Origin of the sequence: Streptomyces sp. NPDC047315 (assembly GCF_040643215.1) — a bacterium.
Taxonomy (GTDB): Bacteria; Actinomycetota; Actinomycetes; order Streptomycetales; family Streptomycetaceae; genus Streptomyces.
In genome coordinates, this window is sequence record NZ_JBEYTZ010000004.1 from 229,902 (window position 1) to 287,572 (window position 57,671).

Sequence of the window (57,671 nt, forward strand, 5' to 3'; positions counted from 1 at the left end):
CTCCGGGCACATCTGCGAATGTGTCTGTCCAGTCAGGTTCAGCGAGGTCCGCGGGCGGTAGTCGTACCCCCTCGTTAACGGGTCGCTTACCGGGGTTCCCCTCCCTGATTACCTGTAGCGGTGGCTTTCGCCGAGTCGGGTCCGCCATTCCTCACCCCATTCCGAGTCACTTGGTTGTCATGTGTTCAGCGCGGAGTCCGCGCAAAGGGGTCCAGCTGCGGCGCTAGCTTTTTGCCTCCCTGCCGATCTTTCGGGCGAGGGGCAGGGGGACCCCGCCCGGGGGTCACCGCGTCAGAACGGCGGACGCTCGCCTGATTCGCTCTGAGAGCGCCGTTCAGCGACGAACCCACCAGGCTGGTGCCGAGCTGTCTCGCGGCCATGGCACGACGTGCACAGCGGACGGAGGCGCGACCACGCGTCGGGATCGGGAACACCTTGGGCGACCAGCTCGCGCCGGCTCACCGGATGGTGGTCGGCGACCGTCGCAGCGGCGGAGCACAGCACGCACCACGGGTGTGCGTAGAGGTACGCGCGCCGAGCGCGCTGCCACCGCGAGTCATACGTTCGGCCACCAGCCGCGCGGGCTCGGTCCGCTTCCCGTTGGTGCTCCGGGCACCGACCACCACGGGGGGTCAGTGCGGGGCACCCGGGGATGGTGCAGGGGCGGCGGGGTCTACGGGGGATAGGGGATCACCTCCAACACCCGGGGCAGCCCGATACCGTCAGAGCCACCAGGGATGGACCAGGGCGACAACGCCCCGAAGAGAGGGAGACACGATGTGTGCGGCATGCACAGCAGCGAACGACCAGGAGTGTGCCGAGGATGGACATGTCTTTGAGTCCCCCGAGGGTGACCAACTCGACTGGTGCACGTACTGCGGACTGCCGAAGAACTACGTTCAGTCGTGAAGCACACCTATGCCTTGCACGACGGGCGAGCGTCGGTCGACCTGGTGATAGGGCTCGAAGGTCCCGCGATCGTGTCCCGCGTCATCGTCCGACCCTCAGCACGGGGCCAAGGGTGGGGCTGTGAAGTGCTCCGCGCGGTGCTCGATGACGCAGACAGGGAAGGTGTCCCGCTGATCCTGGAAGTCGACGACGGGTCGGCCGAGTTCTCCGGGGCAGCGCTCACGGACTGGTACAGCCGGTACGGGTTCGAGCCCGTCCCGGGAAGCGATCAGACCATGATCCGGCACCCCCGCAAGAGCATTGACCCGGTCTAGATAGTCCTCGACAACCGGAGCGGTGCTGTTGCTCCACACGGTCTCTGGCAGTGTGGCAGCAGCGAGAGCAGAGCAGACGGCCCGGTACCGGTCGGCATCGTCCGGACCGTGAACGTTGGACTCCGAGAGCCCCACCACGGGTACGGGCACCATCAGGTGTTGCCGGTCGGTAAGGGTGAGCCCCTGCGGCAGAACGGTGTCAAGCGCATCCGCGAGAGCCCGTTCGTACGCCTCAAGCGATGGCACGGGCATTCCCGAACTCGGTGTTCGTCTTGAGCTGGTGGCAGCCGACGCAGAGCACATGAACGTTCCGATCGGTGTCGGCTCCACCCATGGCGAGGGGCCGCACGTGGTCTACCTCCAACCCACCCGCGGGGAACGTCTCCAGACACCAGGCACACCAGCCGTTCCCGCGGGAGTCGACCGTTCGTCGGAGCCGTGCCGCACCGTCGTACCGGGCCGCTCTGCGTCGTCCTCGGCGTGCACGGGAGCGGACCGGAGCCCGCCCCTCGTACATGCGGTGGTGCTGTTCACAGCGGCCCCGATGGGTCGCCGGCTCGGTGCAGTCAATACAAGGCACGTGCCCCCCTCATGTCGTGTACTCGGACACCATGGGGAGACCACGAACTACGCGTTTCTGTGGTCTCCCCGCGCTCTGCACGATGGGCGTTTCGCAGCAGCAGAGCCTCTGACGAGAGCCCCGGGCACTCAGACCACCTGTGTCCCCCTGTCGGGCGGGTGTGCGGTAGTCCCGGTGTCTCTCTGTGGGAGTAATAGGGACCGAGGGATTCCCGTCCGCCGTAGCGGTCCCGGGCGCCCCCTGGTTCCTGTCTCCTGGTGTGGGAGTAATAGGGACCGAGAGATTCCCGGGGTGACGGGGTGATGACTTTGGGGCCGTTCCAGGTTTTCTATAGGTTTTCTCATGCCAACTAGAAAGAGGGTCAAAGTCGTCACCTCGACACCCCTTGCCCCGCTGAATGCGGCAACGCCACGCCGAGGGCGAGCCGTCGAGCGGGCACAGGACGCTCCGGGCGCCCGTGTGCGGGCAACAGAAAGCCCCGGATGGTCGCGGGGACCATCCGGGGCTGTTAGGGCGGCTACGGCCGTACTGCGCCCCGTCGCCGGGGACCGAGCCTGACCCGTGCACCCATGTCGGCACGGACTACAGGTGATCGTAGGTGGTGCGGCGGGGTGGCTACGCCGCTTCGGCGAACCTGTCCGGGTCGGCGTGCTCGGGCTCGGCCCACTGGATCGAGACCCGCGCGGTGCCGTCGAACCGCACGCCGCGGGATGGGGCTTTGGTGACCGTCACCGTGTCAATTGCCAGTCCGATCAGGTCCCTGCGCGCAATCGGGTCGGACGCTTCCCACATCTCGTGAGCGCGGCCGTTGACGAGTAGCGACAGGTCGACCGTGCCGGAGCCGGCAAGCTCGGTGAGGCGTTCCTCCGCTGCGTCGAGCCTGCGTTCCGCAGCGTTTTTGTGGGGGATGCGGTACTTGGCGGAGCGCCCGGTGTAGAAGCCGGCCCGGTCGTCGCTGTGCCACTGGTCCAAGGCAGCCTGCGCGGCTCGTACTTCGGCGCGTGCGTCGGCGACTTCCTGTGTCTCGTCGGGCTTCTGGAGTGCCTGCCAGCGTTCGGCGACGGCGACCAACAGCGGGTCGTCGACGCTGGCGCGGTACAGACGGTCGGACCATGTGGGAACGATGTACCGCTCTATGACAGCGCGGCTCACCGTGGCGGGGGCGGGGCACGCTTCGGGACCGTCGGCCCTGCGCAAGCAGCAGTACGACGCACCGTTGAGCGTCATGGCGCCACCGCATCCGGCGCACCGAACCCGCCCGGACATGCTGTGTGCAACGCGGCCCGGTCGCTCGGTGCGGGGGGCCATGCTGACGATTTGGTTCCCGGAGAGCACGCGGCGGGCTCGGGCGGCAAGGTCGGCGGGGATCATGTCGGGCAGCACGTCGGGCGTGACGACGCGAACCTTTTCGCCCTTCTCGTCGAGGAACGGAACCCGGTCGGTGTAGCCCTTGCCACCCGGGGAGTGCGTCAGCCACCCCTCATACACGGGGTGCGTGATGATGGACCGGATCGCATCCGCCCGCCACACGGCACCCATACCGGTACGGAGCCCTTCAGCGTTGAACTTGCGGCACAGCGCGCGGGACGACGCACCCTTACTGATCTCCGTGAAGATCCGGACGACGACTTCCCACGGGGTCACCTCCCGCTGCTTCTTCACCAGGCACATGTAGGGGGTGGTGTTGGGGCGCAGCTTCCGCGTGGTGGGGTCGACCACCAGGCCGAACGGGGCCCGACCGAGCCACTTGCCCTCGCGCCGCTGCGTCGCCTTGGTGCTCTTGACGTTGTAGGACAACCGCTGCGAGTACTCGCGTGCGTTCTCGGCGCGGTCGATGATCCAACGCCTGTCGCGTTCGTCCATCGAGTCAAGACGTTCGTAGTCGAAGATGACCCGCGCGCGCCCCAAGATCGGCACGACTGCTTCCGCGCCCTTGCGGCTGAACCGGTCGAGCGCGTAGACCCACAGGCAGCCAACCTCACCGGCCAGTACGGCAGCCATCGCCGCGTCGTACTTCGGGCGCCGGATGTCAGACCAAGCGGACAGGTTCTCGCGCCATATCTTGCGGACGCAGTACCCGTTTTCGTCCGCCCACCGAATGCCCCGGCCCTCCTGGTCCCGGATCGATAGGGTGCGCTCGCCCTGGCGCACGATCTTGCTCTTCCGTAGCAGTAGGTCCACCTGGGGGCGACCGTGGCACGTGCACACACCCGCGCTTGAAGTGTTCTCCATGCCGACTGTAGGGACCGAAGAATTCCGGTGAGCGCGCTCGGGAAGTACGGCGGTAGTCATGGAAACCCCTGCTGACCTGCGGGTTCGGCCCGCGCCGGGCAGTTCCCAGGGTGTCGGAACTACCTGCGCGAACAACCCACCACCGGCCGGCGGAGACCGATGCTCCCGCAGAGCCACGGCGGACATGTCCAGGGGCGAGGAAACCCGTGGGCAAGACGCCACCGGGTCGCACGGACCGAGCACCCCGCAGGGGGACGGCGGCCGAGGGGTCAGCCGGTGAAGACCTCTTGGAGGACGCTCTCACCGTCGCCGACGATCCGTCGGAAGCGGCGGGCCAACTCCACCGCCTCCTCCTTGCTGCGTGCCTCCACCAGCGCGAAGCCCACGACCGCTTCCTTCGTCTCGGTGAAGGGGCCGTCGGTGATGGTGATCTCGCCGCCGGCGGAGCTGACGAGGGTGCCGTTCGGCGCCAGGCCACCCGTGGCCAGCAGCACCCCGGAGGCCGTCAGTTCCTCGATGAACGCGGACATCTCCGCGAACATCTTCTCGTCGGCGACCGGGGTGGCGTCCGTGGCCTTGGTCATCATCATGTAGCGCATCGGGGTCTCGCTCTCTCCTGCGGTGCTCGGCGACCCGTTCGCCTCGCTCTCACCCGGACGTCGAAGAGCTTATGTGACAGGGAACGGCGGCCGTCAGGCACCGCGGCAGAGCAGCAGCAGCGCGCGGTCGTCGTTGACGTCCTTGGCGACCGCCTCGATCAGGTGCCAGGCCGCGCCCTCGAACCCGGAGTGCACGTACCGGTCGGCCTCGCCCGTGAGGCGGTCCATGCCCTCGCTCAGGTCCCGGTCCGACGCCTCCACCAGGCCGTCAGTGAAGAGCATCAGGACGTCACCGGGGCGCAGCGCACCCTTCACGGGGTCGAACTGCGCCCCTTCGTACACCCCGAGGAGCGGGCCGTCGGCGCCCTTCTCCTCCCACAGGCCGCTGCCTGCGTTGAGTTGGAGCGCGGGCAGGTGGCCGGCGGAGAAGAGTTCGTAGTCCCCCGAGTCCAGGTCGAGGACGAGGTGGATGGAGGTGGCGAAGCCCTCGTCCCAGTCCTGGCGGAGCAAGTAGCCGTTGGCGGCGGGCAGGAAGCCGTGCGGGGGCAGCGAGCCGAGGAGCCCGCCGAAGGCGCCGGAGAGCAGCAGCGCCCGGGACGCCGCGTCCATGCCCTTGCCGGAGACGTCGGTGAGGACGACCTCCAGGGTCCGGCCGCCGTTGGTGCGGGCCGCGACGACGAAGTCGCCGGAGAAGGACTGCCCGCCGGCCGGGCGCAGCGCCATCTCGCGGTGCCAGCCCTTGGGCAGCCGGGGCAGGGCGCTTTGGACCCGGATGCGTTCGCGCAGGTCGAAGAGCATGGTGCCGCCGCGCCGCCAGGGCACCCCGACCCGGGCCCGGAACTGGGCGATCAGCAGCCCGAAGAAGCCGCAGGACGCCACCACGAGGACGGTGCCCGGGGTGACCCGGGCCGGGCCGTCCGCGTACGGGCCGAGGGTGAAGGTCTCCACGATCAGCCCGGCGGCGCACGCCGCGTACAGCCCGAGCAGGCTCGCCGGCCGCAGCAGCAGCGCGCCCGCCACGATGGGCAGGACGAGCGCCGCGGGCGAGATCCACTCGGAGTTCCAGGTCGTGCCCCAGGTGAGCAGGGGGACGGTGAGGAGGAGGCCGGCGAGGGCGAGGGTGTCGGAGCCGTCGCCGCGGAAGTAGTCGACCATGGATTTGCGCAGCGCGATGCGGACCCGGTGCGCCGTCTTGCGCATCCGGGCCCTGAGCGAAGCTGCTGCGCTGCCGTGGGCCATTGACGTGTGACCCTATCGATCCATCGATGTTTCGTGCAGGGGGACCCCTCAGACAATGCATTCGAAATCGGATCGCACTGTCGACATATCGTCCGGTCATCATGGCATATGACAGGACCTCCCCCGGGGTGCGTGTGACCGGGGGAAACGTGTGGTCCGTCTGCGACTGCTGGGGTACGGGTCGCGCACAGGTCGAATGCGCGGTGTCGGGCGCCCCGGGGCGCCCGCGGCCGGGCGCCGCCGAAGGGTCTTCAGGGCCGGCGGGCGTCAGTCGTCGATCGCCGCGCGGGGCTGGCAGCGCGGACACCAGAACAGGTTGCGGGCGGCGAGGCCCGCGGTGCGGACTTCGGCGTCGCAGACGTGGCACGGGAGGTTCGCCCGCCGGTAGACGTACACCTCGCCGCCGTGGTCGTCGACCCTCGGCAGGCGTCCCATCGCCTCCGGCGTGTGCTCCGGGCGCACGGTGTCGATGCGGTTGTTCCGCACGCCCTCGCGCATCAGCTCCACCAGATCGGTCCAGACGGCGTCCCACTGCGCGCGCGTGAGGTGCCGGCCGGGGAGGTACGGGTCGATGCCGTGGCGGAACAGCACTTCCGCGCGGTACACGTTGCCGACGCCCGCGATGACCTTCTGGTCCAGCAGCAGCGCGGCGACCGTCGTGCGCGAGCGGCTGATCCGCGCCCAGGCGCGGCCCGGGTCGTCGGCCTCCCGCAGCGGGTCGGGCCCCAGCCGGTCGTGTACCGCGCCCTTCTCGGCGTCCGTGATCAGCGCGCAGGTCGTCGGGCCGCGCAGGTCCATGTACGCGTCCGCACCCACCAGCCGCAGCCGGACCGTGTCGGTGGGCGGCGGCGCCGGGGTCGCGCCGAAGTCCACCTTGCCGAAGAGGCCGAGGTGGACGTGGACCCAGCCGAACGGCCCGAACCCGAGGAACAGGTGCTTGCCGTGGGCCTCCGCCTCCTCCAGCTCCCGGCCGTCCAACAGGGCGGCGGAGTCGGAGAACTTGCCCTGCGGGCTCCGTACGGCGAGGGCGCGGCCGACGAAGCGCGCGCGGTGGTCGGCGGCGAGCCGGTGGATCGTATGCCCTTCGGGCACGGCGGACTCCTGGGGTGTGCCGCGCCCCCGCTCCCGGTGCGGACGGGAGGCGGGGGCGCTGGTGAGGTGCGTGGGGACGGGGGTGGGCGGGGGTGGGGACCGGGGGTCAGGGCTGGGGGTGGCCCTCGGGGATCGGCGGCAGCTCGCCCGTCGACTCGTAGCGGCTGAGCATCTCGATGCGACGGGTGTGCCGCTCCTCGCCGGAGTACGGGGTGTCGAGGAAGATCTCCACGAAGCGGGTGGCCTCCTCCAGGGTGTGCATCCGGCCGCCGACGGCGATCACGTTCGCGTCGTTGTGCTCCCGGCCCAGCGCCGCGGTCTGCTCGCTCCACGCCAGCGCGGCCCGGACGCCCTTGACCTTGTTGGCGGCGATCTGCTCGCCGTTGCCGGAGCCGCCGATGACGACGCCGAGGGCGTCGGCGTCGTCCGCGGTGCGCTCGGCGGCGCGCAGGCAGAAGGGCGGGTAGTCGTCGAGGGCGTCGTAGATGTGGGGACCGCAGTCGACGGGCTCGTGGCCGTTCGCCTTCAGCCACTCGACGAGGTGGTTCTTGAGTTCGTATCCGGCATGGTCGGAACCGAGGTACACGCGCATGGACCGAAGTGTGGCACGCGCGCACGGTGGCGACGGCGCCGGGCGGCTCCCGGCCGCTCCGGTCCGCGCCGGTCCGTCCCGGCAGAGGTCGGGAAACTTGACGGTCCTTGTCAGGTATTCCGGGAAAGCTGGCCCGTATGGATCACACGAACGACGTTCAACACATCGCCCGGGTCGTCCTCGGCCCCGCCGATCCGGGATACGACGAGGAAGTGGCCGGCTTCCAGACCGGCTTCCGCCACCGCCCCGAGCTGGTGGTCGGCGCGGCGGACGCCGACGAGGTGCGGCGGGCGGTGACGTACGCCGCCGGCCGCGGCCTCACCGTGTCCGTGCAGGCCACCGGCCACGGGCTGCCCGGCGCTTCGGACGGCGGACTGCTGATCACCACCCGACGCATGGACGGGGTGCGCATCGACCCCGCCGCGCGCACCGCCCGCATCGACGCGGGGGTGCGCTGGGCCCAGGTCGTGGCCGCGGCCTCCCCGCACGGGCTCGCCCCGCTCAGCGGCTCGTCGCCGGGGGTCGGCGCGGTCTCCTACGTCCTCGGCGGCGGGATCGGACTGCTGGGCCGGCGCTTCGGTTACGCCTCGGACCACGTGCGGGCGCTGGAGGTGGTGACCGCGGACGGCGAACTGCGACGGCTGACGGCGCGGGGCCCCGACGGCGACCTGTGGCGGGCGCTGCTCGGCGGGGGCAACGCGGTCCGGCTGGGCGTGGTCACCGCGATGGAGATCGACCTCTTCCCCGTCGCCGCGCTGTACGGCGGGTACGTGCGCTACGGCGAGGAGTCCGTGGAGACGGCGGTGCGGGCGTACCTGGAGTGGACCCGCGGCGTGCCCGACGAGATGACCTCCGGCCTCGCGGTCATGTCCTACCCCGACGCCCCCGGCCTCCCGGAGCACCTGCGGGGCCGGTACGTCGCGACGGTCTCGGTGGCGTACTCCGGCGACGGCGCGGCCGGGGCGCGCCTGGTCGCCCCGCTGCGGGCGGCGGCACCGGTGCTGGAGGACACCCTGCGGGAGCTTTCGTACGCGGAGAACGCGACGGTGTACGCGGAGCCGGACCAGCCGCACGCGTACTACGGGGACAACGCGATGGTGCGGGGCCTGGACGCGGAGACGGCGGTGCGGGTGGTGAAGGCGACGGGGCCGGGGCAGCCGGTGTGGTCGGTGACGCAGATCAGCCACTTGGGCGGGGCGCTGGGGCGGAGCGGGGGCGGCGGCCTGGACTCGGTGCCGCACCGCTCGGCGGCGTACGCGGTGCGGATGCTGTCCGTGCTCACCCCGGACACCGGGGTCGCCCGGGTGCGGGCGCTGCACCGCGAGGTCTTCGCGCTCCTGGGCGAGCAGGTGCTGGGCCGCGCGGGGAACTTCTCGTTCGGCGGCGGCGACGAGGTGGAGGGCCTGCACGACACGACGCTCTCGGCGGCGCTGTCCCAGACGAAGCGCCGCTACGACCCGACCGCGGTCTTCTAACCCCTACGGTGCGACCTCCCGCCACGGGCCATGCGGGCCGTGTGCCACCTGCGCCCCGGTGGTGGGCTGTTCGCGCAGTTCCGCCCCCTACGCCCAGAGGGCGTGGGGGGACCCCCAGCGCCCCTGGACATGTCCGCCGTAGCCCTGCGGGCAGGTTTGGTCTCTGCAGACCGCGGTGGGCTTGTCGCGCAGTTCCCCGCGCCCCTGTTTCGCTGCCCCCGTCACTTGTCTGCAGGCCGAGGGTAGAGGGTTTAGGGGCGCGGGGAACTGCGCGACAAGCCACGATGCACCCGCAGAGACCATTGCGCCCGCAGGGCTACGGCGGACATGTCCAGGGGCGCGGGCGGCACACAAGCGCAACGCCCCGCGGCGGGCGGCCGGCGCCGCGAGGGGCTAGTCGCGGGGGGAGAGGAGCTTCCACGCAGTGGGGAGCGCGCCCATTGCCAGCGCCGCCTTCAGCGCGTCGCCGATGAGGAACGGCGTCAGGCCCGCCGCCACCGCCTCCGTCATCGACATGCCCGTCGCCAGCGCGAGGTACGGCACGCCGATCCCGTAGATGATCGCCGAGCCCACCACCATCGCCCCGGCCATCCGCAGCACGGAGCGGTCCGCGCCCCGCCGCGCCAGCGCGCCCACGACCGTCGCCGCCAGCAGCATGCCGAGGATGTAGCCGAACGACGGCATGCCCCAGCCCGCCTCGCCCTCCGCGAACCACGGCATGCCCGCCATGCCCGCCACCGCGTACAGCGCGAGCGAGAGGAAGCCGCGGCGGGCGCCGAGCGCCGTGCCGACGAGGAGCGCGGCGAAGGTCTGGCCGGAGACCGGGACGGGCGAGCCGGGCACCGGCACCGCGATCTGCGCCGCGAGGCCGGTGAGCGCCGCGCCGCCGGCGACGAGCAGGACGTCGCGGGTGCGGGAGGCGGGCAGCAGGTCCGCGAGGACCGCGCCGGGGCGTGTGGTGACGGTGGCAGTGCTCATCGGGTCTCCGCGGGGACGTAAGGAGAAGGGACACGGGAGAAGCAAAGAAACGAGGCAAACAACGCGACCGTAGCCCAGGTGCTTTCACTGGACCACCATCAAGCGTCGACAAAGGCAGCCGAAGGCCGTTGATGGGGAATCAACAAAGGACCGCCTCCAACCCCGCCGCACCCCACCTCACGCGTGACCCTCATCACGTGCACGGGACGGTTCCCGGGGCCCCGGAGTGGGGAGTCGCGCAAACGACCGGTCTGTAGGGTCCCACCAAGGGTCACCGACGGACCCGATCACCGTCGACGCGTAGGCGCGTGTACACGATGTGTGAGCCTCGTGGCCGTATAGCGGACAACCGTTCCCCATGAGCGGTCGCGGCACTCAGACTGGGCGCCTTCCCGAACCGCTAGTGATAGAGGGCGCCCATGTCCCGAACCTCCGCGTCCGCCGAGCCGGCGAAGCCCGCCGGCCCCGGCGGCCCCGTCGAGCGCCGCCCGGACGACGTCGTCCTCTCCCACGGACTCAAGCAGAGACATCTGTCGATGATCGCCCTCGGCGGGGTGATCGGCGCCGGGCTGTTCGTCGGCTCGGGTGCGGGCATCGCCGCCGCCGGTCCGTCCATCGTCGTGGCGTACGCCCTCTCGGGGCTGCTCGTCATGTTGGTGATGCGGATGCTCGGGGAGATGTCCGCGGCGAACCCGGCGTCCGGCTCGTTCTCCGTCCACGCGGAGCGCGCGATCGGCCCGTGGGCCGGCTTCACCAGCGGCTGGGCGTTCTGGACCCTGCTCTGCGTCGCCGTCGGCATCGAGGGCATCGGCGCCGCGAAGATCATGAGCGGTTGGATGCCCGGTACGCCGGAGTGGGCCTGGGTCGCCCTCTTCATGTTGGCGTTCTGCGCCACGAACCTTGCCGCCGTGCGCAATTTCGGCGAGTTCGAGTTCTGGTTCGCCGCCTTGAAGGTCGCCGCGATCGTGCTGTTCCTGGTGATCGGCGGGCTCGCGATCTTCGGGCTGCTGCCCGACACCGACGCGCCCGGCACGGCCAACCTCACCGGTGAGGGCGGGTTCATGCCGAACGGCACGGACGGGTTGATCGTCGGTCTGCTCGCCTCCGTCTTCGCGTACGGCGGCCTGGAGACCGTCACCATCGCCGCGGCCGAGTCCGAGGAGCCCGTGCGCGGCGTCGCCAAGGCGGTGCGCACCGCGATGTGGCGGATCGCGATCTTCTACATCGGCTCCATGGCGGTGATCGTGACGCTGGTGCCGTGGGACGACCCCGAGGTCGCCGAGAAGGGTCCGTACGTCGCCACCCTGGACCACCTCGGCATCCCGGCCGCCGGCGAGATCATGAACGTCGTCGTGCTGATCGCGCTGCTCTCCGCGATGAACGCGAACATCTACGGCGCGTCCCGGATGGCGTGCTCGCTGGTCGCCCGCGGCCAGGGCCCGACCTTCATGGGCAAGACGAACAAGGGCGTGCCGCGCACCGCCGTGCTCGCCTCCTCCGTCTTCGGCTTCGGCTGCGTCCTGCTCAGCTACTGGCGGCCCGACGACGTCTTCATGTGGCTGCTCAACATGGTCGGCGCGATCATCCTCGTCGTCTGGATCTTCATCGCGGTCTCGCAACTGGTGCTGCGCCGCCGCACCGAGCACGAGGACCCGTCCCGGCTGGTGGTGCGGATGTGGCTGTACCCCTACCTGACCTGGGTGGCGCTGGCCGGCATGGTGACGGTGTTCGTCCTGATGGCCAGGGACGACGGCACGCGCACCCAGCTCTACTACACGGGCGGCCTCACCCTGGCGCTCGCCGCGACGGGATACGCCCGGCAGAAGTGGGCGAGAAAGTCGCGTACACGGGATTGACGCCCCCCGCCCGCGGTCGCAGGCTGCTGTGCCATCTACGGAGGTCGGGCGGCCGGGTAGTCGGGTCAGGGACGGCGGGCCCCACGCCCCCAACACGGAGGCGACGAATGAGAGTTCTGGCTGCCGGTGACCACTTCGTGCGCAACTCCCTGATCGCCGAAGCCCTGAGGCACGACATCACGGACGCGTCCCTGGACCTGACCGAGTTGACGTTGCCCTGGCCGCTGGAGCCGTTCGGGCCGGTCGCGGAGGTGGAGGAGGCGAGCGACAGCGAGGACGCGCTGATCGCCGCGCTCGACGGGGTGGAGGTGTGCGTCACCCAGATGGCGCCCTTCACCGAACGCGTCCTGGCCGCCGCGCCCGCGCTGCGGATGATCGCGGTCTGCCGCAGTTGGCCGGTGAACATCAACGTGGCGGCGGCGCGGCAGCGGGGCGTGCGGGTGTGCTGTGCGCCCGGCCGCAACGCGGCGGCGACCGCCGAGTTCACCCTCGGGGTGATGCTCGCCGCGCTGCGCCGCATCCCGGACGCGCACAACTCCCTGACCGGCAGGGGCCACTGGGACGGCTCGTACTACACCTACGAACACAGCGGCACCGAACTGGAGGACACGCCCGTCGGGGTCCTCGGGTACGGCGCGGTCGGCAGCCGGGTGGCCCGGGTGCTGGGCGCGTTCGGCGCACAGGTGGAGGTGTACGACCCGTACGTGCGCGGCGACGTGCACGGTCTGCGGGCGCCGACGCTCGAAGCCATGCTCAGCCGCTCCCGGGTGCTCACCCTGCACGCCCGGCTGACCGCGGAGACCCGCGGAATGATCGGACCGCACGAGCTGTCGTTGCTGCCGCGCGGCGCGGTGCTGGTGAACACCGCCCGCGGCGGGCTGGTCGACACCCACGCCCTGTGCGACGCGCTGGACAGCGGCCACCTCGCGGCGGCGGCGCTGGACACGTACGAGGAGGAGCCGCCGCGGCCGGGCAGCCGGCTGTTCTCCACCCCGAACCTGGTGTTGACGCCGCACGTGGGCGGCGCGAGCCGGGCGGTGGCGCAGAAGGCGGCGGCGTTCATCGCGGCGGAGGTCGGACGGTACGCCCGCGGCGAGCGCCTGGCCCACGCCCTGGCCTGACGCCAGATGCATGGCTCCTGACATCTGGCACCCGACGTCTGAAGCCGGCCGCCGTTTCGCGTGATGGCCCGTCACCCGCATGGCGGCACCCGCCCCGGGGCACACCGGGGACATGGCTGATACGGGTGGGATGACGCGACGCAGCGCCGTGACCCTGGCGGCGGGCGCGGCCTTCACCGGCGCCGCGAGCTCCGCCGCCGCGGCGCCGGCGGCGGCGGAGGCGAACCACGACACCGGCCGCGGGCCGCTGGTCGTCGGACACCGGGGCGCCGCCGGCTGGCGTCCCGAGCACACGCCGGCTTCGTACGAACTCGCCGTGCAGACCGGCGCGGACTGGATCGAGCCCGATCTGGTGATGAGCGGGGACGGCGTCCTCGTGGTGCGGCACGAGAACGAGATCTCCGGCACCACGGACGTCGCCCGCCGCCCCGAGTTCGCCGCCCGGCGCACCACCAAGACGGTGGACGGGCGCCGGGTGACCGGCTGGTTCACCGAGGACTTCGCCCTCGCCGAACTGCGCACCCTGCGCACGGTCGAACGGCTGCCCCTGGTGCGCGACCGGAACACCGTCTTCGACGGGGTGGCGCAGATCATGACGTTCCAGGAGGTGGTGGACCTGGCGCGGACGCTCTCGCGCACGCACCGCCGGCGGATTGTCGTCTTCCCCGAGACCAAGCACCCCACCTACTTCCGCTCGATCGGACTGCCGCTGGAGCCCGAGTTGATCCGGGTGCTGCGGCGCAGCGCGCTCGGCCCCGGCGGGTGCGTGGTGCAGTCCTTCGAGCCCACCAGCCTGCAGCGGGTGGCGGCGGCGCGGCTGCGGGTGCCGCTGTGGCAGGCGCTCGGCACCGTCGGCGGCCCGTACGGGCACGACGAGACGTACGCGCAGATGCGCACCCCCGAGGGGCTGCGCCGGATCGCCGCGTACGCCCAGTGGATCGGGCCCGACAAGTCCTCGCTCGTCGCGCCCTCGCCGCTGCTCGCGGACGCGCACGCGGCGGGGCTGCGGGTGGGCGCGTACACCTTCCGGGCGGAGAACCAGTACCTGCCGGCGGAGCTGCGCCGCGGCGCGGACCCGTACGCCTTCGGCGCCGCCCTCACGGAGTACGCACAGCACTACGCCATGGGGGTGGACGCGGTGGTGACGGACTTTCCGGACCTGGCGGTGGCCGCCCGGCGGGCGTGGGCCGAGGAGCGGTCGTAGCGCTCGCAGGGGCCCCGGTCCTAGGACCAACGCACGATCCGGCCGGGCCGTTCCGGCGCGATAACTGCTGCTAACGTGCAGATGCATAAGATGTGCAATAAGCAGCAGCCCGGAGGGACCCCGGACATGGCCGTCTACACGCTTCCTGAACTTCCCTACGACTACGCCGAGCTCGAACCGGTCATCAGCCCGGAGATCATCGAGCTCCACCACGACAAGCACCACGCGGCCTACGTCAAGGGCGCCAACGACACCCTGGAGCAGCTCGCCGAGGCGCGGGACAAGGAGTCGTGGGGCTCGATCAACGGTCTGGAGAAGAACCTCGCGTTCCACCTCTCCGGGCACATCCTGCACAGCATCTACTGGCACAACATGACCGGCGACGGCGGCGGCGAGCCGCTGGACAAGGACGGCGTGGGCGAGCTCGCCGACGCGATCGCCGAGTCGTTCGGCTCGTACGCCAAGTTCAAGGCGCAGCTGACGAAGGCGTCCGCCACCACGCAGGGCTCCGGCTGGGGCGTCCTCGCCTACGAGCCGGTCAGCGGCCGGCTGATCGTCGAGCAGATCTACGACCACCAGGGCAACGTCGGCCAGGGCTCGGTGCCGATCCTGGTCTTCGACGCCTGGGAGCACGCCTTCTACCTGCAGTACAAGAACCAGAAGGTGGACTTCATCGAGGCCATGTGGAAGGTCGTGAACTGGCAGGACGTGGCCAAGCGCTATGCCGAGGCCAAGGGCCGCACGCCGCTGATCGCCCCCTGACGCCGAACGCGCCGGCGCGGGGCACAGCCCCGGCCGACGGGCGCCCACGGTCGTCCTGCTCGTGATCGTCTTCTCACCTTTCACGTGCGGGCGGATAGAAGGAGGACCCCCGCGAGGACGTGACTCGCGGGGGTCCTTCCGTTCGCTGCTGCGCGGCTTCTGACCAGAGGCCGCGGTTCAGAGGTTGGAGAAGTCCGGGTCCGCCGTGCGGGTGCGCTTGATCTCGTAGAAGCCGGGGGTGGCGGCCACCAGCAGCGTGCCGTCCCACAGCCGGGCCGCGGCCTCGCCCTGCGGCGCGGGGGTGACGACCGGGCCGAAGAAGGCGACCTGTTCGCCGTCCGCGCCGGGCACCGCGATGACGGGCGTGCCGACCTCCTGGCCGACCTTCTCGATGCCCTCCCGGTGGGAGGCGCGCAGCTGGGTGTCGTAGGTGTCCCGGTCGGCGTACTCGATGAGGTCGGCCGGCAGGTCGACGTCCGCGAGGGCCGCGGCGACGGCCTCCCGGGTGGGGCCCTCGCCCCGGTTGTGGAAGCGGGTGCCGAGCGCGGTGTAGAGCGGGCCGACGACCGCGTCGCCGTGCAGCTCGCGGGCGGCGGTGACGACGCGGACGGGCGCGATGGCGTCCTTCAGCCCCTCCCGGTACTCCTCGGGGAGCTCGTCCATCCGGTCCTCGTTCAGCACCGCGAGGCTCATCACGTGCCAGCGGACCTCGACGTTCCGCACCTTCTCCACCTCCAGCATCCAGCGGGAGGTCATCCAGGCCCAGGGGCACAGGGGGTCGAACCAGAAGTCCACCGGGGTTCTGGCGTTCTCGGACATGTCTCTCCTCAGGGACGTGAAAGTCTGTTCCCGTCAACGACGGCCGTCACCGACCGATTCCCCGATCACGTGCTGGACGGGGCGCGCAGCGCCCGTGGCAGGATCGGTGCCGTTCACATGAGACACGAAGGAGTGCCCGTGCCGGGTGAGAATCTGTCCCGCGACGAGGCCCGCGAGCGGGCCGAGCTGCTGTCCGTCGACGGGTACGAGGTGGCCCTCGACGTCCGTTCCGCGATCGACGCCCCCGGTGCCGACGCGGGCGGCGACGGCGAGAAGGGCGCGCCGCGGACGTTCCGGTCCGTGACCACGATCCGGTTCCGCGCCGCCCGGCCGGGCGCCGCCACCTTCGTCGACCTGATCGCGCCGCGGGTGACCGCGGTGAGCCTGAACGGCACGGCGCTGGACCCGGCCGAGGTCTTCGACGGCGCGCGCATCGCGCTGGCGGACCTGGCGGCGGAGAACGTCCTCGTGGTGGACGCCCAGTGCGCCTACAGCCGGACCGGCGAGGGGCTGCACCGCTTCGTCGACCCCGAGGACGGCGAGGTGTACCTGTACACCCAGTACGAGCCGGCGGACGCCCGCCGCGTCTTCGCCAACTTCGAACAGCCCGACCTGAAGGCACCGTTCCACTTCGAGGTGACGGCGCCCGAGGGGTGGACGGCGTGGAGCAACGGCGCCGGGGAGCGGGGCGCGGACGGGGTGTGGCGGTTCGCGAAGACGCAGCCGATCTCGACGTACATCACGGCCGTCGTCGCCGGTCCGTACCACTACGAGACCGACCTCTACACCCGGACGTTCGACGACGGGACCGTGCTGGAGATCCCGCTGGGCGCGATGTGCCGCAAGGGCCTCGCCCGGCACTTCGACGCGGACGACGTCTTCCTCGTCACCAAGCAGGGCCTGGACTTCTTCCACGACCGCTTCGACTTCCCCTACCCCTTCGGGAAGTACGACCAGGCGTTCGTGCCGGAGTACAACATCGGCGCGATGGAGAACCCGGGGTGCGTCACCTTCCGGGAGGAGTTCATCTTCCGCGGCAAGGTCACGCAGGCGGCGTACGAGCGGCGGGCCAACGTCGTCCTGCACGAGATGGCGCACATGTGGTTCGGCGACCTGGTCACCATGGTGTGGTGGGACGACCTGTGGCTGAAGGAGTCCTTCGCCGACTTCATGGGGTCGTACGCGATGGTCGGCGCCACCCGCTTCACCAACGGCTGGACCACCTTCGCCAACAACCGCAAGGCGTGGGCCTACCGGGCCGACCAGCTCCCGTCCACGCACCCGGTCACGGCCGACATCCGCGACCTGGAGGACGCCAAGCTGAACTTCGACGGCATCACCTACGCCAAGGGCGCCAGCGTGCTGAAGCAGCTGGTGGCGTACGTCGGCGAGGACGCGTTCCTGGAGGGCTCGCGGCGCTACTTCAAGCGGCACGCGTACGGCAACACCCGCCTGGACGACCTGCTGTCGGCGCTGGCGGAGACCTCCGGGCGGGACATGGCCGCGTGGTCGCGCTCCTGGCTCCAGACCTCCGGGGTGAACTCGCTCGCCCCGCAGATCACGTACGACTCCGGTGACCGGATCACCGAACTCTCCGTCGTCCAGGACGGGGAGACGCTCCGGCCGCACCGCGTCGCGGTGGGGCTGTACCGGCGCGAGGGCACCGAGCTGGTGCGGTACGCGTCGGCCGAGGTCGACGTCGACGGCGCGCGGACCGCGGTGCCGGAGCTCGCGGGCTCGGAGCGGCCGGCGTTCGTGCTCGTCAACGACGAGGACCTGACGTACTGCAAGATCCGCTTCGACGAGGGCTCGCTGAGCACGCTCCGCGCCCACCTGGGCGACGTCACCGACCCGCTGGCGCGGGCGCTGTGCTGGTCGGCGCTGTGGAACCTCACCCGGGACGCGCTGATGCCGGCGCGCGACTTCGTCGACCTGGTGCTGCGGTTCGCCGGGCGGGAGTCCGACATCGGGGTGCTGCAGATGCTGCACGCCTGGGCGCGCACCGCGCTGGTCCACTACGCGGCGCCGCAGTGGCGCGCGGAGGGCGGGCGGCTGCTGGCGGAGGGCGCCCTGCGGGAGCTGCGGCAGGCCGAGCCGGGCAGCGAGCACCAGCTCGCCTGGGCGCGGTTCTTCGGCTCCGTCGCCGATTCCGCGGCGGACCTCCAGCTCCTCAAGGGGCTGCTGGACGGCACCGCGAAGATCGACGGCCTGGACGTCGACCAGGAGCTGCGCTGGTCCTTCCTCGAACCGCTGGCGGCGCACGGCGTCGCGGACGAGGCGGCGCTGGCGGCGGAGTTGGCGCGGGACGACACCGCGTCCGGCACCCGCCACCACGTGCGCTGTCTGGCGGCGCGGCCGTCCGCGGCGGTGAAGGACCAGGCGTGGGCGCAGGTGGTGGAGTCGGACGAGCTGTCCAACGCGCTGGTGGAGGCGACGATCTCGGGCTTCGTCCAGTCGGGGCAGCGGGAACTGCTCGCGCCGTACGCACCGAAGTACTTCGAGGCGATCGAGCGGGTGTGGCGGGAGCGGACCATCCAGATCGGGATGGACGTGGTCTCCGGCCTGTTCCCGTCGCTCCAGGGGGATGCGGCGCGGGTGGCGGCGGAGGAGTGGTTGGGGGCGCGGGGCGATGCGGCGCCGGCGCTGCGGCGGTTGGTGTTGGAGGCGCACGACGACTTGTCGCGTGCGCTGTCCGCCCAACGCTGCGACGCCGCTGCCGCGCCCCCCGAAGGCGCGTAACCCTTACTGCGCCCCGGCCCGCGCCGGGGCGCCCCCTGCGAGGCCCCCGTCCGGGCCCCGCCCCCTACGGAGTGGCGTGCGGTGGGCAACCCAGGGGCCGCGAGCCCACGCAACCCAACCCCCGCGAGGGGGCATGTGTGGAGCAACCTAGGGGCGCGGGGAACTGCGCGACCAACCATCCACGGTCTGTGGGTGATGGACGGCCTGTAGTCCTACGGCGAGTGGTCCTTGACGCCGCCAAGTCGGCAAGACTATTCGCCGTTGGGCCGCGGGCCCGTTGTCGGCTGCACACCGTACGTGGCTGGTCGCACAGTTCCCCGCGCCCCTAGGTAGCCCACCCCACGCTCCTCCGCAGGAGCTACGTTGCCCACCCCGGGCTCGCGCCGGGGGGAGGGACATCAACGCGGCCCCGGGTTGCCCGCCTCACGCCACTCCGCAGGAGGTAGGTCGCCCACCTTCGCAAGGGGTCCCGCGGGGGAAAGGTCGCGGGATGTGCACAGGGGTGTAACAGCGGGTAGCGCGGGGGCGGGCGGGGGGAAGAGGGTCCGCATGGAACACGACGCCACCGCGTACCCCTCCCGCTTCCACGCCCGCCACCACGTGGTCTCCGCCGCCGAGTTGCGCAGCCACCGCACCCACCGCACCCGCGGCGACCGGCAGCTGTTACTGCCGGGGGTCTATCTGCTGCGCGCCGGCGCGGCCACCAGCGAGGAGCGGCTGTGCGGCGCGCTCGTGTACGCGTCGCGGCCCGGCGCAAGCGCCGCGGACGGCGCGGACGGGCAGGCCGTGCTCACCGGACTCGCCGCGCTCGCGCTGCGCGACTTCGCCGGCGCCCCCGCCCTGCGCGACGTGGAGCACGTCGACGTGCTGGTGCCGCGCACGCGCCGGCTGCGGTCGACGGGGTACGCGCGGATCGTCCGGGCGCAGGTGCTCCCCGAGCCGGAGTGGCTGATCGGGCTGCCCGTCGCCCCGGTGCTGCGCGCGGTCGTGGACGCCGTCGCGCACACGGCGGAGCCGGCCGCCGTACGGGCCCTGCTCGCGGAGGCCGTCGGCGGCGGGCACTGCGAGCCGGCCGCCCTGGTCGGGGAGTTGCGGCAGGCGCGGCTGCTGCACCGCCCGCCCGTCGCCGACGCGGTCGAGTCGCTGCTGGCGCAGGGGCGGCTGCTCGCCGAGGAGCGGCTGTACGCGCTGGTGCACGCGTACGGCCTGCCCGACCCGGTGTGGAACGTGGAGTTGAGACTTCCGCAGGGCCCGAGCCTGGGCTCCGTGGACGCGTTCTGGCCGGAACAGGCGGTCGCCGTCGCGCTGGACGCCCGGGAGTGCCACCGGGACCTGGAGCAGTGGGGCATCACGGTCGTCCAGCTCACCCCGCACAAGCTGCGCGACCGCCCTGACCAGCAGGCCGTCGTGGTGCGCACGGCCCTGATGGCGGCGGTGGACCGCGACCTCGCCCAGCAGGTCGTCGTCCTGCCCCGGTGACGGTAGCTCCCGCTTCCTCCCTGCTCGTCCCCGCTGGCGCGTCGTCCACGGTGGCGGGTTTATGCCATGGCCACATCACATCGGTCGGCGCCCCTCCCCAAAACCCCGCCCCGTGCGAAAGGCTGAGCGGTCGTCCGGCACCGAAAACCGGACTGACGTTCTCCGTGTCCTCCTTCACAACAGGGATGCTGATGACCCCCGATTCCCAGAGCTCCATATCCGGACGCTCCACCCCCGGGCGCAGACGCGCGGCCCGCATCGCAGCCGCCGCGTCGCTGGTGACGGCGCTGGTCGCCACCGGCGCGGCCCCGGCGTTCGCCACCACCCCGGCCGACCCCGACCCCGCTGCCGGGGCGAAGGCCGTCCAGCCCGCCGAGAAGAAGCTCGGTGCCGCGGACGTCGAACTCCTCGCCGAGGCCGAGGCCAAGGGCGAGAAGCACGTCACGGTGATGGTGGCCACCGCCCCCGGCTCGACCGAGCCGGTGGCGCAGCAGTTGGACGCCGTCGACGGTGCGTCCGTCGGCAAGACGTACGACGCGCTCGGCTACGTGCGGGCCACCCTGCCCACCGCGAAGGCGGAGGCCGCCCTCAAGGCCGCCGCCAAGCTCCCCAGCGTCCACGGCATCGACCTCAAGCACGAGGTGAAGCTGGACGACCCGACCCCGGCCGGCGACACCACCAAGGCCGCGGGCACCGCCGGCAAGCAGGGCAAGAGCTACCCGGCGCCGGGCAAGCACACCCCCGCGAAGAACCCGTACAACCCGTCGTTCGAGACGGGCGCGGTGGACTTCGTGAAGAAGCACCCGAAGTACGACGGCCGCGGGATCACCATCGGCGTCCTGGACTCCGGCGTGGACATCGCCCACCCGGCGCTGCAGAAGACCACCACCGGCGAGCGGAAGATCGTCGACTGGGTCACCGCGACCGACCCGGTGTACGACGGCGACGGCACCTGGCGCCAGATGCGGCTGGAGGTGAACGGCCCGACGTTCACCGTGAACGGCCGCGCGTACACCGCGCCCGCCGGCACGTACAAGTTCAACCTCTTCGCCGAGGCCGCCACCCGCGGCGGCGACATGGCCGGCGACCTGAACCGCGACGGCGACACCACCGACGTGTGGGCGATGCTGTACGACCCGGCGCAGGGCACGGTCCGGGTGGACCTGAACAACGACGCCGACTTCGGCAACGACACCGCCATGAAGCCGTACAAGGACGGCTTCCAGATCGGCTACTTCGGCAAGGACGACCCGGCGACCCCGGTCGTCGAGCAGATCCCCTTCGTGATCGAGCTGCGCAAGGACGTCGTCTACAACCCCGACACCGGCGCCAAGGCCGACTACGCCTCCATCGGCGTCATCGAGGGTTCGCACGGCTCCCACGTCGCCGGCATCACCGCCGCCAACGGCCTGTTCGGCGGGAAGATGAACGGCGCCGCGCCCGGCGCCAAGATCGTCTCCTCCCGGGCCTGCACCTGGAGCGGCGGTTGCACCAACATCGCCCTCACCGAGGGCCTGGCGGACCTGGTGATCAACCGGGGCGTCGACATCGTCAACATCTCCATCGGCGGCCTGCCGGCGCTCAACGACGGCAACAACGCCCGCGCGGAGCTGTACAACCGGCTGATCGACACCTACGGCGTCCAGCTGGTGATCTCCGCGGGCAACGACGGCCCCGGCACCAACACCCTCGGGGACCCCGGCGTCGCCACCAAGGCGATCTCCGTCGGCGCGTCCATCTCCAAGGAGAGCTGGGCCGCGAACTACGGCTCGCAGGTGACGAAGAAGTACCAGATGATGCCCTTCTCCTCGCGCGGCCCGCGCGAGGACGGCGGCTTCACGCCCACCATCACCGGCCCCGGCTCGGCGATCCAGACCACCCAGACCTGGTCCCCCGGCGGCCCCGTGAAGGAGGCCGGCTACCAGCTCCCGCCCGGCTACTCCATGCTCCAGGGCACCTCGATGTCCTCGCCGCAGGTCGCGGGCGCCAGCGCGCTGCTGCTGTCCGCCGCCAAGCAGCGCGGCATCGACCTGACCCCGGCCAAGCTGCGGACCGCGCTGACCAGCACCGCGAACAAGATCCCCGGGGTGCAGGCGCACGAGCAGGGCGCCGGTCTGATGGACACCGTCGACGCGTGGGAGTCCATCACGGACGGCGTCGGCGCCCACGAGTACGCCGTGAAGGCGCCCGTGGACACCGCGATCGACTTCGCGCTGAAGGACCCGGGCTTCGGCACCGGTCTGTACGACCGCGAGGGCGGGCTGAAGGTCGGCCAGTCCAAGACGTACGACATCACCGTCACCCGCACCACCGGCCCCAAGGGCTCCGTGTGGCACGAGCTGGACTGGCGGAACAACGACGGCACCTTCCGGCTGCTCACCGGTGACAAGGTGCGGCTGCCGCTGAACCAGCCGGTGACCGTGACCGTGCAGGCCCGGCCGAAGTCCGTCGGCGTCCACTCGGCGATCTTGGAGGCGGACGACCCGCGCACCGAGGGCGTCGACAAGCAGATCATGTCGACCGTCGTCGTCTCCACGCCGCTGGCGGCCCCCTCGCACGCGTTCTCCGCGGCGGGCTCGGTCCAGCGCAACAGCTCCACCTCGTACTTCATCAACGTGCCGGCGGGTGCGAAGAACCTTGAGGTCGCGCTCGGCGGGTTGGCGAAGGGCAGCCAGACGCGCTTCATCAGCATCCACCCGTACGGGGTGCAGATGGAGGACAGCGCCACCATCTTCTGCTACCCGAACTACGAGAGCCCGACCAACACCTGCCGCCCCGACCTGCGGTCGTACGCCGACCCGACGCCGGGCGTGTGGGAGATCGAGGTCGAGTCGCGGCGCACCTCGCCGCTGCTGGACAACCCGTACAAGCTGGACGTGACGCTGCTGGGCGCCGACTTCGACCCGGCGATCACCACGCTCCCCGAGGTGAAGGTCGGCACCCCGGCCCCGGTCGACTGGAAGGTGACCAACAAGGTCGCCCCCGTCGACGGCAAGCTGGCCGGCGGCTCCCTGGGCTCGGCGAAGGTGGCCCGGCCCACCATCAAGCAGGGCGAGACGGACGAGACCACGGTGACCGTCGGCGCCGGCGTCGAGCGGCTGGACATCGCGATCGGCAACACCTCCGACCGCGGCGCCGACCTCGACCTGTCGGTCTACAACGAGGCCGGCGTGCGCGTCGGCTCCGCCGCCGACGCGGACTCCGAAGAGGCCGTCAGCCTGATCAAGCCCGCGGCGGGCACCTACACCATCGTGGTCGACGGCTACGCCGTGGCCGCGGAGGGCACCGAGTACGACTACCGGGACGTGTTCTTCGCCCCGTCGCTCGGTGAGCTGAAGGTCGACCCGAACAAGCCGGTCAAGCTTGGCACCGGTGAGTCCGCGCAGGTCAGCGCGGAGGTCGTGGTCGCCGGCCCGGCTCCCGAGGGACGTCAGTTCTTCGGCGAGGTCCGGCTGGTGAACGCCCGCGGCACCGCGGCGGGCGCGGGCAGCGTGGTGATCGGGAAGGTCGTTCCGTAACGACAGCGACGACGACCACTGCGCGGCAGTAGGACGACGGGGGGCGGGCGCCCGGTGTGGGCGCCCGCCCCTCCCCCGTTCCCCGGGGACGGCGAGCGGCGCCCGCCCGCCCGGTTCCGCCGGCCCCCGGATTGTTCGCCTCGTCACAGATTCCGCCCCTTGGACAATGGACTGGACAAGTCAGCCGTGGGGACACGCATCATGGAGCGGCAACCGTCGCCAGCAGATCACGTGGATCTCGCAGATCAGAACGTACGAAGGAGTCTTCCGTGAGGGTCGGAATCGTCGGAGCCACCGGTCAGGTCGGCACGGTCATGCGCAGGATCCTCGCAGAGCGGAAGTTCCCCGTCGAGGAGCTGCGGCTGTTCGCGTCCGCCCGCTCCGCCGGCTCCACCATCGCGTGGGAGGGGCGTGAGATCACCGTCGAGGACGCCTCCGTCGCCGACTACAGCGGGCTCGACATCGTGCTGTTCTCGGCGGGCGGCGCCACGTCGCGCGCGCTGGCGGAGAAGGTCGCCGGGCAGGGCCCGGTCGTGATCGACAACTCGTCCGCCTGGCGGATGGACCCCGAGGTCCCGCTGGTGGTCTCCGAGGTGAACCCGCACGCGGTCAAGGACCGCCCCAAGGGCATCATCGCCAACCCGAACTGCACCACCATGGCCGCGATGCCGGTGCTGAAGCCGCTGGCGCAGGAGGCCGGTCTGACCGCGCTGATCGCCACCACGTACCAGGCCGTCTCCGGCTCCGGGCTGTCCGGCGTCGCCGAGCTGGACGGCCAGGTGAAGCAGACCGTGGAGGAGGCGACGGCCCTCACACACGACGGCGAGGCGGTCTCCTTCCCCGAGCCCGGCGTCTACAAGCGCCCCATCGCCTTCAACGTGCTGCCGCTGGCCGGCAACGTCGTCGACGACGGCTCCTTCGAGACGGACGAGGAGCAGAAGCTCCGCAACGAGTCCCGCAAGATCCTGGAGCTGCCGGAGCTGAAGGTCTCCGGCACCTGCGTGCGCGTGCCGGTCTTCACCGGCCACTCCCTCCAGATCAACGCCCGCTTCGCCGGCCCGCTGAGCGTGGAGCGCGCGTACGAGCTGCTGGCCGGGGCGCCGGGCGTGGAGCTGTCCGAGATCCCCACCCCCCTCCAGGCGGCGGGCAAGGACGCTTCGTACGTGGGCCGGATCCGGCGCGACGACACCGTGGAGCACGGTCTCGCGCTGTTCGTCTCGGGCGACAACCTGCGCAAGGGCGCCGCGCTGAACGCCGTCCAGATCGCGGAGCTGGTCGCGGACGAGCTCGCCGCGAAGAAGTAGCCGCTCCCTCTTCGGCCCCGCCCCGGTGCACGGGTGCGGGGCCGACGCGTGCCCGGGGGTCCGCGCACGTCAGCGGCTGTTGCGCAGCTCCAGCACGTACGTGGCGGTCAGCGCGACGACGTGGTCCGCGTCCCGCGTCAGGTCGTCGAGGGCGCGGGCCGCGGTGGCGCCCGGGACGTCCGCGAGGGCCTGGGTGAGCCGTCGACGCCCGGCCGGGTCCGTACCGGCGTGGGCCAGCCGGTCGACGAGTCCGGCGGCGATCTCGTCGGCGGCGGGGCCGGTCGCCAGCGCGCTCAGCGCATCGGCCGCGTCGACGTCGTTCACCCCCTCGACGACCATGTCGACGAGGGTGGGGACGGCCTCGGCCACCCCGCGGGCGGCGAGCACCGGGGCCGCCCGGCGACGGACGGCGACGTCCGGGTGGGCGAGGGCGCCTTGCAGCAGCGCGGTCGCCGCGCCGTCGGGGAACTCCGCGATGGACCGAACGGCCCGCTCGCGCACCTCGGCGACGGGCGAGCGCAGGCCCTTCGCCAGCAGCGCGAGTCCGCGGTCCCCGGACTGGGCGAGGGCCCAGCGCAGCGCCCCGGCGACGTTCGGGTCGCTCTCCCCGAGCACCGATTCCACCAGGGTCTCCACCGGTACCGGGGCCTCGTCGACCGCGGTGAGGGCGGCGCGCTGGCGCTTGCCCGCGCTCTCCGAGTCCAGCGCCTGGAGGAGGGCGACGACCTGGAGGACCTCCTCCCAGCCGGTGGGCTCGGCGGCCTCGATCCGTTGCAGCCGGGCCAGCAGCTCCGTCTCGGCCGCGATGCGCTCCACCGTGCGGCGGGCGAGGTCCTCGACCAGCTCCGACGGTGTGAAGCCGGGGTCGTCGAGCGCCCGCTTGACCTCGTGCAGCGACAGCCCGAGGGACCGCAGGCTCTCGATGTGGAAGATGCGTCGGATGTCGTCGCCGGAGTACTCGCGGTAGCCGGCGTCGGTGCGGTGCGCGGGGCGCACCAGTCCGAGCGATTCGTAGTGGCGCAGCATCCGGGCGCTGACCCCGGACCGCCGCGCCACCTCACCGATCAGCACGAGACCCTCACCACCGGACCTGGTCGGGGTCGAGGACCGCGACGCGTTTCGCTTCCTCGACGGCGAGCGTGAAACCGGCTTCCGGGTCGCGGTAGAGCTGCTCCGTGGCGATCGCGTGGGCGCGTACGTCCGGGTCGGGGTCGTCGGCCGCGGCGTACAGCACCGGCAGCACCACCTCGCCGAGTCCGATCAGCGCCCGGCTGAGGCTCAGCCGGGTCTCCCGGCTGCCGCGGGCGAACTGCGTCGCCAGCACGTCGGCCAGTGCGCGCTCCTCGCCGTCGGGCACGAACGCGACCGCGGTGCGCCAGGCGGCCCGCGCCACCTCGTCGTCGGCGTCGAGCAGCAGGTCGCGGGTGAGCGACGGCCAGGTCCGCGGGTCGCCGATCTTCGACAGGGTGTGCAGGGCCTGGCTGCGGGCCTGCGCGAGCGGCGAGCGGAGTTCGGGCAGGAGTCGGGGGACGGTCGCGGCGGGGTCGTGCCGGGTGAGCGCCCACGTCAGCATCTCTCGTACGGAGAACTCCGGCTCGACCGCGCACCGCGCCACGAGCGGTTCGACGGCCGCGTTGTCGGGGGCGGGGTCCGTGCCGATCGCGAGCGCGGCCCGCAGTCGTACGGACGCGTCGCCGTCCTCCAGCGCCCCGAGCGCGGCTGCCATCTGTGCGGTCATCCGGACCACCTCCTCGACACCAGTGAAGAGCTTGCCACCGTGTCAAGGTCAAGCCGATGACCTGTCCGTCTGGCCGCACCCGCGGCTTCCCTGCGGGACGCGGCGCGAGACCTCCCCACCGTTCCCCTGCGGGGTGCGTTGGTCTCTGCGGGCCGGTGGTGGGCTTGTCGCGCAGTTCCCCGCGCCCCTAATAGCCTTCACCTCAGCCCGCAGGCGAGTGACGGGGCAGCGAAACAGGTGGCGCTGGGGGTCCCCCCGTGCCCGCAGGGCACAGGGGGCGGAACTGCGCGGGTAACCCACCACCGAGCCGCAGAGACCGACGCGTTCCGCAGGAGAACGGCGGGTGCGTCCAGGCGGCGGGTCCCTAGGCGTCAGGGCTGGCCCTTCCGCATGCGTCGCATGAAGAGGGTGAAGCCCGCCCACAAGGCGATCGCGCCCCCCACCAGGAGCCAGCCGAGGTGGCGGCCGGTGGCGAGGGTCAGGGCGGTGATGAGGACGACGAACAGCGCGGCGAAGACGTTGACGCCCCTGACGTAGAACCGGATCGCGGCCTGCCGCTCCGTGCTCCATCCCATGCGGTCCACGGTGATCACCTTTCGCGCGGCTTTCTTCGACGGACGGGTGCGCCGGGGAGGAACCCCCTGGGGGATCCCTCCCCGGCCGGTGGAGAGTTAAAAGGCCCTGGGGCCTGTCTCACAGGCCCCAGGCTCTAGCCGAAGATCGTGTCGACGAGGCCGGACGCGGCTTCGCCCGCCCCCCACGCCCCGGCGAAGCAGATCGGCTGGCCCCACATCGACATGCCGCCCGTGGGGATCGCGCTGCCCAGCAGGACCGCCTCGCAGGCGAGGAAGAAGCCGCCGCCGGCGAGGAAGCCGGCGACGTCGCCCCACAGGCCGACGGTGTCGCCGGTCACCAGCCCGTGGACGGCGCTGAAGCCGTCGCCGACCCAGCCGAGCGCGTCCACGCCGCCGCCGATCGCGTCGACGATGCCGCCGATGCTGAACAGGCCGCTGGGGTCGATGAGGTTGGTGGGGTCACCGGAGGCGTACAGGTACGGATTGGCCTCCACGCCCGCGGGGTCGGGCTGGGTGAAGCGCCCGGTGTTCGGGTCCAGGTAGCGGGCGCTGAGGTGGTAGAGCCCGGTCGGGTCCTGGTAGCCGCTGGCGAAGCGGTACGGCTGGGGCACCTGCTCGCTGATGGAGCGGGTGACGCCGCGCGGGCTGTAGTCGTAGGTGTTGACCTTGTCGCCGGCCTCGTTGACGACGGCGCGGGTCGAGCCGATGGCATCGGTGAGGTAGTAGTACGTGTGCACGGTCCGCGCCGGGCCGTGCGTGCGGAAGGAGTTGAGCTTGCCGCTCGGCTCCCGGACGAAGTTCGTGTCCACGCCGCCGGTCGTCTTCGCGGAGAGCCCGACGGGCCCGTGGTGGAAGAGGGTGTCGCCGAACTGGGTGCGCTCGGACTGGTCGGTGGAGGCGTACCGGCCCTGGTAGGTGGTCCCGGCGTGGGTGAGCGAGGTCAGCTGGGCGAAGTCGCTCCAGTGCGCGCCGGTGCGGGTGGAAGCGGGCGTGGGGGCGGCGGCGGTCTCGTTGCCGGCGCCGTCGTAGGACCAGCCGGTGGTGCTGCCGTTCTTGCCGGTGATCTGGGAGGCGTCGTTGTAGCTGTAGGTCGTGCCGCCCGGGCAGCCCGCGGCGGTGCCCTGCGAGGTGAGGTTGCCGGCCTTGTCGTAGCAGTACAGCCAACTGTCGTTGACCGCGGCGCCCTTGGTCTCCTTGGTGAAGGTGAGCCGGCCGGCGGAGTCGTAGGTGTAGGCGCGCTTGAGCCCGGCGACGGCGTCCGTCTCGGTGCGGATGCGCCCGCCGTCCTTGGTGGTGGTGCCGCTGGCGTACGAGTAGTCGTAGGCGAGGTCGAGCAGGGTGCCCTTGGCCGAGGTCGCCTTGATCCGCTCGGGCCGGTTCGCCTTGTCGCGGGTGACCGTCTCGACGGTGCCGCCGGGGTAGCTGGTCTTGGTGCGGGCGTCGTTGGCGTTGTACTCGTACCCGGTCTTCTTGCCCTGCGGGTCGGTCAGCGCCTCCAGCCGGTTGACCTTGTCGTAGGTGTAGCGCACGGTGCCGGCCGGGTCCGTGTACGTTTCGAGGTTGCCCTCGGGGTAGTAGGTCAGGACCGTCTGGGAGCCGTTCTGCAGGGTGCGGACCGTCTCGCGGGAGAGCGGGTCGAAGGCGTACGTGACGATGCCGGTGGCGTCCGAGCGCTGGCGGAGGTTGCCGTCGCCGTCCCAGGCGTAGTCGGCCCAGCCGGTGGGGCCGCTGACCCGGGTGATGCGGTCGCGGTGGTCGTAGGTGAACGTGGTCTTGGTACCGCGGCCGTCGGTGGCGGTCAGGACGCGACCCGCTTCGTCGTACGTGTAGTTGCTGGCGCCCATGGGGGCCGGCGGGACGACCTTCACCAGGTTGCCCTTGGCGTCGTACGTCGCCTTGGTGGCCTTCCCGTTGGCGTCCTTGATCTCACAGCGCTGGCCCTGGAAGCCGCCGCAGGTGGGGGTCGCCGGGTTGTACGCGAAGGCGCGGGTGCCGCCTTCGGGCCCGGCGACGGTCTCCTTCGTGGCGTTGCCCGCGTCGTCGTAGGTGTAGCTGATCTCGACGCCGTCGGCGCTGTTCAGCTTCCCGGGCAGGTCGGCGCCGCCGATGGTGCGGTAGCCGGTGAGGGCGGAGGTCGCACCGGTGGGGAGCTTGGCGGAGGTGGGGTTGGAGCGGGCGTCCCAGCCGTACGCGGTGACGTTGCCGGGGGTGCCGCCCACGCCCATCGCGTCGGTGGCGGTCTGGAGGTTGCGGTTGGCGTCGTAGGTGCGGTCGCGGGACTTGCCGAGCGCGTCGGTGACCTTGGTGATCTCGCCGTCCGCGGCGTGGGCGTACGTGGTGGTGTTGCCCGCCGGGTCGGTGACCGTGGTGGAGCCGGCCTTGTTGGGGGCGTCCGCGGAGTAGCGGTAGGTGTAGGTGGGGCCGGTCTCGCCGGAGCCGTTGAAGTGGGTGGCGCGCTTCATCGACGTGACGCGGTTCGTCGCGTCGTAGGTGAAGACCGTCACCCGCCCCTCGGGGGTGGTGATCTTCGTCAGTCGACGGTCGGCGTCGTAGCCGAACTGGGTCGCCTTGCCCTCGGAGTCGGTGACCTTGGCGAGGTCACCCGTCGGGTTGAGGTCGTACACCACGGTGCGGCCGGCGTTGTCCTTGGCCTGCCACTGCGCGGGGAACGTCTTGACGAGGTCGATCCAGCGGCCGGAGCGGGACTCGGTGAGCTTGAAGCCCTTGTGCTCGCCGCCGGCGTCGTGCTGGGCGATCAGGACGTGACCGCCGTTGCGGTCGGTCACCTTCACCAGCGTGCCGGTCTGGCTGTAGGTGTCCTTGGTGCCGGAGCCGCGCTCGGTGACGACGAACTCGCCGTTGGCGGACCTCTCCAGGTCCAGCCGGTGGCCCTCGGGGGTCGAGTACGTGCCGTCGGCCTTCTTCGGGAAGGAGACGGAGGCGCCGGTGGCGTCGTACAGGACGACCTTGTCGGTCTCGATCTGCAGGTACCGCTCGTAGTTCTGCCACCAGCGCTGGGAGACCTTGCCCCAGGGTGCGTCCAGCGAGTTGTACGTACGCGTCAGCCGCAGCGACTTGTCGACGCCCGAGAGCTGGAGGTCGGTGGCGGCGAGCATCAGGTTGCCGGTGGAGTAGTTCGTCCGCACCACCAGGGAGTCGGTGACGCGCACGTCGGAGACCTGGTGCCACGGCACCTCGCCCTGCCCCTTGGGCACGACGGCGGCCAGGGCGTCGGCGGTGCGCTGTGCCGTACCGGACTTGGGGGCGTTGCGGGGGCTGGCGGCGCGGTCCTGCTGCGCCGTGCGCCACCGGGCGACCTCCGCGGACGTCGCGCCGCGCACCGACTCCGGCGCCTTGTTCTTGCCGACCTTCACCGGCGGCATCGGCGCCGGCTCGCCCTTCTTGCCCCACGCGGAGGACGACTCCCCCGCCCGTTTCTCCGGTGCGCCCTGCGCCAGTGCCGGCACCGCCGAGACGACGAGCGCGACGGCGACTGACGCGGCGACCATGATGCGGCGCGGAGCGGGACGGCGACGTCTGTGCGTTGTTCCTGTGGTGCCTGAAGACATGCGTCTCCTCCTCAGGAATGCAGGCCACAGCAGCCCCAACGGCCACTGGGCACCCGCACGCTAGCCACGACCCCACGCTAATTACGTGTACATGCCCAATGGTTGGGCGCTTTTCGGCCTAACCCGACGGCGAGAATGTCGATGAATCACCTGACAGAAACGCCATGAATGCCCAACTGACGCCGTGCGCCACCAGGAGGGACGTCCGGGCGGCGCGATTGGCGCGATGCCTACGGCCCATCGCGTGATACCCCGGACTCCGCGCCCGCGACCTCCTGCGCACCCCACGTAGGGTCGGGACCATGACCAGAACGGACCGCGTCAGCAAGGTGATCGCAGCTCCACCGGCAGTCGTCTACGGAAGCCTGCTCGACCCGGCGGCCCTGGAAGCGTGGCTGCCGCCCCAGGACATGAGCGGACGGATCGAACAATGGGACCCGCGGCCCGGTGGCGGGTTCCGGATGGTCCTCACGTACCTCGACCCGACCGACAGCCCGGGCAAGACGTCGGACGCGACGGACGTCGTCGAGGTCGGGTTCGTCGACCTGGTGCCGGCCGAACGCGTGGTGCAGCGGGCGGTGTTCGAGGCGGAGGACCCGGCGTACGCCGGCGTCATGACGCTGACCTGGGAGCTGGTCGCGGTCGACGCCGGTGACGGTGCCGGTGCCGGCACCGAGGTGACCGTCACCGCCACGGACGTGCCGCCCGGCATCAGCCGGGCCGACCACGAGGCCGGGCTGAACTCCTCGCTGGCCAACCTGGCGGCGCACGTCACTGGACAGGCGTTCAAGCCTTCGTCGAGCGCCCCCGGGGAACAATGACGGCAAGGCGTCGAGTGGAGGTCGGACGGATGAGCGGGTTGGAGACGCACGAGTTGCGCTGCTTCATAGTGCTGTCCGAAGAGTTGCACTTCGGGCGCACCGGGCAGCGGTTGTACATCACGCAGAGCCGGGTCAGCCAGCTCCTCGCCGCCCTGGAGCGCCGGATCGGCGCCCGCCTGGTGGAGCGGACCACCCGACGCGTGAGCCTGACCCCCTTTGGCGAACGCTTCCTCGCGGAGCTGCGTCCGGCGTACGAGCGCCTGGAGTCGGTGATCGACGCGGCGCGGGAGACGGCGCGGGGCCGTACGGGCACGCTGCGGATCGGCTTCCAGTGCGGGGCGAACGGCCAGGGGATGCCGCCGGTGTCCGCGTTCCGCGAGGCGTGCCCGCAGACGCAGTAGGTGCCCCTCGCGGCCCCCTCGGCTGCGCCGTCGCTCCAACGGGCGCACTAGGCCGTGTCCGACAAATCCCGTCTGGGCCGCAGGGGCGGACGACGCTATTTGTCAGACACGACCTAGCGCCGTGATGGCCGGGCAATCGCGGCGACCACACCCCGGTGGTGGGCTTGTCGCGCAGTTCCGCCCCCTATGCCCAGAGGGCATGGGGGGGGACCCCCAGCGCCATCTGTTTCGCTACCCCCGTCACTTGCCTGCGGGCTGGGGCACGGCTTAGGGGCGCTGGGGGTTCCCCCACGCCCTCTGGACGTAGGTGGGGGTGCCCCCGTGCCCGCAGGGCGCAGGGGGAGGAACTGCGCGACAAGCCCACCACCAGCCCGCAGGGATCAACGCACCCCCGGCCCCAACGGCGCGCCCGCCAGCCGCGCCCCGAAACGCCTACGCCTTCCGCGCCTCGAAGAGGAAGCAGCCGTACTCCACCGCGCGGACGTGCACCAGCACCACACCCGGCTCCTCGAACGCCTCCCTCAGTTCCCGCTCGAAGCCCTCGTCCGCGTCGTCCGGGAGCTCGATCAGCCGGCCGCCGACGATGTGGCCGTTCGCGTCGTACCTGCGCAGCACCCGCAGCACGCCCGGTCGGGCGAAGGGGTACCCGTTCCACTCCTCGCCCGGCCCCCCGCACTCCCGGGCGTGGACGAAGACCGGCCCCTGTTCCTCGTAGGCCCCCGGCCGCGCCCCCCGCTCCGCTGCCCAGCGCCGCAGCGGTGCGTACGACACCAGCGCTATGGAGTCGCCCGGCTCGCTCCTGCGCAGGCAGCACCGCAGGGGGCGGCCCCCGTCGTCGTCGGTGAAGGGGACGCAGGGGCGCCCCGCGTCGTCGGTGTCGCGCAGCTCCGCGAGGGCACCCGCCCCGATGGGCAGCGGGCGCAGCTCACGGGCGGCGCTCCGTGTGGTCTTCGTCGTCATGCCACGAGCTTCCCCCGCCGCCGCCCCATCTTCCGGCGGGATTCGGACGTCGCGTTCCCCCAGGTCACGGCCGGACCATACTCAGACGACCACACCCCACCCGCCATGGAAAGATGGCCGCAAACACCACATATAACCGAGGAGACACCGCGTGCCTGGCACGAATCTGACCCGCGAAGAGGCGCAGCAGCGGGCGCGCCTGCTCACCACCCACGCGTACGAGGTCGACCTCGATCTGAGCGGGGCGCAGCAGGGCGGCACCTACCGTTCGGTGACCACGGTCCGCTTCGACTGTGCCGAGGCGAACGCGCACACCTTCATCGACCTGGTGGCGCCCGCCGTGCACGAGGTCGTCCTGAACGGCAACACGCTCGACGTCGCCGCCGTCTTCCGGGACTCGCGGATCGACCTGAAGCACCTGCCGCAGGGCCCGAACGAGCTGAAGGTCGTCGCGGACTGCGCGTACACGAACACCGGCGAGGGCCTGCACCGCTTCGTCGACCCGGTCGACGAGCAGGCGTACCTGTACACGCAGTTCGAGGTGCCGGACGCGCGCCGGGTCTTCGCGAACTTCGAGCAGCCGGACCTGAAGGCGACGTTCCAGTTCACCGTGAAGGCGCCGCAGGGCTGGACGGTGATCTCGAACTCGCCGACGCCCGAGCCGACGGGCCCCGGCGGCGACGTGTGGCGGTTCGAGCCGACGCCGCGGATGTCGACGTACGTCACGGCCCTGATCGTGGGCCCGTACCACTCGGTGCACAGCAGTTACGAGCAGGACGGGCAGTCCGTCCCGCTGGGCATCTACTGCCGGCCGTCGCTCGCGGAGCACCTGGACGCGGACGCGATCTTCGAGGTCACGCGGCAGGGCTTCGCGTGGTTCCAGGAGAAGTTCGACTACCCGTACCCCTTCGCCAAGTACGACCAGCTCTTCGTGCCGGAGTTCAACGCGGGCGCGATGGAGAACGCGGGCGCGGTGACCATCCGCGACCAGTACGTCTTCCGCTCCAAGGTGACGGACGCCGCGTACGAGGTGCGCGCGGAGACGATTCTGCACGAGCTGGCCCACATGTGGTTCGGCGACCTGGTCACCATGGAGTGGTGGAACGACCTGTGGCTGAACGAGTCGTTCGCCACGTACACCTCCATCGCCTGCCAGGCCGCGGCGCCCGGTTCGCGCTGGCCGCACTCGTGGACGACGTTCGCGAACTCCATGAAGACCTGGGCGTACCGGCAGGACCAGCTCCCCTCCACGCACCCGATCATGGCGGAGATCCGGGACCTGGACGACGTCCTGGTGAACTTCGACGGCATCACGTACGCCAAGGGCGCGAGCGTGCTGAAGCAGCTGGTGGCGTACGTCGGTGAGGACGAGTTCTTCCGCGGCGTCCAGGCGTACTTCAAGGCCCACGCCTTCGGCAACACCCGGCTGAGCGATCTGCTGGGCGCGCTGGAGGAGACCTCCGGGCGCGATCTGAAGACCTGGTCCAGCAAGTGGCTGGAGACCGCGGGCATCAACGTGCTTCGCCCGGAGATCGAGACGGACGCCGACGGCGTCGTCACCTCCTTCGCGGTGCGCCAGGAGGCCCCGGCGCTGCCGGCTGGGGCGACGGGCGAGCCGACGCTGCGTCCGCACCGGATCGCGATCGGCTGCTACGACCTGGACGGCGACGGCCGGCTGGTGCGGACCAACCGCATCGAGCTGGACGTCGACGGGGAGCTGACGGACGTGCCGTTCCCCGCGGGCACCAAGCGTCCCGCGGTGATCCTGCTGAACGACGACGACCTGTCGTACGCGAAGGTCCGCCTGGACGAGGCGTCGCTGAAGGTCGTCACCGAGCACCTCGGCGACTTCGTCGAGTCGCTGCCGCGCGCGCTGTGCTGGGCGTCGGCGTGGGACATGACGCGCGACGGCGAGCTGGCGACCCGCGACTACGTCGCGTTGGTGCTGTCCGGCGTCGGCAAGGAGACCGACATCGGCGTGGTGCAGTCGCTGCACCGCCAGGTGAAGCTGGCGATCGACCTGTACGCGGCGCCGGCGGCGCGGCCGGCGCTGCTGGACACCTGGGCGCAGGAGGCGCAGCAGCGGCTGCGGGCGGCCGAGGCCGGCGGCGACCACCAGCTGGCGTGGGCGCGGGCGTTCGCGGGCGCGGCCCGTACGGACGAGCAGCTCGACCTGTTGCGTGCGCTGCTCGACGGCACCGAGACCATCGACGGCCTGGCCGTGGACGCCGAGCTGCGCTGGACTCTGGTGGAGCGGCTGGCGGCGACGGGCCGGCTGGACGAGGCGGGCATCGCGGCGGAGTACGAGCGGGACCGCACCGCCGCGGGCGAGCGGCACGCGGCGACGGCGCGCGCCGCTCGGCCGACGGCGGAGGCGAAGGCCGAGGCGTGGGCCTCGGTCGTGGACCGCGACGACCTGCCGAACGCGATGCAGGAGGCGGTGATCGCGGGCTTCGTCCAGACGGACCAGCGGGAGCTGCTGGCGCCGTACGCGGCGGAGTACTTCGCGGCGGTCAAGGGCGTGTGGGAGTCCCGCAGCCACGAGATGGCGCAGCAGGTGGCGATCGGGCTGTACCCGTCGCTCCAGGTGTCGTCGGCGACGCTGGAGGCGACGGACGCGTGGCTGGCGTCGGCGGAGCCGAACGCGGCGCTGCGGCGGCTGGTGCTGGAGTCCCGCGCGGGCGTCGACCGCGCGCTGCGCGCCCAGTCCGCGGACGCGGCGTCCCGGGCCTGACCCCACCCGGGCCCCTGGAGCCACCCGCTCCGGGGGCCCGCGCGGCGGTCTGCTGGAACGCTCAGGTCCCGGCTACGCGCCGTAGCGCCAAAGCCCGTACCCCGACTGCGGGCCGTCTATGGCTGGTCGCGCAGGTCCGCCCCCTACGCCCAGAGGGCGTGAGGGGACCCCCAGCGCCCCTGGGTTGCTCGCCCCGAGGCCCCCGCGGAGACCGGTCGCCCCGCACGCGGGAAACGCAGAACGGCCCGGGCGCAAGGGGCGGCCGGGCCGGTTCGGGATGCGAACGCGCGTTAGTTCTGGGGCTTGCGGGACTTGTCCAGGATCATGACGGCGAAGGTGATCGCCAGGAAGATCGCCAAGGGGAGAAACACGAAGAGGCCCAGAGTCTCGGCCACGCTCAGGCCCGGCCCCGGGTCGTCACCGTCGTCGCGGGTCAGCGCCAGCGCGGGCGACGACAGGAGCAGCATCATCAGCGTCGTACCGGCCGCGACGGTGCCGGCGCGCAGAGCGTTCTTCTTGTCCACGGTCACCAACGTAGCGAACCGCTGTCGGGGGCGCGCGCCCGGGGGTGCCATACGAGCCCGCCGAAGCCCGCTCACGCCCCCGTCACGCCCCCGCGACCGAGACGCCCGCCGAGACGCCGTGCGCCGTGGGCTCGCTGGTCAGCGGTGGGATGTCGACGAGCGGCGGCTCGCTGGTGAGCGGTACGGGACCGGGTAGCGGCGGCTCGCTCGTCAGCGGCGCGGGGTAGTCCTCGGGGCCGTAGCCGGGGCCGGGGCCGAACTCAAGGCCCGGCTCCGGAACCGGGTGGGTCAGCGCGGACAGCAGCAAGTGAACGGCGGGCGCGGTCATGATCGTCACTCCTCGAAGGACGGTAACGGTTCGGGCCGCGCCTACCCAGGCGAAGCGATCCCAGACCCCCGGAGCTCCCACGCATCGCCGGCCCCACTCGCATATGCCGCAGATCGCCCACGTCCGTTGACACGTCCCAGCCAGGGTGATGGGCTCGTTACCGTTCAGAGACCTTGGAGTGATGAGTGGTGCGTGCGTGATGGGTGACGACGTGCGGTCCGCGCGCGGAAGGCGACGGGCCACCGCCCTCGCCGTGGCGGTGGTCGGCGGACTCCTCGGCGGCGGTCAGGGGACCGCGCTCGCCCAGCCCGCCGCGCCCGGCGCCACCCCGGGCACCACGAACCGCGCCACCACGACCGCCCCCGCCTCCACCACCGCCCCGCCCTCCGTGTGGCCGCGCCCGCAGTCGATGAAGGCGCGCGGCGCCGCGCTGCCGCTGGGCGGGGAGCTCACGGTGGTCGCGGACCCGGACGCCGATCCGTACGCCGTGGACCTCGCCCACCAGGTGCTGCGGGACGCCGGCGCCCGCACGACCCCCGCCCGCACCGCACCGCCCGGCGGGCGCGGCCCCGTCCTGCACCTCGGCGGCGCCGGCGCGCAGCTCGCGCTGCGGGCGCTGGCCCCGGGCGCGTCCGCGCCGGGCGAGCTGCCCGCCGGCGGCTACCGCCTCGCGTCGGGCCGGCTCGACGGCCGCGTCAGCATCGCCGTCGACGGCGTCGACGCGGCCGGCCTCTTCCACGGCGTCCAGACCCTGCGCCAGCTCGTCGACCGCGGCGCGATCGCCGAGGTCGTCGTGCACGACTGGCCCGGCACGGCGGTGCGCGGCACGGCGGAGGGCTTCTACGGCGAGCCGTGGACCCACCAAGAGCGGCTGGCGCAGCTCGACTTCATGGGCCGCACCAAGCAGAACCGCTATCTGTACGCCCCGGGCGACGACCCCTTCCGGCAGGCGCGCTGGCGCGACGCGTACCCGGCGAAGGCCCGCGCCGAGTTCCGGGAGCTGGCCGAGCGGGCGCGGCGCAATCACGTCACGCTCGCGTGGGCGGTGGCGCCCGCGCAGGAGATGTGCCTCGCCGACGACGGGGACGTACGCGCCCTGACGCGGAAGATCGACGCGATGTGGGCGCTGGGCGTGCGCGCCTTCCAGCTCCAGTTCCAGGACGTCAGCTACAGCGAGTGGCACTGCGGCCGGGACGCGGACGCCTTCGGGCGCGGCCCCGGGGCGGCGGCGCGGGCGCACGCGCGCCTCGCGGACGCGGTGGCCCGGCACCTGGCGGAGCGCCACCCGGGCGCCGAGCCGCTGTCGCTGATGCCGACGGAGTTCTATCAGGACGGGGACACGGCGTACCGGCGCGCGCTGGCAGCGGAGTTGGACGGGCGGGTCCAGGTGGCGTGGACGGGCGTCGGGGTGGTGCCGCGGACCATCACCGGCGGCGACGTGGCGAAGGCGCGCGCCGCCTTCCGGCACCCGCTGGTGACGATGGACAACTATCCCGTGAACGACTACGACCAGGACCGGCTCTTCCTCGGCCCGTACACCGGCCGCGACCCGGCGGTGGCGGCGGGCTCGGCGGCGCTGCTGGCGAACGCGATGGAGCAGGCATCCGCGTCCCGCATCCCGCTGTTCACCGCCGCGGACTACGCGTGGAACCCGAAGGGCTACCGGCCGCAGGAGTCGTGGCGGGCCGCGCTGGACGACCTCGCGGGCGGGGACCCGGCGGCGCGGGACGCGCTCGGCGCGGTCGCCGGCCACCACACCTCGTCCGTGCTGAGCGGCGCCGAGTCCGACCACCTCCGGCCGTTGATCGACGCGTTCTGGCGCACCCGCGCCGGCACCAACAAGGTCAGGGACGACGCGGCGGCGGCGCTGAAGGCGCAGTTCACCGCGGCGCGTCAGGCACCCGGCAAGCTCACCGGCCCCGCGGACGGCCGGTTGGACGACGAGATGCGGCCCTGGCTGGACCAACTGGCCCGCTACGGCCGGGCCGGCGAACTCGCCGTCGAACTGCTCCAGGCCCAGGCGCGCGGTGACGGCGCAGCCGCCTGGGCGGCGTCGCTGGCGCTGGAGCCGGTGCGCCGGGAGTTGGCGGCGAGCCCCGCGGTGGTCGGCAAGGGGGTGCTGGGCCCCTTCGTGGACCGGGCGGTGCAGGAGGCCGCGCAGTGGACGGGCGCGGCCCGGGTCGCGGAAGGGCAGGACGCGACGGGCGTGGTGGACCTCGGCCGCGTACGGCCGCTGGACGCGGTCACGGTGATGACCGCGGCGAAGGCCGCGGGCGCGCCGACCGGCCGGTTGGAGGCCCGCGCCCCGGGCGAGGGCTGGCGTGCGGTCGCCGAGCTGTCCCCCACGGGCTGGACGCAGGTCCCGACGAAGTCGCTGCGGGCGGACGCGCTGCGGGTCGTCGGGGCGACGGGCGTACGGGCTGTGGTGCCGTGGTTCGCGGACGTGCCCGCGGTCGGGCTCGACCTGCCGCGCAAGCCGACGGACGCGGAGATAGGCGGCGCTGCGCAGCGCGTGGACGTACGCCTCACTCCGCAGCGGCCCGCCGACGCGCGGGGCCCGCTCACGGCGAAGGCGCCGCCCGGGGTGGACGTGAAGCTGCCCGACGAGGCGGCCGTGGCGCGCGGCCGGGCCACGACGGTCCCGGTCGAGGTCACGGTCGCACCGGACGCGCCCGCCGGCACGTACCTCGTCCCGCTCTCCTTCGCCGGCGGCCAACAGACCCTCACGGTCCGCGCCTTCCCGCGCACCGGCGGCCCGGACCTGCTGCGGTTGCCCGGCACGACCGCGTCCTCCTCGGGCGACGAGACCCCCGACTTCCCCGCGTCCGCGGCGCTGGACGGCGACGCGGGGAGCCGGTGGTCCTCCCCGTACGAGGACGGCGCCTGGTGGCAGGTGGAACTGGCCGCTCCGGTGCGGCTGGGCCAGGTCGTCGTGCACTGGCAGGACGCGTACGCCGCGCGCTACCGCGTCCAGGTCTCCTCCGACGGCCGCACCTGGCGCGACGCGGCGACGGTGACGGCGGGCGCGGGCGGCCGTGAGTCGGTCCGGATGGACGCCCCCGACGTCCGCTTCGTCCGGGTGCAGGGGGACGAGCGGGCGACGCGCTTCGGCTACTCGTTCTTCGCGGTGGAGGCGTACGCGGTGGCGCCCTGAGCAGGACGCGTCGGGGCCGGGTGCGTCAGGGCTGGTGCCGCCACCAGAAGGAGGCGGGTTGGAAGTGCCGGGTGACGCCGAGTCGTCGCCACAGCGGGCGCAGGATCGCCCGTAGCTCGGGGTCGCGGTGGAGGAAGGCGTTCGGCAGGAGGACGTCGAACCGCTCCGGCGCGGCCGTCAGCATCGCCGCCAACAGGTACTGCTCGGAGTACATCCGCCACCGCCAGGACTCCGGATAGTCCGCAGGCAGCATGATGTCGTGCACCTGCACCAGCACTCCGGGGTTCAGCTTCGGCAGGATCTCGAAGAAGAAGACCATGACGTCCGACCCCATGTGCAGCCGGTGCGACCCGTCGAGGAAGACGACGTCCCCGGCCTGGAGTTCCGCGAACACATCGTGCTCCGCGTCCTGGAGCGGCACCCGGACCACCTCGTCGCAGAGGCCGTCGATCTCGGCGCGCGGCGCCGGGTCGATGGACGTGATCCGCGTGTCCAGCCCGTGGTCGGAAACGGCTCGCCGGGCGAACATGGTGGAGTTGCCTGACCCGATCTCCAGGTACCGCGCCGGGTTGGTCTGCGCGAGCACCCCGTAGAGCGACAGCGCGTCCAGCGGCGGCAGCCAGGTGTTCCCCCAGTACGGACTGGTCCCCCGCTCCCTGCCGTCGACGGGGATGCGCCCGAGGTGGTCCGCGAGGTCGACGAAGCCCGTCAGCCGCTTCGCGTACTCCTCCCGGCCCCGCTCCAACACCTCCCGCACCGGCCCGAGTTCGGCGCGGGGCTCGGGCGTGACCACGTGGTCCATGAAGACCGGTTTCATCAGACCGGCGGCCCACATGACCAGCCCGAAGGCGGTGGGCCTGCGCTCCAGCCGATCGAGCCCCCGCTGGATGGCGGGGAACTTCTCCCACATGGTGGGGGCGGGTTCGCGGACGGTGTCCAGGTTCTGTGCGCGCAAGGAAAGAGAGCCTTTCGGTCAGCGGTACGGCGGGCCGTGAAAGGACGTGCTCTGGTTTCGTGCGCTTGCGGTCGTGCGCGTGCGGTCGTGCGCGTGCATCGGTGCGACCGGAGCGCAGGGCTCCGGCCTCGATGATCCTTTCCCCGGGCGACCCGCGGCTATCCCTGCCGTTTGCCCCTGCGGTCAGGCGGTCTGCTCCAAGAAGTCGCGCACCAGTGGCGTCTCTCGGTGGGCGACGGGCTCGGCCCGTAGATCGGCCAGGCTGGACGTACCGCGGGCGGGCGGGTGGGCCGGGCAAACAACCAGGTCGACGGGGGTCGGTGGGACAACCGATCATGTGTTCATGCCGTTGAGAGAGACCCTTGCCCGAGTCGACGCGGACCTGGCCGCCGGACGTGTGCCCGTCGCGCGCCAGCGGCTGCGCGGTCTCGTGTCGTCCTTTCCCCACGACCTGACGCTCCGGCGGCGGCTGGCTGAGGTGTACCGGCTCTTCGGCGATGCCGCCGAGGCCGGGCGGTGGATGTACCTCGAAGAGGACCGTGACCCCGACGAGACGGCCGCCTTCGAGGCGCGGTACGGATCTCCCGCGTGGCGGATGAAGGCCCTCGCCTGGCGCGGCCCCGAGGCGATGGCCGCCACCCCCTTCGCGCAGGCGCACCTCGTCGACCTGCGGACTGCCTGCGCCGGGGAGCTGGGGCGACCCGTCGCCTGGGACGACCCCGCCTCCTACCTGGCCGGCCTGGACGGCGAGGCCGAGACGGCGTCCTCGGAGCCGTGGACGGTCGGTGGCGTGCTGGCGGGTGTCGGCTGCCTGGTGGGGGTCCTCGCGTTCCTCGCGATCTGGGTGAACGGGGTCGTCGCCCTCTTCGGCTGACCGACGGCGGTACGGGGGCGCGTACCTTCCGGGCCCAGGCGGGGTCCGGAAGGGGACGGCGGGGCGACGGAAACAGCAGACGGCGCCGGTGTCAGGCGGAAACGCCGTCCATCCGTGCGCCGTCCATCCGCGCCCCGTCTATGCGGGCCATCACGTCGTCCGCGCCGTACGGCTGTAGGTACGGCAGCCAGCGGGGGTCGCGGTGGCCGGTGCCGATGATCCGCCATGCGAGGCCCGACGGCGGGCCCGGTTGGGAGCGCAGGCGCCAGCCCAGCTCCCGCAGGTGGCGGTCGGCCTTCACGTGGTTGCAGCGGCGACAGGCCGCGACCACGTTGTCCCAGGCGTGCTGGCCGCCGCGGCTGCGCGGGATGACGTGGTCGACGCTGGTTGCGACGCCACCGCAGTACATGCAACGCCCGCCGTCGCGGGCGAAGAGCGCTTTGCGGGTCAGTGGAACGGGCCCCCGGTAGGGGACCCGTACGAACCGTTTCAGCCGGACGACGCTGGGCGCGGCGACGACACGGGTCGCACTGTGCAGGAAGGCGCCGGACTCCTCCAGGCACAGGGCCTTGTTCTCCAGGACGAGGACGAGCGCGCGGCGGAGCGGTACGACGCCGAGCGGCTCGTACGACGCGTTGAGGACCAGGACGTGCGGCACGGTTGATGCCTCCTTGTACGCCGGCGACGCGTGGCTCGCGCCGGGACGATCTGTACTTCAGTCTCTCCTCAGCCCAGGTCCGAGCGCCACCACATGGCGGTAACGGGCTGGGAGTGTTTTCAACCACACCACGGACACACCACGGAACCCACTCATCCAACGAATGCCTGTTCCCGAGCCGCTCCCCCACCCGCCCCCGGGTGAGCCTTCTCTCTCCTCGCGTCCGGAACGGCAAGTGGAGGAGATGCCCCCGTTAGGGTGGTTGGCCTGCCGTACGCCATGCCAGGAGGTTCCTCCCGTGACCGCCATCTGGTCATCCCTCGTCCTCGCCGCCGGCCCGTCGTCGCCCTCGTCGGAGCCGACGCCGGAGTCGAAGCCCGTCACGCTCGACGAGGCCGCGGAGAAGGCGGGGAACGCCGCTGGATGGGTGGAGCAGAACTGGTCCACCTGGCTGAACACCGGCCTGCGGATCGCCCTGATCGTGATCGTCGCGCTGGTGCTGCGGTTCCTGGTGCGCCGGGCGCTGACGAAGCTGATAGAGCGGATGAACCGTTCCGCCCAGGCCGTGCAGGGCACCGCGCTCGGCGGGCTGCTGGTGAACGCGGAGCGGCGCCGGCAGCGGTCGGAGGCCATCGGGTCGGTGCTGCGCTCCGTGGCGTCGTTCCTCATCATGGGCACCGCGGCGCTGATGGTCCTCGGCGCCTTCGAGATCAATCTGGCGCCGCTGCTGGCGTCCGCGGGCGTCGCGGGCGTGGCGATCGGCTTCGGCGCCCGCAACCTGGTCACCGACTTCCTCTCCGGCGTCTTCATGATCATGGAGGACCAGTACGGCGTCGGTGACTCCATCGACGCGGGCGTGGCCTCGGGCGAGGTCGTCGAGGTGGGCCTGCGGGTGACCAAGCTGCGCGGGGTCGACGGCGAGATCTGGTACGTGCGCAACGGCGAGATCAAGCGGATCGGCAACCTGAGCCAGGGCTGGGCCACCGCGACCGTGGACGTCACGGTCCGGCCGACCGAGGACCTGGACCGGGTGCGCGGCGTCCTCGGCGAGGTCGCCGACGAGCTGGCGAAGGCCGAGCCGTGGAACGAGCAGCTGTGGGGCCCGGTGGAGACCCTGGGCCTGACCGAGGTGCTGCTGGAGTCGATGACGATCCGGGTCGCGGGCAAGACGATGCCGGGCAAGTCGCTCTCGGTCGAGCGGGAGCTGCGCTGGCGGATCAAGCGCGCCTTCGACGCGGCGGGCATCCAGATCGTGGGCGGGCTGCCGATGGTGGAGCAGGAGGCCCCGGCCGCGGACCCGTCGGCGTCGGTCGCCCCGCCGTCCGCGCTGGCGAGCCCCACCTCGCCCCAGTCGCTGGCCACCGCGCCGATACCGGCGCCCGGCCCGAACCTGACGAAGTAGCCCCCGAACTCACACCGAGCGGGCACCCGGTTTCACCGGGTGCCCGCTTTCTCATGCATACGGCGGCGTGCCGAAGGTAACGCTTTGGTTGCCGCGCGCGTGACGGCCATTGACGCCCGTACGGCCACCGGCATACGTTCAGGCCCTGTTAGGAAACTTTCCTAACAGTCCAGCGTCCTTACTGACCTCCGCCGGGCCCCCGCGGCCGAAGGGCAGGTGCAACCGTCGTGGCCGGAACCACCCCCGCAACCACCCCCGGCACGCCGCGCGTGCTGCGTGCGATGAACGACCGCGCCGCGCTCGATCTGCTGCTGGAGCACGGCACCCTGTCCCGTACCAAAGTAGGCAAGCTGACCGGGCTGTCCAAGCCCACCGCGTCCCAGCTCCTGGTCCGGCTGGAGGAGGCCGGTCTGGTCGTCGCCACCGGCACCACGGAGGGGCGCCCCGGCCCCAGCGCCCAGCTCTACGCGATCAACCCGGGCGCCGGCCACGCCGCCGGGCTCGACGTCACCCCGCAGCGCATCCGCGCCGCCGTCGCCGACATCACCGGCGCGGTCGTCGGGGAGTACGAGTTGGAGACCCGGGGCCGGCGCAGCACCAGCGTGGTGCGCCAGGTCACCGACGCGCTCGACGGCGCCGCGAAGGCGGCCGGGCTGACCCTCGCGGACGTCCACCGGCTCGTCATCGGGACGCCGGGCGCCTTCGACCCGGCCACCGGACGGCTGCGGTACGCCTCCCACCTGCCCGGCTGGCACTCCGCGACGCTGCTGGACGAGCTCGCGGCGGCGCTCCCGATGCCCTTCGAGTACGAGAACGACGTCAACCTCGTCGCCGTCGCCGAGCAGCGCCTGGGCGCCGCCCGCGGCCACCGGGACTTCGTCCTGCTGTGGAACGAGGAGGGGCTGGGCGGCGCCGTCGTCATCGGCGGCCGGCTGCACCGGGGCTTCACCGGCGGCGCGGGCGAGGTCGGCTTCCTGCCGGTGCCGGGCACCCCGCTGATGCGCCAGGTGACCAAGAGCAACGGCGGCGGGTTCCAGGAGCTGGCCGGCGCCCAGGTGCTGCCGGGGCTGGCGCGCGACCTGGGCGTGCCGGACGTCGGCAGCGGCCACTACCCGGACGTCGCCGTCGAACTGATGGAGCGCGCGGCCCGGGCCGCCGAATCCCCCGCCGATCCGGCGCTCCAGCCCCACCGGGACCTGCTGGACGCGTACGCCACCGCGCTGGCGACCGGTCTCGCCTCGGTCGTCGCCGTGCTCGACCCCGAACTCGTCGTCCTGGCCGGGCGGGCGATCACCGCCGGCGGGGAGCCGCTGCGCGCCCGCGTGCAGGCGGAGCTCACCGAGCTGGCCGCGCCCAGGCCACGGCTGCTGATGGCCTCCGTACGCGAAGACCCGGTGCTGCGCGGGGCGTTGGAGAGCGCCCTGGCCGCCACCCGCGAAGAGGTCTTCGACACCTCCGCCCGCTGACGCCCCTGCCCCCGGCCCTTCCTGACGCCTGCCGCCTCCGCCCGCTGACACCCCCCGGCCCCCGGCCCCCTCCTCTCGCTTCTCCTTCTGCGCACCACCACGGCACGTCCCTTCCCGACACCCGACCCGGCACCTGCCACAGGGAGACACCGCCATGTCCACACGCACGAGGAAGACCGCGGTCGCACTCGCCGCCACCGCCGCACTGTCCCTGCTCGCCTCGGCCTGTACGGGGTCGAACGACAGCGGCTCGAACGACGACCCCAAGGCCGACACCACGCTCACGTTCTGGCACGGCTGGTCCGCCCCCAGCGAGGTCAAGGCGATCGAGGAGAACGTCAAGCGCTTCGAGGCGGCGCACAAGAACATCAAGGTCAAGGTCGTCAAGAACATGACCGACGACAAGATCAACCAGGCGCTGCGGGCGGGCGGTTCCAACGCGCCGGACGTGGTGTCGTCCTTCTCCACCGACAGCGTCGGCAAGTTCTGCGACTCGGGCGCCTTCGTGGACCTCAAGACGTACCTGGAGAAGTCGAAGATCGATCCGACGAAGGTGTTCCACAAGCCCCTGCTGGACTACACCCGGTTCGAGGGCAACCAGTGCGCGCTGCCGCTGCTGAACGACGCCTACGGCCTCTACTACAACAAGGACGCGTTCAAGAAGGCGGGCATCACCGCCCCGCCCAAGACGTGGAGCGAGTTCACCGAGGTCGCCAAGAAGCTCACCCAGCCCAAGGGCGACAGCTACCAGCAGCTCGGCTTCATGCCGACGTACCACGGCTACGAGACGAGCGTGAGTCACTACGCCTCCCAGTGGTCGCCCACGTACTTCGACGCCGACGGCAAGTCGAACATCGCCAAGGACCCGGCGTTCGCCAACATGATGACCTACCAGAAGGGGCTGATCGACGAGCTCGGCGGCTTCCAGAAGCTGGAGAAGTACCGCAACACCTTCGGTGACGAGTGGGGCGCCGAGCACCCCTTCCACCTGGGCAAGGTCGCCATGCAGCTGGACGGCGAGTGGCGGCTGGGGATGGCCAAGGACGCCAAGGTCAAGTTCGAGATCGGCACCGCTCCGATGCCGGTCGCCGACGACCAGGTCGCCGACTACGGCAAGGGCTACCTCGCCGGCACGATCATGGGCATAGCCTCCACCAGCGAGAAGAAGAACGCGGCCTGGGAGCTGGTGAAGTACATGACCACGGACACCGCGGCCGTGGTCGCCTTCGCCAACGGGATCCGCAACGTGCCCTCCACCATCGAGGCGCTGGACTCGCCCGACCTGAAGTTCGACCCCGCGTTCAAGACGTTCATCGACATCGCCAAGCACCCCAAGTCCAACACCACGCCCGCGCAGGTCGACGGCGGTGCGTACCAGGTGACGTTCCAGGACCTCGCGTACCGGTACGAGGCGGGGAAGGTGAAGGACCTGAAGGCCGGTCTGGAGAAGACGGCCCAGCAGATCGACACCGACATCGCCAAGCAGAAGTAGCGGGACCGGACCCCGTATGGCCACGCACACCCTGCGTTCGAAGCGCCGCAGGTCGGCGCTTCGAACCGCGGCCTTCCTCTCGCCCTGGTTGATCGGCTTCAGCGTCTTCTTCGCCTATCCGCTGATCTCGACCGTCTACTTCTCCTTCATGCAGTACGACGGCTTCCGTCCGCCCACCCCCAACGGCGTGGAGAACTGGACCTACGTCTTCAACGAGTACCGGCTGTTCTGGCCGGCCCTGAAGAACACCCTGTGGCTGGTCGTGGTGATGGTCTCCTGCCGGGTCGTCTTCGGCCTCGGCATCGGGCTGCTGATCACCCGGATCAAGACCGGCGCCGGCGTCTTCCGCACCCTGTTCTACCTGCCGTACCTGGCGCCGCCGGTCGCCGCGACGCTCTCCTTCGTCTTCCTGCTCAACCCCGGCACCGGGCCGGTGAACTCCTTCCTGGAGTCGATCGGGCTGCCGGCCCCCGGCTGGTTCACCGACCCGACGTGGTCCAAGCCGGCGCTGACCATGCTCGCGCTGTGGGGCATCGGCGACCTGATGGTGATCTTCATGGCCGCGCTGCTGGACGTGCCGAAGGAGCAGTACGAGGCGGCCGAGTTGGACGGCGCCTCCTCCTTCCAGCGCTTCCGCTACGTGACGCTGCCGAACGTCTCCCCCATCGTGCTGTTCGCCGTGGTCACCGGGGTGATCCAGACGATGCAGTACTACACGCAGCCACTGGTCGCGGGGAAGGTCGCCTCCGGCATCATCGGCGGCAGCGGGCAGCAGTTCGAGCCCGGCTACCCCGAGAAGTCCACGCTGACGCTGCCGCAGCTGATCTACAACATCGGCTTCCAGCGCTTCGACTACGGCGCCGCGGCGGTCCTCGCCCTCGTCCTGTTCGCGTTCTCCATGGTCTTCACCGCGTTCCTGATGCGCCGGCGCGGCGGCCTCGTCCGGGTGGGTGACTGAGATGGCCCAGGTGATCGACCACAAGCCCGCCGCCCGCAGCGGCGGCGGCCCGCAGTCGCCGGCCGCGCGCACGGCCCGGCGCAAGGCGCTGCTGCACTGGATCGGCGTCCACTCCCTCGGCGTCGCCGCCGCGCTCTTCTTCGTCCTGCCGTTCGTCTTCGTCGTGCTGACCAGTCTGATGAGCGACCAACAGGCGCTGACCCGGGACCTGATCCCGCGGACCTGGGAGTGGGACAACTACGTCAAGGTGTGGGAAACGCCCGGCTTCCTGACGTGGTGGCGCAACACGCTGCTGTACGCGGGGCTCGGTACCGTCCTGACGGTGGTCAGCTCCATCCCCGTGGCGTACGCCCTCGCCAAGTTCCGCTTCCGCGGCCAGCGGCTGACGATGATGCTGGTCATCTCGATGATGATGCTGCCGCCGCAGGTCGTCGTGATCCCGATGTACCTGTTCTGGGCGAAGGAGTTGGACCTCGCGGGCTCGCTGTGGCCGCTGATCATCCCGATGGCGTTCGGGGACGCGTTCTCCATCTTCCTGCTGCGGCAGTTCCTGCTCACCATCCCCAACGAGTACCTGGACTCGGCGCGGGTGGACGGCTGCGGCGAGGTGCGGACCCTGCTGAAGGTGGTCCTGCCGATGGCGAAGCCGGGGATCGCCGCGGTGGCGCTGTTCCAGTTCTTCTACGCCTGGAACGACTACTTCGGCCCGCAGATCTACGCGTCCGAGAACCCCGCCGCCTGGACCCTCAGCTACGGCCTGGAGTCCTTCAAGGGCGCGCACCAAACCAACTGGAACCTGACCATGGCCGCCACCGTGCTGGTCATGGCACCTGTGATCCTCGTCTTCTTCTTCGCCCAAAAGGCGTTCGTCGAGGGCGTCACACTGACCGGAGTGAAGGGCTAGGGACTGAATGAAGCTCGCTGTCGTGGGTGGCGGATCCACCTATACACCGGAGTTGATCGACGGCTTCGCCCGGCTGCGGGACACGCTCCCGATCACCGAGCTCGTACTGATCGACCCGGCCGCCGAGCGGCTGGAGCTGGTCGGCGGACTGGCCCGGCGCATCTTCGCCAAGCAGGGCCACGGAGGGAAGGTCGTCACCACCTCCGACGTGGACGCGGGCGTCGCCGACGCCGACGCGGTGCTCCTCCAACTGCGCGTCGGCGGCCAGGCGGCCCGGCAGCAGGACGAGACGTGGCCGCTGGAGTGCGGCTGCGTCGGCCAGGAGACGACCGGCGCCGGCGGCCTCGCGAAGGCGCTGCGGACCGTGCCCGTCGTGCTCGACATCGCCGAACGGGTGCGGCGCACCAACCCCAACGCCTGGATCATCGACTTCACCAACCCGGTGGGGATCGTGACCCGGGCCCTGCTGTCCGCCGGGCACAAGGCCGTCGGCCTGTGCAACGTCGCCATCGGCTTCCAGCGCAAGTTCGCCGCGCTGCTGGACGTGACGCCCGGCGAGGTCCACCTCGACCACGTGGGGCTCAACCACCTCACCTGGGAGACCGGGGTGCGAATCGGCGGACCGGAGGGCGCGGACCGGCTGCCGCAGCTGCTCGCCGAGCACGGCGCGACCATCGCGGACAACGTCCGGCTGCCGCGGGAGCTGCTGGACCGGCTCGGCGTCGTCCCCTCGTACTACCTGGGCTACTACTACACCCACGACCAGGTGGTGCGGGAGCAGCAGACCAAACCGTCCCGGGCCGCGGAAGTCGCCGCGATGGAGCGGCAGTTGCTGGAGATGTACGGCGACCCGAAGCTGGACACCAAGCCGGAGCTGCTGGCCAAGCGCGGCGGGGCGTACTACTCGGAGGCGGCGGTGGACCTCGCGGCCTCGCTGCTCGGCGGGGGCGGCAGCCCGTACCAGGTGGTGAACACCACCAACGACGGCACGCTGCCCTTCCTCCCCGACGACGCGGTCATCGAGGTGCAGGCCGCGGTCGGCGCGAAGGGCGCGACGCCGCTGCCCGTGCCGAGCGTGGACCCGCTGTACGCGGGCCTGATCGCGAACGTCACCGGGTACGAGGACCTGGCGCTGGACGCGGCGCTGCGGGGCGGGCGCGACCGGGTGTTCCGGGCGCTGCTGGCGCATCCGCTGGTCGGCCAGTACGAGTACGCCGAAGCCCTCACCGACCGGCTGCTGGCACACAACCGGGAGCACCTGGCGTGGGCGTGACCGCAGCAGTCCTCGCGATCGACGCGGGCAACAGCAAGACCGACGTGGCCTTCGTGGCGGCCGACGGGTCGGTGCTCGCGTCGCATCGGGGGAACCTGGGCTTCCAGCCCCCCAAGGTCGGCCTCGACGCCGCGGTCGACGCGATCGCCGCGCCCGTCGCGGCGGCGCTCGCGCAGGCGCGCGCCGAAGGGCGGGACATCGACGGGGTCCAGCACGTCTCGGCGTGCCTCGCCAACGCGGACCTGCCCGTCGAGGAGGAGCAGATCACCGCGGCGCTGCACGCGCGGGGTTGGGCCGCGTCGACGCGGGTGCGCAACGACACCTTCGCGATCCTGCGGGCCGGGGTCGACGAGCCCCGGGGCGTCGCGGTCACCTGCGGCGCCGGCATCAACTGCGTCGGGATGCTCCCCGACGGGCGCACCGCGCGCTTCCCCGCGATCGGGAAGATCTCCGGCGACTGGGGCGGCGGCATGGGGCTCGCGGAGGAGTCCCTGTGGTCGGCGGCGCGCGCGGACGACGGCCGGGGGGAGCCGACGGAGCTGGCCCGCACCCTGCCGGCGCACTTCGGCCTGGGGTCGATGACGGAGCTGATCGAGTCGCTGCACCTGGGCGGGATCCCGTACGCCCGGGTGCACGAGCTCACCCCGGTGCTCTTCGCCACCAGCGCGGCGGGCGACCCGGTCGCGCAGGCGCTGGTGCGCCGGCTGGCGGAGGAGATCGTCACGATGGCGACGGTCACCCTCGGCAAGCTGGACCTGCTGGCGGAGGAGGCGCCGGTGGTGCTGGGCGGCGGGGTGCTGGCGGCGCGGCACACGGAGTTGGACGCGCACATCGGGGTGCTGCTGGCGGAGCGCGCGCCGAAGGCGCGGGCGCAGGTGGTGGTGGCGCCGCCGGTGTTGGGTGCGGTGTTGTTGGGCCTGGACGAGGTGGAGGCGCCGCCCGCGTCCCACGCGACGTCCCGCGCGCACTACCTCCCGTAGCCGCCCTGCCCCGGGGCCCGCGCCCCGGGGCCCTCCGCCCCCGCGCCGTCCCCTGCGGGGGGCGCTGGTGTCTGCGTGCTGCGTCGTGGTTGTCCGCGCAGGTCTCGGCGCCCCTAATTGCCCACGCCCTGCGGGCGTAGGGGACTTTCCCGGCACGATCCGCAGACGACTGACGGGCTGAGCGAAACAGGGGCGCGGGGAACTGCGCGAACGGCCACGACGTACCCGCGGAGACCACTGATCCCGCAGGGTTACGGCGGGTGTGTCAGGGGCGCGGGGAACTGCGCGACAAGCCACAGACGGGCCGCAGTCGACAAGCGACACCTCGGCCTACGGCGCGTAGTCAAGGGGAGCTGGGGCTCCGGAAACGGTGCGTGCGAGCGCAGCGCACGTTGGGGGAACGGGGCCGTCCGCGGGGGCGCGGGGCCGTCGCAAGGGGCACCTGGGGCGGTTGCTGGTGCAAGATCCAGTCAAGGCGGCTGTGCTCGTCGGCCATCGCGGCCATACTGCTGGCCGGGGGCAGTCCCCGAACCGCCGGGGGGCGGGCCGTCGTCAGCGACCGAGGGGGAGGTCTCGTGACACATCCGCCGAGCACGCGGAGCACGCAGGGAACGGAGAGCAGTCGCGCCCCGCGCGACCCCCGCGTCCCGCCCGGCACCCTCGGCGACGCCGCCGCCCAACTCCGCGCCGCCGCCACCACCGAGCCCGGGCGGCTCCAGATCATCGGCGCGGTGCTCGCCGCGCTGGTGCTCGCGTTCGGCGCGGTGACCGCGCTGGAGGTGTCGCAGCGCGCGGGCGCTGCCGACGACGTCGTCGAGCGCAGCCAGCCGCTGAGCGCGGACGCCGCGCTCGTCTACCGCTCCCTCGCGGACGCCGACACCGCCGCCTCCAGCGGTTTCCTCGCCGGCGCCGTCAAGGAGCCCCGCGCGGTGCGCGAGCGGTACGAGAAGGACGTCGCCCGCGCCTCCCAGCTGCTGGTGAAGGCCGCGACGCACACCGACGGCGGCAGCGAGTCGGGCCGGCAGATCGCCACGCTCAACGAGCAGTTGCCGATCTACACCGGGCACATCGAGACCGCCCGCGCCTACAACCGGCAGGGCCTCCCGCTCGGCGGTGCGTACCTGCGGTTCGCCAACGAGCAGATGACGAAGGTGCTGCTGCCCGCCGCGCAGAAGCTGTACGACGCGGAGACGGCCCGGCTCGACCGGGACGACGAGGACGCCCGGTCCTGGCCGCTGCTGTCCGTGCTCGTCGGGCTCGTCGCACTCGGCGCGCTCGGCTGGGCGCAGCGTCGCAACTTCCTGCGCACGAACCGGGTCTTCAACCACGGGCTGCTCGCGGCCACCGCCGCGTGCGCCGTCGTCCTGCTGTGGCTGGTCGTCGCACAGACCGTGGCCGCGGCCCAGTTGGGCGAGGCGCAGTCCAGCGGGCAGCAGTCCCTCAAGGTGTTGAACGACGCGCGGATCAGCTCCCTGAAGGCGCGGGCCAACGAGAACCTCGTGCTGGTCTCCCGGGGCGCGGTGCTCACGGACGACGGCAAGCAGGACAAGTACGAGACGGAGTACGCACAGCACGTCCGCGATCTGGTCGACGACCTCGGCCGGGCCCAGCGGCTGGCCGACGACGCCGCCGGCCGGCGCCCCGTCGAGGCCGCGGCCGAGGATGTGGACGCCTGGCAGGACTTGCACCGGCAGGTGAGCGAGACGGACCGGGCCGGTGAGTACGAGCGCGCGGTGGAGAAGGTCATCGGCGCGAAGGACTCGACCGGGACGTCCTTCGACGAGGTGGACGCCGCGCTGGACGAGGCGCTCGCGCACGAACAACGCGAGTTCACCCGCGCCGCGGAGAACGGCCGGGGCGCTCTGGGCGTCTTGCCCGTCGGGGCCGTGGTGCTCGGCGTGGCGGGCGCGCTGGGCGCGGTCCTCGGAATCAACCGCAGGCTTTCGGAGTACCGGTGAACGGCACCGATGAGAAGGTGAGAGGGGGCGTGATGGGAGTGCGGGACATCAAGGGTGCCGGGCGGTTCAGCGCGCGCGGCTGGGGCGGTGTCGTCGCCATGGCCGTCGCGTGCGCCGCCGCCGCCACGTTGATACCGCTGTCGCAGGACGCCGGCTCGTCGATCTCGTCCGCCGGCGTCCCCGCCGGCACCGGCGGGACGACTCCCGTGACGCCGGTGACGCGCGCCGCCGCCCAGGAGTGCGACTCCCCCGAGGCGTCCCTCACTCCGTCGGCCGCCGACGGCCCGACCGTCGCCGCCATCAAGAAGCGCGGCAAACTGGTCGTCGGCGTGGACCAGAACAGCTACCGCTGGGGCTACCGCAACCCCACCAACGGAGCCATCGAAGGCTTCGACATCGACCTGGCGCGGGCCGTCGCGGAGGATCTCCTCGGCAGCAAGGACGCCGTGATCTTCCGCGCCATCCCGACGAACCAGCGCATCCCCGCGTTGAACAACGACACCGTGGACATCGTCGTCCGCACGATGACGATCAACTGCGCCCGGATCAAGCAGGTCGCGTTCTCCACCGCGTACTTCCAGTCCGGCCAGCAGGTGCTGGCCCCCAAGAACTCGGACGTCACCGGCTACGACGCGAGCCTCAAGGGCAAGCGGGTGTGCACCGCCGAGGGCTCCACCGCCAACGAGGCCCTGAAGGAGAACTCCTTCGGCGCCGTCTTCCAGGACGAGCACGACGGTCGCCCCGGCGACGAGGACGTGCTCACCGTGCCGAACCAACTCGACTGCCTCGTCCGCCTCCAGCAGGGCCTGGTCGACGCGGTCGTCACCGACAGCGCGCTCGCCGCCGGCCAGGCGGCCCAGGACCCGGCGGTCGAGCTGAAGGGCGGCAAGCCCTTCACCACCGAGTACTACGGCGTGGCGACCAAGCTCGGCAAGGACGACCTGGTGCGCCGGATCAACAAGGTGCTGGAGGAGTACCGCCCGGTCGCGTGGAAGCAGGCGTACGAGAACTGGCTGGAGGCCGACCTGCCCGGCATGACCGCCGCCCCCGCCCCCAAATACCGCTCCGACTGACCGACGAAAGAGGTGATCGATGGGCGTCGCTGGATCCTTCCCCGGCTCAGGAGACGGGCTCCCCGAGGCGGTGATGGACCGGGACGAGGTCGACCGTGCCCTGGCCCGGTTGGGCTCCGAGCACGAGGCGATCGAGACCTCCCTGCTCGCCCTCCAGGACCACGCGGGCCGCAGACTCCTGGAGGGCGCCGAGCTGACGGGCGTCACCAAGGACCGCTGGGCCGCGACCGAGCAGGCGATCGCCCTGCTGTGGGTGTACTTCGAGGCGTACAGCGACGCGCTGACGCAGATCCGGGAGGTCCGGGCGCGCCGCCGCTGGTCGAGCCGGGACGACCTGGTGGACCTGACGGAGCGGCTGCGCGGCCCCAGCGTCGCGGTGGCGCACCAGGCCCGGGGCACCGCCCCGACGACCGGGCCGACGAAGCTGTCGGAACGGTTCACCCTCGCCGGCCTGGTGGAGCGGATGAACGAGCTGTACGCGAAGTCGCTGAACATGGTGGTCACGGCGGACGCCGTGTGGTCGGCGCTGCCGGCCCGGATCGACCTGCTGTCGGCCGAGTTGCAGCGCACCCGCTCGCTCGCGCACTCGGTGGGCGTGCGCCCCGGCGAACACCCCTCGGGTGACGAACTGGAGTCCATCACCCAGGAGTTGGCGACGCTGCGCGTCCAGGTGATCTCCGATCCCTTGGCGTTCTGGCGGCCCGCGCCGCTGTCGTCGGCGCCGGGCGGGGGCCGTCCGGACACCGACCGCTACGACCGCGCGGCGCGCGCCCTGGAGGACGTCCGCCGGGAGATCGAGGCCGTGTTGCAGGTCCGCCAGGACTCGGAGGAGCGGTTGGTGCGGCTGCGGGACGTGCTCTCCCGCGCGGACCGCACCCTCGCCGAGGCGCGGACGGCCCGCGGCGAGGTGCTGGCGAAGATCGCCGCGTCCGAGGTGCCGGCGGTCAGCGGACCGCCGACCGTGCTCCAGGAGCGGCTGGTGACCGCCGCCGACCACCGCCGCCACTCCCGGTGGCACCGGCTGTCCCCGCTGCTGGAGTCCCTGGAGCGGGAGGCGGAGGACGAACTGCTGCGCGCCCGGGAGTCCTTGACGGCGGTCACCGCGCCGCTCGCGGTCCGTGCCGAACTGCGCGGCCGGCTGGACGCGTACAAGGCGAAGGCGGCCCGGCACGGCCTGGTCGAGGACCCGCTGCTGATCGAGCGGTACGACGCGGCCCGCCGGATGCTGTGGAGCGCACCGTGCGATCTGCGCGCCGCCGACCAGGCCGTACTGCGCTACCAGGCGGCGGTGGCGGAGGCATTGGCCCATGCGGAGCCCGGGCGTCCGGGCTCCGTCGACGGCGGGGGGACCTCATGACCGAGACGCACGTGAGCAGAGGGAAGAGCGGCGGCGCGCGCTGCCAGCGGCCCGAGTGCGACGGCTCGTACGAGGACGTCGGCGGCGGCGAGTTGTACTGCGACGCCTGCGGCCTCGCGCCGGTGGTCGCGGCCGGCGGCCCGGGCAGCGCCCGCTCGAAGGCCCGCGCCGGCGCATCGGGCCGCGGCTCGCGCGCCTCGTCCCAGGGCTCCCGCGCCTCGTCCCGTTCGTCGGGCCGCACGTCCTCGCGCACCGCCCGCTCCGCGTCCTCGCGCCGCTCGGTGTCGGGGCGGCTGTCGCGCACCGCGTCGGGCGCCGGTGCCGCTTCCCGTACGGTCTCGGTCTCGGTGGTCTCCGCGGGTTCGACCGGGAAGGCGTCGGGGCGCGGCCGGCTGGGCGCGGGCCTGGTGAGCGTGCCGGAGGTGCCGCGCCCCGATCCGCACTCCGCGGTGATGGACGTGCCCGAGGTGCCCGAGCGCAAGCGGTTCTGCTCCCGCTCGGACTGCGGTGCGCCGGTGGGGCGGGCGCGCGGGGAGCGCCCGGGCCGCACCGAGGGCTTCTGCACCTCCTGCGGGCACCCGTACTCCTTCGTGCCGAAGTTGGAGGCGGGGGACGTGGTGCACGGCCAGTACGAGGTCGTGGGCTGTCTGGCGCACGGCGGCCTCGGCTGGGTCTACCTCGCCGTCGACCGGGCGGTCTCCGACCGCTGGGTGGTCCTCAAGGGCCTCCTCGACACCGGCGACCAGGACGCGATGGAGGCGGCGATCTCCGAGCGGCGGTTCCTCGCCGAGATCGAGCACGCCAACATCGTCCGCATCTACAACTTCGTGGAGCACCTGGACCAGCGCACCGGCTCCCTCGACGGCTACATCGTGATGGAGTACGTCGGCGGCAAGTCGCTGAAGGAGTTGGCGAACGAGCGGCGGGACGCGGGCGGCAAGCGCGATCCGCTGCCGGTCGAGCAGGCGTGCGCGTACGGCATCGAGGCGCTGGAGGCCCTCGGCCACCTGCACGGCCGCAACCTCCTGTACTGCGACTTCAAGGTCGACAACGCGATCCAGCAGCAGGACCAGCTCAAGCTGATCGACCTGGGCGCGGTGCGGCGGATGGACGACGAGGAGTCCGCCATCTACGGCACCATCGGGTACCAGGCCCCGGAGGTCGCCGAGCAGGGCCCGTCGGTCGCCTCCGACCTGTACACGGTCGCCCGCACCCTCGCCGTGCTGACCTTCGACTTCCAGGGCTACACGAACGTGTTCGTGGACTCCCTGCCCGACCCGGAGAACATCGAGGTCTTCCGGACGTACGAGTCGTTCTACCGGCTCCTGGTCCGGGCCACCGACCCCGATCCGACCCGGCGCTTCTCCTCGGCGCAGGAGATGGCGGAGCAGCTCACGGGGGTGCTCAGGGAGGTCGTCGCGCTCCAGACCGGGCGGCCCCGACCGGCGCTCTCCACACTCTTCGGCCCCGAGGTGAAGGTCGCGGACACGGAGCTGTTCGCGGCGGCGGAGGACGACGTGTCCGCGCTGGGGGCGCGGCCGGCGCCCCGGAGCGCGTACGGGCGCGGTGCGCCGACCGTTGTGGGCGGGGCCGACGGCGGTGCGGCCGTCCCCCGTCAGGGTGGGCCCGGCGGCGCACTCCAACGGGGGTCGACGGCCCGGCTCGCGCCGCGGCTCGCACCGCTGGACACCGCCGCGGTGGCGCTGGCGCTGCCGGCCCCGAACGTGGACGCCGACGACCCGAACGCCGGCTTCCTCGCCGGGCTGCTGGCGGCGGCCCCCGCCGAGCTGGTCGCCGCCCTGGCCGCAGTCCCCGCCCCCTCGCGCGGGACCCGGCTGCGGGAGGTGCGGGCCCGGTTGGAGACGGGCGAGTACGCCGCGGCGCTCGACGTGCTGACGGGTGTGGAGCGGCAGCACTCCGACGACTGGCGGGTGATCTGGTACCGCGGCCTCGCCTCGCTGGTGGTGGGCGACGACGAGGGCCTGGCCGCGGCGGCGCTCTCCTTCGACGCGGTGTACGACGCCTTCCCCGGCGAGTCCGCGCCGAAGCTGGCGCTCGCCGTCTGCGCCGAACTGCTGGGCCAGTTGGACAACGCGGCCGAGTACTACCGGCTGGTGTGGACGACGGACCCGAGCCATGTGAGCGCCGCGTTCGGGCTGGCCCGGGTGCAGCTCGCCGCGGCCGACCGCGCCGGCGCCGTGCGCACCTTGGAGTCGGTGCCGGAGGCGTCCATCCACTACACGGCGGCCCGGGTGGCGGCCGTACGGTCCCGGCTGCGCCGGCGCGCCGCGCTCGACCCCCTGCTGGACGATCTGACCGCGGCAGCCGCGCAGGTGACGGCGTTGCGGGCGGCGGGACTCGACGCGGTGCGCGGTGAGCGGTTGACCACGGAAGTACTCGGTACGGCGCTGGACTGGGTAATCTCCGGAAGTCCCGGAGCACCACCGCCCCCGACGAGTTCGACGAGCACCGCGGATCCGGTCGGCGCGCCCCGCGCGCTGCTCGGCTGCGAACTCGACGAACGGGGCCTGCGCTTCGGGCTGGAACGCTCGTACCGGGTGCTCGCCCGGCTCGCCCAACGCGGCGAGGAGCGCGTGGATCTGGTGGAGCGTGCCAATCGCTTCCGCCCCCGGACGTGGGTGTGATCGATGTCGTCGCAGAACGAACAGCCGACCGGGGCGGTCTCCTGCCCCGGCTGCGGCGAA

At 72.0% G+C, this 57,671-nt stretch carries 44 protein-coding genes and 1 pseudogene (2 of these 45 cut by a window edge); 27 read left to right on the plus strand and 18 right to left on the minus strand.

All coding sequences use genetic code 11. From position 1 onward, the window contains the following. Nucleotides 1–148: the 5' end (the start) of a phage terminase small subunit P27 family gene (locus tag ABZ842_RS06090; RefSeq protein WP_361532390.1), read on the minus strand. 350 nt of this gene lie to the left of the window's left edge; 148 of the gene's 498 nt are visible here — the first part of the coding sequence; the start codon lies at nt 146–148; the stop codon falls past the left edge of the window. Nucleotides 149–905: 757 nt separating this feature from the next. Here ABZ842_RS06090 and ABZ842_RS06095 point away from each other — a divergent pair. Continuing rightward, nucleotides 906–1,223 carry a GNAT family N-acetyltransferase gene (locus ABZ842_RS06095; protein ID WP_361532393.1) on the plus strand — a complete coding sequence of 106 codons (318 nt, stop codon included), beginning with the start codon at nt 906–908 and terminating at the stop codon, nt 1,221–1,223. 232 nt (nt 1,224–1,455) lie between these two features. Here ABZ842_RS06095 and ABZ842_RS06100 read toward each other — a convergent pair whose 3' ends face one another. The 6 genes from ABZ842_RS06100 to ABZ842_RS06125 form a co-directional block, all read right to left on the minus strand. After that, nucleotides 1,456–1,740, minus strand: coding sequence for an HNH endonuclease signature motif containing protein (locus ABZ842_RS06100; protein WP_361532688.1), 285 nt, complete (start codon nt 1,738–1,740; stop codon nt 1,456–1,458). A 678-nt stretch (nt 1,741–2,418) separates the two neighbouring features. Further along, entirely contained in the window at nt 2,419–3,954 is a 1,536-nt protein-coding gene (locus ABZ842_RS06105) for a recombinase family protein (protein ID WP_361532396.1), read from the minus strand. Nucleotides 3,955–4,304: 350 nt separating this feature from the next. Then, nucleotides 4,305–4,634: a YciI family protein gene (locus ABZ842_RS06110; RefSeq protein ID WP_361532399.1), complete on the minus strand. Its 330-nt coding sequence runs from the start codon at nt 4,632–4,634 to the stop codon at nt 4,305–4,307. Between the two features lie 93 nt (nt 4,635–4,727). Continuing rightward, nucleotides 4,728–5,873, minus strand: a complete 1,146-nt coding sequence (locus tag ABZ842_RS06115; RefSeq protein ID WP_361532402.1) for a PP2C family protein-serine/threonine phosphatase — start codon at nt 5,871–5,873, stop codon at nt 4,728–4,730. Nucleotides 5,874–6,140: 267 nt separating this feature from the next. Next, complete coding sequence (locus ABZ842_RS06120) at nt 6,141–6,965, minus strand: DNA-formamidopyrimidine glycosylase family protein (RefSeq protein WP_361532405.1); 825 nt, start codon at nt 6,963–6,965, stop codon at nt 6,141–6,143. A gap of 106 nt (nt 6,966–7,071) precedes the next feature. Continuing rightward, nucleotides 7,072–7,557 carry a ribose-5-phosphate isomerase gene (locus tag ABZ842_RS06125; protein ID WP_361532408.1) on the minus strand — a complete coding sequence of 162 codons (486 nt, stop codon included), beginning with the start codon at nt 7,555–7,557 and terminating at the stop codon, nt 7,072–7,074. Between the two features lie 137 nt (nt 7,558–7,694). Here ABZ842_RS06125 and ABZ842_RS06130 point away from each other — a divergent pair, with 137 nt between their 5' ends. Continuing rightward, nucleotides 7,695–9,032, plus strand: a complete 1,338-nt coding sequence (locus ABZ842_RS06130; protein ID WP_361532411.1) for an FAD-binding oxidoreductase — start codon at nt 7,695–7,697, stop codon at nt 9,030–9,032. A gap of 393 nt (nt 9,033–9,425) precedes the next feature. On the opposite strand, the gene ABZ842_RS06135 is transcribed toward ABZ842_RS06130, so the two are convergent. Beyond that, the gene (locus ABZ842_RS06135; RefSeq protein ID WP_361532414.1) at nt 9,426–10,010 is read right to left on the minus strand and encodes a biotin transporter BioY; all 585 of its coding nucleotides are present in this window, start codon (nt 10,008–10,010) and stop codon (nt 9,426–9,428) included. A 419-nt stretch (nt 10,011–10,429) separates the two neighbouring features. On the opposite strand from ABZ842_RS06135, the gene ABZ842_RS06140 reads away from it, so the two are divergent. The 4 genes from ABZ842_RS06140 (at nt 10,430) to ABZ842_RS06155 (ending at nt 14,953) form a co-directional block, all read left to right on the plus strand. Then, nucleotides 10,430–11,866, plus strand: a complete 1,437-nt coding sequence (locus tag ABZ842_RS06140) for an amino acid permease (protein WP_361532417.1) — start codon at nt 10,430–10,432, stop codon at nt 11,864–11,866. A gap of 107 nt (nt 11,867–11,973) precedes the next feature. Then, nucleotides 11,974–12,987 carry a 2-hydroxyacid dehydrogenase gene (locus tag ABZ842_RS06145; protein ID WP_361532420.1) on the plus strand — a complete coding sequence of 338 codons (1,014 nt, stop codon included), beginning with the start codon at nt 11,974–11,976 and terminating at the stop codon, nt 12,985–12,987. Nucleotides 12,988–13,099: 112 nt separating this feature from the next. Further along, nucleotides 13,100–14,191 carry a glycerophosphodiester phosphodiesterase family protein gene (locus ABZ842_RS06150; RefSeq protein ID WP_361532423.1) on the plus strand — a complete coding sequence of 364 codons (1,092 nt, stop codon included), beginning with the start codon at nt 13,100–13,102 and terminating at the stop codon, nt 14,189–14,191. Nucleotides 14,192–14,317: 126 nt separating this feature from the next. Further along, nucleotides 14,318–14,953 (plus strand): superoxide dismutase, encoded by a 636-nt coding sequence (locus tag ABZ842_RS06155; RefSeq protein WP_361532426.1) that lies wholly within the window; start codon nt 14,318–14,320, stop codon nt 14,951–14,953. 177 nt (nt 14,954–15,130) lie between these two features. On the opposite strand, the gene ABZ842_RS06160 is transcribed toward ABZ842_RS06155, so the two are convergent. Continuing rightward, nucleotides 15,131–15,772, minus strand: a complete 642-nt coding sequence (locus ABZ842_RS06160; RefSeq protein ID WP_361532429.1) for a DsbA family protein — start codon at nt 15,770–15,772, stop codon at nt 15,131–15,133. 138 nt (nt 15,773–15,910) lie between these two features. Between ABZ842_RS06160 and pepN (ABZ842_RS06165) the strand changes: the two genes are divergently transcribed. The 4 genes from pepN (ABZ842_RS06165) to ABZ842_RS06180 all read left to right on the plus strand — a co-directional run bounded on the left by pepN (ABZ842_RS06165) (nt 15,911) and on the right by ABZ842_RS06180 (nt 24,812). Beyond that, nucleotides 15,911–18,511: an aminopeptidase N gene (gene pepN, locus ABZ842_RS06165; protein WP_361532432.1), complete on the plus strand. Its 2,601-nt coding sequence runs from the start codon at nt 15,911–15,913 to the stop codon at nt 18,509–18,511. A 549-nt stretch (nt 18,512–19,060) separates the two neighbouring features. Then, nucleotides 19,061–19,990, plus strand: coding sequence for a hypothetical protein (locus tag ABZ842_RS06170; RefSeq protein ID WP_361532435.1), 930 nt, complete (start codon nt 19,061–19,063; stop codon nt 19,988–19,990). 191 nt (nt 19,991–20,181) lie between these two features. Further along, nucleotides 20,182–23,508: a S8 family serine peptidase gene (locus ABZ842_RS06175; RefSeq protein WP_361532438.1), complete on the plus strand. Its 3,327-nt coding sequence runs from the start codon at nt 20,182–20,184 to the stop codon at nt 23,506–23,508. 269 nt (nt 23,509–23,777) lie between these two features. After that, the gene (locus ABZ842_RS06180) at nt 23,778–24,812 is read left to right on the plus strand and encodes an aspartate-semialdehyde dehydrogenase (RefSeq protein WP_361532441.1); all 1,035 of its coding nucleotides are present in this window, start codon (nt 23,778–23,780) and stop codon (nt 24,810–24,812) included. Nucleotides 24,813–24,881: 69 nt separating this feature from the next. Here the strand turns inward: ABZ842_RS06180 and ABZ842_RS06185 are convergent, their stop codons facing one another. The 4 genes from ABZ842_RS06185 to ABZ842_RS06200 form a co-directional block, all read right to left on the minus strand. Then, the gene (locus ABZ842_RS06185; RefSeq protein ID WP_361532444.1) at nt 24,882–25,883 is read right to left on the minus strand and encodes a MerR family transcriptional regulator; all 1,002 of its coding nucleotides are present in this window, start codon (nt 25,881–25,883) and stop codon (nt 24,882–24,884) included. A 7-nt stretch (nt 25,884–25,890) separates the two neighbouring features. Further along, a complete protein-coding gene (locus ABZ842_RS06190; RefSeq protein WP_361532447.1) occupies nt 25,891–26,550 on the minus strand; it encodes a HEAT repeat domain-containing protein in 660 nt (219 codons plus the stop codon). A 371-nt stretch (nt 26,551–26,921) separates the two neighbouring features. Then, the gene (locus ABZ842_RS06195) at nt 26,922–27,125 is read right to left on the minus strand and encodes a hypothetical protein (RefSeq protein ID WP_361532450.1); all 204 of its coding nucleotides are present in this window, start codon (nt 27,123–27,125) and stop codon (nt 26,922–26,924) included. Between the two features lie 134 nt (nt 27,126–27,259). Then, nucleotides 27,260–30,508, minus strand: coding sequence for an RHS repeat-associated core domain-containing protein (locus ABZ842_RS06200; protein ID WP_361532691.1), 3,249 nt, complete (start codon nt 30,506–30,508; stop codon nt 27,260–27,262). Nucleotides 30,509–30,996: 488 nt separating this feature from the next. On the opposite strand from ABZ842_RS06200, the gene ABZ842_RS06205 reads away from it, so the two are divergent. Both ABZ842_RS06205 and ABZ842_RS06210 read left to right on the plus strand, forming a co-directional pair. Further along, nucleotides 30,997–31,515, plus strand: a complete 519-nt coding sequence (locus ABZ842_RS06205; protein ID WP_361532453.1) for an SRPBCC family protein — start codon at nt 30,997–30,999, stop codon at nt 31,513–31,515. Between the two features lie 29 nt (nt 31,516–31,544). Further along, a pseudogene (locus ABZ842_RS06210) lies at nt 31,545–31,859 on the plus strand (LysR family transcriptional regulator); the annotation flags it as partial. Nucleotides 31,860–32,348: 489 nt separating this feature from the next. Here the strand turns inward: ABZ842_RS06210 and ABZ842_RS06215 are convergent. Then, a complete protein-coding gene (locus ABZ842_RS06215; RefSeq protein ID WP_361532456.1) occupies nt 32,349–32,876 on the minus strand; it encodes a DUF1203 domain-containing protein in 528 nt (175 codons plus the stop codon). A 151-nt stretch (nt 32,877–33,027) separates the two neighbouring features. Here ABZ842_RS06215 and pepN (ABZ842_RS06220) point away from each other — a divergent pair, with 151 nt between their 5' ends. Next, nucleotides 33,028–35,610, plus strand: coding sequence for an aminopeptidase N (gene pepN / locus ABZ842_RS06220; protein ID WP_361532459.1), 2,583 nt, complete (start codon nt 33,028–33,030; stop codon nt 35,608–35,610). A gap of 290 nt (nt 35,611–35,900) precedes the next feature. On the opposite strand, the gene ABZ842_RS06225 is transcribed toward pepN (ABZ842_RS06220), so the two are convergent. Continuing rightward, nucleotides 35,901–36,134: a hypothetical protein gene (locus tag ABZ842_RS06225; protein WP_361532462.1), complete on the minus strand. Its 234-nt coding sequence runs from the start codon at nt 36,132–36,134 to the stop codon at nt 35,901–35,903. An 82-nt stretch (nt 36,135–36,216) separates the two neighbouring features. Next, nucleotides 36,217–36,462, minus strand: a complete 246-nt coding sequence (locus tag ABZ842_RS06230) for a hypothetical protein (RefSeq protein WP_361532465.1) — start codon at nt 36,460–36,462, stop codon at nt 36,217–36,219. A gap of 199 nt (nt 36,463–36,661) precedes the next feature. Between ABZ842_RS06230 and ABZ842_RS06235 the strand changes: the two genes are divergently transcribed. Then, nucleotides 36,662–39,616 (plus strand): beta-N-acetylglucosaminidase domain-containing protein, encoded by a 2,955-nt coding sequence (locus ABZ842_RS06235; protein WP_361532468.1) that lies wholly within the window; start codon nt 36,662–36,664, stop codon nt 39,614–39,616. Between the two features lie 25 nt (nt 39,617–39,641). Here ABZ842_RS06235 and ABZ842_RS06240 read toward each other — a convergent pair whose 3' ends face one another. Beyond that, entirely contained in the window at nt 39,642–40,571 is a 930-nt protein-coding gene (locus ABZ842_RS06240) for a class I SAM-dependent methyltransferase (RefSeq protein WP_361532471.1), read from the minus strand. 343 nt (nt 40,572–40,914) lie between these two features. Between ABZ842_RS06240 and ABZ842_RS06245 the strand changes: the two genes are divergently transcribed. Then, nucleotides 40,915–41,445, plus strand: a complete 531-nt coding sequence (locus ABZ842_RS06245; protein ID WP_361532474.1) for a DUF6584 family protein — start codon at nt 40,915–40,917, stop codon at nt 41,443–41,445. 91 nt (nt 41,446–41,536) lie between these two features. Here the strand turns inward: ABZ842_RS06245 and ABZ842_RS06250 are convergent, their stop codons facing one another. Next, nucleotides 41,537–42,103 carry an HNH endonuclease gene (locus tag ABZ842_RS06250; protein WP_361532477.1) on the minus strand — a complete coding sequence of 189 codons (567 nt, stop codon included), beginning with the start codon at nt 42,101–42,103 and terminating at the stop codon, nt 41,537–41,539. Between the two features lie 298 nt (nt 42,104–42,401). On the opposite strand from ABZ842_RS06250, the gene ABZ842_RS06255 reads away from it, so the two are divergent. From ABZ842_RS06255 to ABZ842_RS06310, 12 genes are all read left to right on the plus strand, one after another. Further along, on the plus strand, nt 42,402–43,505 hold the full coding sequence (locus ABZ842_RS06255; protein WP_361532480.1) for a mechanosensitive ion channel family protein: 1,104 nt from the start codon (nt 42,402–42,404) through the stop codon (nt 43,503–43,505). A gap of 227 nt (nt 43,506–43,732) precedes the next feature. Further along, nucleotides 43,733–44,971: an ROK family transcriptional regulator gene (locus ABZ842_RS06260; protein ID WP_361532483.1), complete on the plus strand. Its 1,239-nt coding sequence runs from the start codon at nt 43,733–43,735 to the stop codon at nt 44,969–44,971. 154 nt (nt 44,972–45,125) lie between these two features. After that, nucleotides 45,126–46,463, plus strand: coding sequence for an ABC transporter substrate-binding protein (locus ABZ842_RS06265; protein ID WP_361532486.1), 1,338 nt, complete (start codon nt 45,126–45,128; stop codon nt 46,461–46,463). Nucleotides 46,464–46,479: 16 nt separating this feature from the next. Continuing rightward, on the plus strand, nt 46,480–47,421 hold the full coding sequence (locus tag ABZ842_RS06270) for a sugar ABC transporter permease (RefSeq protein WP_361532489.1): 942 nt from the start codon (nt 46,480–46,482) through the stop codon (nt 47,419–47,421). Nucleotide 47,422: 1 nt separating this feature from the next. Next, nucleotides 47,423–48,325 (plus strand): carbohydrate ABC transporter permease, encoded by a 903-nt coding sequence (locus tag ABZ842_RS06275; protein WP_361532492.1) that lies wholly within the window; start codon nt 47,423–47,425, stop codon nt 48,323–48,325. Nucleotides 48,326–48,332: 7 nt separating this feature from the next. Continuing rightward, nucleotides 48,333–49,598, plus strand: a complete 1,266-nt coding sequence (locus tag ABZ842_RS06280; protein WP_361532495.1) for a 6-phospho-beta-glucosidase — start codon at nt 48,333–48,335, stop codon at nt 49,596–49,598. Then, the gene (locus ABZ842_RS06285) at nt 49,589–50,578 is read left to right on the plus strand and encodes a BadF/BadG/BcrA/BcrD ATPase family protein (protein WP_361532498.1); all 990 of its coding nucleotides are present in this window, start codon (nt 49,589–49,591) and stop codon (nt 50,576–50,578) included. Before ABZ842_RS06280 ends, ABZ842_RS06285 begins: the two co-directional genes overlap by 10 nt. A gap of 575 nt (nt 50,579–51,153) precedes the next feature. After that, nucleotides 51,154–52,536 (plus strand): hypothetical protein, encoded by a 1,383-nt coding sequence (locus ABZ842_RS06290; protein WP_361532501.1) that lies wholly within the window; start codon nt 51,154–51,156, stop codon nt 52,534–52,536. 32 nt (nt 52,537–52,568) lie between these two features. Beyond that, nucleotides 52,569–53,609, plus strand: a complete 1,041-nt coding sequence (locus tag ABZ842_RS06295) for a glutamate ABC transporter substrate-binding protein (RefSeq protein ID WP_361532694.1) — start codon at nt 52,569–52,571, stop codon at nt 53,607–53,609. 19 nt (nt 53,610–53,628) lie between these two features. Further along, nucleotides 53,629–54,966, plus strand: a complete 1,338-nt coding sequence (locus ABZ842_RS06300; protein ID WP_361532504.1) for a hypothetical protein — start codon at nt 53,629–53,631, stop codon at nt 54,964–54,966. After that, nucleotides 54,963–57,611, plus strand: a complete 2,649-nt coding sequence (locus ABZ842_RS06305) for a tetratricopeptide repeat protein (RefSeq protein WP_361532507.1) — start codon at nt 54,963–54,965, stop codon at nt 57,609–57,611. Before ABZ842_RS06300 ends, ABZ842_RS06305 begins: the two co-directional genes overlap by 4 nt. A gap of 3 nt (nt 57,612–57,614) precedes the next feature. Continuing rightward, nucleotides 57,615–57,671, plus strand: partial view of a protein phosphatase 2C domain-containing protein gene (locus ABZ842_RS06310; protein ID WP_361532510.1) — the 5' end (the start) only. Its footprint extends 1,617 nt past the window's final position; 57 of the gene's 1,674 nt are visible here — the first part of the coding sequence; its start codon is at nt 57,615–57,617; the stop codon falls past the right edge of the window.

Bases quoted from the DNA above. Each gene is read 5' to 3' on its own strand.
- ABZ842_RS06140 (WP_361532417.1), top strand. From the start codon at position 10,430: ATGTCCCGAACCTCCGCGTCCGCCGAGCCGGCGAAGCCCGCCGGCCCC.
- ABZ842_RS06305 (WP_361532507.1), top strand. From the start codon at position 54,963: ATGACCGAGACGCACGTGAGCAGAGGGAAGAGCGGCGGCGCGCGCTGC.
- ABZ842_RS06280 (WP_361532495.1), top strand. From the start codon at position 48,333: ATGAAGCTCGCTGTCGTGGGTGGCGGATCCACCTATACACCGGAGTTG.
- ABZ842_RS06230 (WP_361532465.1), bottom strand. From the start codon at position 36,462: ATGACCGCGCCCGCCGTTCACTTGCTGCTGTCCGCGCTGACCCACCCG.
- ABZ842_RS06145 (WP_361532420.1), top strand. From the start codon at position 11,974: ATGAGAGTTCTGGCTGCCGGTGACCACTTCGTGCGCAACTCCCTGATC.
- ABZ842_RS06245 (WP_361532474.1), top strand. From the start codon at position 40,915: ATGCCGTTGAGAGAGACCCTTGCCCGAGTCGACGCGGACCTGGCCGCC.
- ABZ842_RS06195 (WP_361532450.1), bottom strand. From the start codon at position 27,125: ATGGGATGGAGCACGGAGCGGCAGGCCGCGATCCGGTTCTACGTCAGG.
- ABZ842_RS06175 (WP_361532438.1), top strand. From the start codon at position 20,182: ATGACCCCCGATTCCCAGAGCTCCATATCCGGACGCTCCACCCCCGGG.
- ABZ842_RS06270 (WP_361532489.1), top strand. From the start codon at position 46,480: ATGGCCACGCACACCCTGCGTTCGAAGCGCCGCAGGTCGGCGCTTCGA.
- ABZ842_RS06205 (WP_361532453.1), top strand. From the start codon at position 30,997: ATGACCAGAACGGACCGCGTCAGCAAGGTGATCGCAGCTCCACCGGCA.
- ABZ842_RS06265 (WP_361532486.1), top strand. From the start codon at position 45,126: ATGTCCACACGCACGAGGAAGACCGCGGTCGCACTCGCCGCCACCGCC.
- ABZ842_RS06295 (WP_361532694.1), top strand. From the start codon at position 52,569: ATGGGAGTGCGGGACATCAAGGGTGCCGGGCGGTTCAGCGCGCGCGGC.
- ABZ842_RS06300 (WP_361532504.1), top strand. From the start codon at position 53,629: ATGGGCGTCGCTGGATCCTTCCCCGGCTCAGGAGACGGGCTCCCCGAG.
- ABZ842_RS06170 (WP_361532435.1), top strand. From the start codon at position 19,061: ATGGAACACGACGCCACCGCGTACCCCTCCCGCTTCCACGCCCGCCAC.
- ABZ842_RS06200 (WP_361532691.1), bottom strand. From the start codon at position 30,508: ATGCCGCCGGTGAAGGTCGGCAAGAACAAGGCGCCGGAGTCGGTGCGC.
- ABZ842_RS06125 (WP_361532408.1), bottom strand. From the start codon at position 7,557: ATGCGCGTGTACCTCGGTTCCGACCATGCCGGATACGAACTCAAGAAC.
- ABZ842_RS06160 (WP_361532429.1), bottom strand. From the start codon at position 15,772: ATGTCCGAGAACGCCAGAACCCCGGTGGACTTCTGGTTCGACCCCCTG.
- ABZ842_RS06110 (WP_361532399.1), bottom strand. From the start codon at position 4,634: ATGCGCTACATGATGATGACCAAGGCCACGGACGCCACCCCGGTCGCC.
- ABZ842_RS06130 (WP_361532411.1), top strand. From the start codon at position 7,695: ATGGATCACACGAACGACGTTCAACACATCGCCCGGGTCGTCCTCGGC.
- ABZ842_RS06275 (WP_361532492.1), top strand. From the start codon at position 47,423: ATGGCCCAGGTGATCGACCACAAGCCCGCCGCCCGCAGCGGCGGCGGC.
- ABZ842_RS06235 (WP_361532468.1), top strand. From the start codon at position 36,662: ATGGGTGACGACGTGCGGTCCGCGCGCGGAAGGCGACGGGCCACCGCC.
- ABZ842_RS06100 (WP_361532688.1), bottom strand. From the start codon at position 1,740: ATGTACGAGGGGCGGGCTCCGGTCCGCTCCCGTGCACGCCGAGGACGA.
- ABZ842_RS06155 (WP_361532426.1), top strand. From the start codon at position 14,318: ATGGCCGTCTACACGCTTCCTGAACTTCCCTACGACTACGCCGAGCTC.
- ABZ842_RS06150 (WP_361532423.1), top strand. From the start codon at position 13,100: ATGGCTGATACGGGTGGGATGACGCGACGCAGCGCCGTGACCCTGGCG.
- ABZ842_RS06190 (WP_361532447.1), bottom strand. From the start codon at position 26,550: ATGACCGCACAGATGGCAGCCGCGCTCGGGGCGCTGGAGGACGGCGAC.
- ABZ842_RS06115 (WP_361532402.1), bottom strand. From the start codon at position 5,873: ATGGCCCACGGCAGCGCAGCAGCTTCGCTCAGGGCCCGGATGCGCAAG.
- ABZ842_RS06215 (WP_361532456.1), bottom strand. From the start codon at position 32,876: ATGACGACGAAGACCACACGGAGCGCCGCCCGTGAGCTGCGCCCGCTG.
- ABZ842_RS06135 (WP_361532414.1), bottom strand. From the start codon at position 10,010: ATGAGCACTGCCACCGTCACCACACGCCCCGGCGCGGTCCTCGCGGAC.